Source organism: Ruminococcus sp. OM06-36AC (assembly GCF_003438725.1).
Lineage (GTDB): Bacteria > Bacillota > Clostridia > Oscillospirales > Ruminococcaceae > Ruminococcus_C > Ruminococcus_C callidus.
On record NZ_QSTT01000001.1, the window covers coordinates 286,589 to 344,259 of the forward strand.

The 57,671-nt window shown below is 50.6% G+C and carries 45 protein-coding genes (2 of these 45 running past the window's edge); 9 read left to right on the forward strand and 36 right to left on the reverse strand.

Annotation, left to right across the window (positions count from 1 at the left end; all coding sequences use genetic code 11):
* Positions 1-514, forward strand: the 3' portion of a protein-coding gene (locus DXB92_RS01280) for a hypothetical protein (RefSeq protein WP_117731929.1). 17 nt of this gene lie to the left of the window's left edge; only the last 514 of its 531 coding nucleotides appear in the window; its start codon lies beyond the left edge, outside the window; the stop codon is at positions 512-514.
* A gap of 226 nt (positions 515-740) precedes the next feature.
* Here DXB92_RS01280 and DXB92_RS01285 read toward each other — a convergent pair whose 3' ends face one another.
* From DXB92_RS01285 to glmS, 8 genes are all read right to left on the reverse strand, one after another.
* Positions 741-1,796: a leucine-rich repeat protein gene (locus DXB92_RS01285; protein WP_187118435.1), complete on the reverse strand. Its 1,056-nt coding sequence runs from the start codon at positions 1,794-1,796 to the stop codon at positions 741-743.
* Between the two features lie 424 nt (positions 1,797-2,220).
* Positions 2,221-3,162, reverse strand: a complete 942-nt coding sequence (locus DXB92_RS13415) for a D-alanyl-D-alanine carboxypeptidase family protein (protein WP_181976842.1) — start codon at positions 3,160-3,162, stop codon at positions 2,221-2,223.
* A gap of 24 nt (positions 3,163-3,186) precedes the next feature.
* Entirely contained in the window at positions 3,187-4,518 is a 1,332-nt protein-coding gene (locus DXB92_RS01295; protein WP_117731933.1) for a hypothetical protein, read from the reverse strand.
* On the reverse strand, positions 4,515-5,117 hold the full coding sequence (locus DXB92_RS01300; protein WP_117731935.1) for a sigma-70 family RNA polymerase sigma factor: 603 nt from the start codon (positions 5,115-5,117) through the stop codon (positions 4,515-4,517). Before DXB92_RS01300 ends, DXB92_RS01295 begins: the two co-directional genes overlap by 4 nt.
* Before the next feature lie 88 nt (positions 5,118-5,205).
* Entirely contained in the window at positions 5,206-6,918 is a 1,713-nt protein-coding gene (locus tag DXB92_RS01305) for a leucine-rich repeat domain-containing protein (RefSeq protein ID WP_181976843.1), read from the reverse strand.
* Between the two features lie 37 nt (positions 6,919-6,955).
* Positions 6,956-8,428: a leucine-rich repeat domain-containing protein gene (locus tag DXB92_RS01310; protein WP_117731939.1), complete on the reverse strand. Its 1,473-nt coding sequence runs from the start codon at positions 8,426-8,428 to the stop codon at positions 6,956-6,958.
* The gene (locus tag DXB92_RS01315; RefSeq protein WP_117731941.1) at positions 8,425-9,690 is read right to left on the reverse strand and encodes a leucine-rich repeat domain-containing protein; all 1,266 of its coding nucleotides are present in this window, start codon (positions 9,688-9,690) and stop codon (positions 8,425-8,427) included. The genes DXB92_RS01310 and DXB92_RS01315 overlap by 4 nt, the downstream gene beginning before the upstream one ends.
* 21 nt (positions 9,691-9,711) lie before the next feature.
* On the reverse strand, positions 9,712-11,532 hold the full coding sequence (gene glmS, locus DXB92_RS01320; protein WP_117732114.1) for a glutamine--fructose-6-phosphate transaminase (isomerizing): 1,821 nt from the start codon (positions 11,530-11,532) through the stop codon (positions 9,712-9,714).
* A gap of 782 nt (positions 11,533-12,314) precedes the next feature.
* Between glmS and DXB92_RS01330 the strand changes: the two genes are divergently transcribed.
* Both DXB92_RS01330 and DXB92_RS01335 read left to right on the forward strand, forming a co-directional pair.
* Positions 12,315-13,574, forward strand: coding sequence for a hypothetical protein (locus DXB92_RS01330; RefSeq protein ID WP_117731945.1), 1,260 nt, complete (start codon positions 12,315-12,317; stop codon positions 13,572-13,574).
* A 1-nt stretch (position 13,575) separates the two neighbouring features.
* Complete coding sequence (locus DXB92_RS01335) at positions 13,576-13,800, forward strand: hypothetical protein (protein WP_021680846.1); 225 nt, start codon at positions 13,576-13,578, stop codon at positions 13,798-13,800.
* An 82-nt stretch (positions 13,801-13,882) separates the two neighbouring features.
* Here DXB92_RS01335 and DXB92_RS01340 read toward each other — a convergent pair whose 3' ends face one another.
* The 10 genes from DXB92_RS01340 to DXB92_RS01390 all read right to left on the reverse strand — a co-directional run bounded on the left by DXB92_RS01340 (position 13,883) and on the right by DXB92_RS01390 (position 26,321).
* Positions 13,883-15,535, reverse strand: a complete 1,653-nt coding sequence (locus tag DXB92_RS01340) for a diguanylate cyclase (RefSeq protein WP_117731947.1) — start codon at positions 15,533-15,535, stop codon at positions 13,883-13,885.
* Positions 15,536-16,204: 669 nt separating this feature from the next.
* Positions 16,205-19,021, reverse strand: a complete 2,817-nt coding sequence (locus DXB92_RS01345; protein WP_117731949.1) for a TrlF family AAA-like ATPase — start codon at positions 19,019-19,021, stop codon at positions 16,205-16,207.
* Between the two features lie 335 nt (positions 19,022-19,356).
* Positions 19,357-20,298, reverse strand: a complete 942-nt coding sequence (locus tag DXB92_RS01355) for a site-specific DNA-methyltransferase (RefSeq protein WP_117731951.1) — start codon at positions 20,296-20,298, stop codon at positions 19,357-19,359.
* On the reverse strand, positions 20,283-21,047 hold the full coding sequence (locus tag DXB92_RS01360; RefSeq protein ID WP_117731953.1) for a restriction endonuclease: 765 nt from the start codon (positions 21,045-21,047) through the stop codon (positions 20,283-20,285). Before DXB92_RS01360 ends, DXB92_RS01355 begins: the two co-directional genes overlap by 16 nt.
* A 296-nt stretch (positions 21,048-21,343) precedes the next feature.
* Positions 21,344-21,748 carry a hypothetical protein gene (locus DXB92_RS01365; protein WP_117731955.1) on the reverse strand — a complete coding sequence of 135 codons (405 nt, stop codon included), beginning with the start codon at positions 21,746-21,748 and terminating at the stop codon, positions 21,344-21,346.
* Between the two features lie 13 nt (positions 21,749-21,761).
* The gene (locus DXB92_RS01370) at positions 21,762-22,961 is read right to left on the reverse strand and encodes a plasmid recombination protein (RefSeq protein WP_117731957.1); all 1,200 of its coding nucleotides are present in this window, start codon (positions 22,959-22,961) and stop codon (positions 21,762-21,764) included.
* Between the two features lie 401 nt (positions 22,962-23,362).
* Positions 23,363-24,562, reverse strand: a complete 1,200-nt coding sequence (locus DXB92_RS01375; protein WP_341473028.1) for a helicase RepA family protein — start codon at positions 24,560-24,562, stop codon at positions 23,363-23,365.
* Between the two features lie 137 nt (positions 24,563-24,699).
* Positions 24,700-25,026, reverse strand: coding sequence for a hypothetical protein (locus DXB92_RS01380; protein WP_015558244.1), 327 nt, complete (start codon positions 25,024-25,026; stop codon positions 24,700-24,702).
* Positions 25,007-26,113 carry a site-specific integrase gene (locus tag DXB92_RS01385; RefSeq protein WP_117731961.1) on the reverse strand — a complete coding sequence of 369 codons (1,107 nt, stop codon included), beginning with the start codon at positions 26,111-26,113 and terminating at the stop codon, positions 25,007-25,009. The genes DXB92_RS01380 and DXB92_RS01385 overlap by 20 nt, the downstream gene beginning before the upstream one ends.
* A 4-nt stretch (positions 26,114-26,117) precedes the next feature.
* Positions 26,118-26,321, reverse strand: coding sequence for a MarR family transcriptional regulator (locus DXB92_RS01390; RefSeq protein ID WP_117731963.1), 204 nt, complete (start codon positions 26,319-26,321; stop codon positions 26,118-26,120).
* Between the two features lie 212 nt (positions 26,322-26,533).
* Between DXB92_RS01390 and DXB92_RS01395 the strand changes: the two genes are divergently transcribed.
* Together DXB92_RS01395 and DXB92_RS01400 are read left to right on the forward strand one after the other, a co-directional pair.
* The gene (locus DXB92_RS01395) at positions 26,534-27,022 is read left to right on the forward strand and encodes a helix-turn-helix transcriptional regulator (protein WP_117731965.1); all 489 of its coding nucleotides are present in this window, start codon (positions 26,534-26,536) and stop codon (positions 27,020-27,022) included.
* A 114-nt stretch (positions 27,023-27,136) separates the two neighbouring features.
* Positions 27,137-27,346 carry a hypothetical protein gene (locus DXB92_RS01400; RefSeq protein ID WP_117731967.1) on the forward strand — a complete coding sequence of 70 codons (210 nt, stop codon included), beginning with the start codon at positions 27,137-27,139 and terminating at the stop codon, positions 27,344-27,346.
* Positions 27,347-27,523: 177 nt separating this feature from the next.
* Here the strand turns inward: DXB92_RS01400 and guaA are convergent, their stop codons facing one another.
* From guaA to DXB92_RS01430, 5 genes are all read right to left on the reverse strand, one after another.
* Positions 27,524-29,062 (reverse strand): glutamine-hydrolyzing GMP synthase, encoded by a 1,539-nt coding sequence (gene guaA / locus DXB92_RS01405; RefSeq protein WP_021680831.1) that lies wholly within the window; start codon positions 29,060-29,062, stop codon positions 27,524-27,526.
* A gap of 287 nt (positions 29,063-29,349) precedes the next feature.
* Entirely contained in the window at positions 29,350-29,625 is a 276-nt protein-coding gene (locus DXB92_RS01415; RefSeq protein WP_021680829.1) for an antibiotic biosynthesis monooxygenase, read from the reverse strand.
* Positions 29,622-30,302 (reverse strand): DUF6198 family protein, encoded by a 681-nt coding sequence (locus DXB92_RS01420; protein WP_117731971.1) that lies wholly within the window; start codon positions 30,300-30,302, stop codon positions 29,622-29,624. Before DXB92_RS01420 ends, DXB92_RS01415 begins: the two co-directional genes overlap by 4 nt.
* A gap of 333 nt (positions 30,303-30,635) precedes the next feature.
* Entirely contained in the window at positions 30,636-31,802 is a 1,167-nt protein-coding gene (locus DXB92_RS01425) for an FtsW/RodA/SpoVE family cell cycle protein (protein ID WP_242986579.1), read from the reverse strand.
* Between the two features lie 29 nt (positions 31,803-31,831).
* A complete protein-coding gene (locus DXB92_RS01430; protein WP_117731972.1) occupies positions 31,832-33,367 on the reverse strand; it encodes a YifB family Mg chelatase-like AAA ATPase in 1,536 nt (511 codons plus the stop codon).
* Positions 33,368-33,835: 468 nt separating this feature from the next.
* Between DXB92_RS01430 and DXB92_RS01440 the strand changes: the two genes are divergently transcribed.
* From DXB92_RS01440 to DXB92_RS01450, 3 genes are all read left to right on the forward strand, one after another.
* Positions 33,836-37,762: a DNA-directed RNA polymerase subunit beta gene (locus DXB92_RS01440; RefSeq protein WP_117731976.1), complete on the forward strand. Its 3,927-nt coding sequence runs from the start codon at positions 33,836-33,838 to the stop codon at positions 37,760-37,762.
* 291 nt (positions 37,763-38,053) lie between these two features.
* Positions 38,054-41,632, forward strand: coding sequence for a DNA-directed RNA polymerase subunit beta' (gene rpoC / locus DXB92_RS01445; protein ID WP_021680702.1), 3,579 nt, complete (start codon positions 38,054-38,056; stop codon positions 41,630-41,632).
* 4 nt (positions 41,633-41,636) lie between these two features.
* Positions 41,637-41,936 (forward strand): hypothetical protein, encoded by a 300-nt coding sequence (locus DXB92_RS01450; RefSeq protein WP_117731978.1) that lies wholly within the window; start codon positions 41,637-41,639, stop codon positions 41,934-41,936.
* 287 nt (positions 41,937-42,223) lie between these two features.
* Here DXB92_RS01450 and DXB92_RS01455 read toward each other — a convergent pair whose 3' ends face one another.
* Complete coding sequence (locus tag DXB92_RS01455; RefSeq protein ID WP_117731980.1) at positions 42,224-42,682, reverse strand: GNAT family N-acetyltransferase; 459 nt, start codon at positions 42,680-42,682, stop codon at positions 42,224-42,226.
* A gap of 322 nt (positions 42,683-43,004) precedes the next feature.
* Between DXB92_RS01455 and DXB92_RS01460 the strand changes: the two genes are divergently transcribed.
* Positions 43,005-43,805: an SDR family oxidoreductase gene (locus tag DXB92_RS01460; RefSeq protein WP_117731982.1), complete on the forward strand. Its 801-nt coding sequence runs from the start codon at positions 43,005-43,007 to the stop codon at positions 43,803-43,805.
* 55 nt (positions 43,806-43,860) lie between these two features.
* Here the strand turns inward: DXB92_RS01460 and DXB92_RS01465 are convergent, their stop codons facing one another.
* The 12 genes from DXB92_RS01465 to DXB92_RS01515 form a co-directional block, all read right to left on the reverse strand.
* Positions 43,861-44,499 (reverse strand): 3'-5' exonuclease, encoded by a 639-nt coding sequence (locus DXB92_RS01465; RefSeq protein ID WP_051343856.1) that lies wholly within the window; start codon positions 44,497-44,499, stop codon positions 43,861-43,863.
* Between the two features lie 269 nt (positions 44,500-44,768).
* Complete coding sequence (locus tag DXB92_RS13420; RefSeq protein ID WP_021683258.1) at positions 44,769-44,930, reverse strand: hypothetical protein; 162 nt, start codon at positions 44,928-44,930, stop codon at positions 44,769-44,771.
* On the reverse strand, positions 44,927-45,634 hold the full coding sequence (locus tag DXB92_RS01470; protein ID WP_021683257.1) for a PspA/IM30 family protein: 708 nt from the start codon (positions 45,632-45,634) through the stop codon (positions 44,927-44,929). Before DXB92_RS01470 ends, DXB92_RS13420 begins: the two co-directional genes overlap by 4 nt.
* A 402-nt stretch (positions 45,635-46,036) precedes the next feature.
* Positions 46,037-46,636, reverse strand: a complete 600-nt coding sequence (locus tag DXB92_RS01475) for a hypothetical protein (RefSeq protein WP_040648171.1) — start codon at positions 46,634-46,636, stop codon at positions 46,037-46,039.
* Positions 46,637-46,713: 77 nt separating this feature from the next.
* Positions 46,714-47,655, reverse strand: coding sequence for a GDP-mannose 4,6-dehydratase (locus tag DXB92_RS01480; RefSeq protein ID WP_117731984.1), 942 nt, complete (start codon positions 47,653-47,655; stop codon positions 46,714-46,716).
* The gene (locus tag DXB92_RS01485; RefSeq protein ID WP_117731986.1) at positions 47,652-48,803 is read right to left on the reverse strand and encodes a glycosyltransferase; all 1,152 of its coding nucleotides are present in this window, start codon (positions 48,801-48,803) and stop codon (positions 47,652-47,654) included. The genes DXB92_RS01480 and DXB92_RS01485 overlap by 4 nt, the downstream gene beginning before the upstream one ends.
* On the reverse strand, positions 48,796-49,947 hold the full coding sequence (locus DXB92_RS01490; protein ID WP_117731988.1) for a glycosyltransferase family 1 protein: 1,152 nt from the start codon (positions 49,945-49,947) through the stop codon (positions 48,796-48,798). Before DXB92_RS01490 ends, DXB92_RS01485 begins: the two co-directional genes overlap by 8 nt.
* A gap of 349 nt (positions 49,948-50,296) precedes the next feature.
* A complete protein-coding gene (gmd, locus tag DXB92_RS01495; RefSeq protein ID WP_021683250.1) occupies positions 50,297-51,331 on the reverse strand; it encodes a GDP-mannose 4,6-dehydratase in 1,035 nt (344 codons plus the stop codon).
* Positions 51,332-51,731: 400 nt separating this feature from the next.
* Positions 51,732-52,808 (reverse strand): mannose-1-phosphate guanylyltransferase, encoded by a 1,077-nt coding sequence (locus DXB92_RS01500; protein WP_021681775.1) that lies wholly within the window; start codon positions 52,806-52,808, stop codon positions 51,732-51,734.
* Positions 52,805-54,223 carry a sugar transferase gene (locus DXB92_RS01505; protein ID WP_242986580.1) on the reverse strand — a complete coding sequence of 473 codons (1,419 nt, stop codon included), beginning with the start codon at positions 54,221-54,223 and terminating at the stop codon, positions 52,805-52,807. The genes DXB92_RS01500 and DXB92_RS01505 overlap by 4 nt, the downstream gene beginning before the upstream one ends.
* A gap of 323 nt (positions 54,224-54,546) precedes the next feature.
* Positions 54,547-56,928 (reverse strand): carbohydrate-binding domain-containing protein, encoded by a 2,382-nt coding sequence (locus DXB92_RS01510; protein WP_181976844.1) that lies wholly within the window; start codon positions 56,926-56,928, stop codon positions 54,547-54,549.
* A gap of 360 nt (positions 56,929-57,288) precedes the next feature.
* Positions 57,289-57,671: the end of a trypsin-like peptidase domain-containing protein gene (locus tag DXB92_RS01515; RefSeq protein ID WP_117731994.1), read on the reverse strand. It continues 1,252 nt past the right edge of the window; the window shows 383 of its 1,635 coding nt (coding positions 1,253-1,635); its start codon lies beyond the right edge, outside the window; it ends in the stop codon at positions 57,289-57,291.

A 57,671-nucleotide genomic window follows, 5' to 3' on the forward strand; every position in this document is an offset into this window, starting at 1 on the left:
TGCAAAACATATCATTATCGGACTGCTGCTGTTGGGAATTCTTCTCGTGGGCGGGTGGTATTTCCTATACCCCTACTCGCTGGGCAGCCGTATTTCCGCAAGCGAACCCCTTTCTCTCTCAGTCAACATTGCGGGCGTGACTGTCACCGGAAAAGACACCGTCGATACAGTGACCTATGAATTCCAGCCGGACACGCAGGAGTACAAGGCATTGGTTTCCCTGCTGAACGACTACGACTATCACCGCAGCTTCCTCACTCTGCTGCCGCTGGAGGACTACACACCGGACAGCAACACCACCACATTCCAGCTGCAAAGCACGGACAGCCAGTATCTGCTGACCGACAAGGGCGGCTTCTCTGCGGAGCCGGTTTCCGGCGGGAAATCCCTCGTCTACGCAATAGGGTATCTGGGCAGCGGCAAGGCGGAACAGCTTACCGCAGAATTGCAGGCACTGCTGAAAAGCTGTACGCCGGTGGAAACGCATGATGATGCGGAAATGGGAACGACATAATGCAAACGGCAGGGAACCGATCAAAGTTCCCTGCCGTTTTTAAGGCAATACCGCACAAAGAGCGTCTGGGGACTTTGCACGCCATCTGCTTGCAAATTTCCCGTCATATTTCACAAAAATGCTCGTGAATACATCAAGTATTCACTCCGCTTTTTGTTTCATCTGACGAAAAATTTGACGACGCATCTGTCGCACAATCTTTGTGCGGTATTGCCTTAAAGCCCGTTTACTGCACCGGCAGCGTATCCACCAGATGCACCAGAAATTCCATCAGCACAGTGGCATCTGCACTGTCAACTTCCCCGTCCCCATTGCAGTCTGCATTCTTCTTTGCCGCTTCGTTCAGCGAAACCGTTCCGGCACTCGCCTTTGCAAGCAGTACTGCGTCCTGAATGTCAATTCTGCCGTCCAGATCGACATCACCGCAAAGCCATTCTTCCGACAGTGCCACAAAGGGAATCTCGTTCTCTGCCGCATACTGTTCCGCAGTAGAACCGGCATAGCCATAGAGCACCAGATTTTCATTGCGGTTCGGATTGGTTTCCAGCCAGACGGACACATAGCCCAGTCCGGTATCCGTCAAATCTACGTCACGGGAGAGAATGGTCACTTTCTCCAGAGCAGAATCACTTTCCAAAGCATTGTCACCGATCTCCTCCACCCCTGCCGGAATGGTGAGTTCTTTTACGCCGGCATCATAAAATGCGTGATTTCCAATGGTTTTCAGGCTGTCCGGCAAGGTGATCTGGGTACAGTGGGTATTCTCAAATGTACTGTCCCCGATAGAAACCAAGCTGTTTCCCAGCTGTACCGTTTCTGCATCTGCAAGTCCGAGAAATCCCAATGCCACGTCCAGTTGTGTCACCGTGTCGGAAACTGCGATGTGCTTGACACCAGTAAACGCTGTCTGCACTGCATAAACCTCCGGCATCAGCTCTGCGAGCACTGCGTTCTTTTCCTCGCTGCCCATTGCAGAAGGGTCATAGCCATTTGCCTCCAGCAATTCCGTCAATTCGTTTGCTGCCGCATTCAACCATGCATGATATTCTTCCCAAGGATAAACACCCTTTTCTATGGTGCAGGTATCCCCCTGTATCGAAATCTCCACACCGTCCGCCGTTGCAGATTCCCATGTGCAATGCACCGTATCCCCGTCAACTGTCCATGTCATGGTATCTCCCAATGTGCCGGCAGCTTCCTCTGCGGAAACCGGCAGCCCTGCCGTTCCGGTCAGCATTGCCAATGCCGCCAGAAGTGCAGTCATTTTCTTGCACGCTTTCATGCGATCACCCTTTCTTGTAAATCCCTGCATAGAGCCGCTTGTGGATTCTTATGCATCGTTCCTTGTTTTTACATGAAATCTGTAACTGAAAAATCCAATTTCATGTGATTTTGTGCTTATATTTCATATTATATCATATTAGTATTGCTTTGTCAACTTTTTTTTGCAGAGAATTCACATTTCAGCAGAGCAACAAAAAAACGCACCACTTCCGGTGCGTTTTTCTATAGGGCAATACCGCACAAAGATTGTGCGACAGATGCGTCGTCAAATTTTTCGTCAGATGAAACAAAAAGCGGAGTGAATACTTGATGTATTCACGAGCATTTTTGTGAAATATGACGGGAAATTTGCAAGCAGATGGCGTGCAAAGTCGCCAGACGCTCTTTGTGCGGTATTGCCATAGGCAAGTTGAAAAGTACGCTTATCCCTGCCACGGAGCAGCATAGACGGAATCCACGCCCAGATATTCCTCCAATGTCAGGTCATATTTCTGGATCTCCTTTGCAATGTCCACACCCACATAGCGGATATGCCACGGCTCATACTGATAGCCGGTGATGTCCTCTTTTCCTTTCGGAAAACGGATAATGAAGCCATAGTCCGCACAATGCTGTGCCAGCCACGCAGCTTCCGGCGTATCGCCAAAGGCATCGTCAATCGTGTTGCAGTCAATGGTCAGTCCGGTCTGGTGCTCGGAATAGCCTGGACGGGCAGAAAAGCTGTCCGCCTGTTCCGAACCGTAGAGATCGCAGTAGTTGTTATAAATCTTCACCTGATAGGCATAATCCCGATAATCGGAACCAATATACAGATCCAGCCCCTCCTGTGCCGCCGCGTCACTTAGCTTCTGAAACGCGTCCTTGGTAATGGGCTGCAAGCCGGGATCATAGTCGGCAGACAGCGGATAGGACTTGTTGACGATCAGAATGCCGTCTGCATAGGTTCCCTCCTGCCGCTGTTCCAGATGCCGCACGGCGATCTGGTAATTAGTCTTGCCGTCAGTGATCTGGCATCTGCCCTGCTGTACGCCGGTGACTGTGCCGCTGCTGTCTACTTCTGCAACGGAAGTGTCACTGCTGTTCCAGCTGCCGTCTGCTGCGGGAAGCTGTGCTGTGCTGCCCTCCAGCACCGCCAGAAATCCCTGTGCATCGGTATTAGCCGGCGTATCGGGAGCATTGGTTCCGGCGGCAGTGCTGCTGTCAGAAGCGCTGTTCTGCAAGGCAGAGGATTCTCCGGCGCGATTCAGTGTGTTGGGGATGAACAAGAGCCACACAGAAAACCCCAGCACTGCCAGACAGAGCAGCAGTGCAATCAGGCATAACTGTTTTTGCCGTTTCCGGCGGTGCTGTTGGTTTCTACTCATATGAAACATCCCTTTCTCTGCGCGTTATTGTGCACGATAGATCACCGTGCTGTCAGTGAGATCATAGCCGCTCAGTCCGCTGGTGCCGTCAGAAGCTTCGCCCGCAAAAGCAAAGCGATATGCGGTGATCGTCTTCACCTCTGACGGATTGATGGGTTCGCTGTAGCAAAGCACATCTGCGGCGCTGTCCGCATCCCAATAGACCTCTGTCAGCGGCACATACTGCCCGATGGTGCCTGTTCCGCAGCCGGGCAGCGCATGGATCCGCCGCAGCATCTCCTCACCTTCTGCATTCTGTACCAACTCATCAAAAATCTTTCTGCCGTCTTTCAGCGTGATGACATAATCGACTGTGTGGCTCTCGTCATCCCATTCTGCCGGAGCTGTGATCGTTGCCGAAAGTTCCTGCAAGTTTACTGTGCCTCCGTCAAAATCAGCTGTGATGGGTGCTGCACTGGCAAAATCCAATGTAACGCTAGTGTGCCAGTTGCCGGAAACTACACCCTCTGTCTCTGCATAGAGTTCCTTTTCCCGGTCGCTGCACTTCTGCGCCAGTTGGTTTTCCCGGCGATAAGCTTTCCAAGCGTTTACATCAAAACCTGCCGGAAGATCGCCGTCCCCCCAGTCTTTCAACGCATCTTCCCCGAAGTTCTGCCGGACATACTCCTGTAGGAACTGGTCGTCATAGGCTGTTAGCTGTTCCCAGATCTGAGAGACCTGTGCCTCTGTATAGAAACTTCCAAAAGTCACATCCAGTGTTTTTCCCTGCAAGTCCGTGTGGTTGATACGAAGGTTGATATAATACGCTCCGTCCTTTTCCCGGACATCTACCGTTCTGCCATAACAGTCCAGTGTCTCACTGCCGCCGTCTGCATCCAGCAAGAGCAATTGATAGGGCAGTGCCAAGCCGTCCTGCAACGCCACACCGTCCATGGCAGTCACCTGAAAGCTCAGCATTGCCTGGCTGTCATCGCCGTACATGCCCAGCAGCTTAAACTGTACATTCTCGTTGGTGCTGTCGAAGTCCGCTGCTGGCGTAGTGACCAGAGCCGCCAGCTTTTCCGGATCTTTCGGTGTTTCTTCACCGATCAGGCTCTGGAAGAATGCGTCCAGTCCGCCGTAGCCGGCTGCTGCTACCAGCGTTGTGCCGCCAGTGACCAGCACTGCCGCTGCGGCGATGCCTGCCACCCACTTGGTCATGTGCATGCGATTCCGCTTCGGCTGCGGAGCAGTACCAGCTTGTTCCTGCACCCGTTTCCAAATTGCATCGGTATGAATCGGCTGGGTTTCCAGCTTCGGCACACCATTTTTTTCTGCTGCATAGTGGTCAAACCAATCAAAGCAATTCCATTTCATGAGATAGCTCCTTTCCCCATGGCGGTGAAGCGAACCTGCTGCACTGCCGGTGTGTCTTCATACGCATATCCCCGTTCCACCAGTTCCTGCTGCAACTTCTTTCTGGCACGGCTCATTCGCATTTTCACTGCGGATTCGCTCATGTGCAGCGTGCCGGCGATCTGCCGGACGGGTTCATAGCAATAGTAGTACCGCACCAGAATCTCCCTGTCCTTTGCGGAGAGGGTGTCCAGTACGTCCTGCAGCAGTTCCCCCAGAATCTTCTGGTCGATGTTGCCTTCTACATCTTCTTCGCTGCCAATCTCCACCAGATCTTCCAGATTCACGGTTTCGTGATAGCTGCGGATTCGGTTCTTCGCCCGATTTCGGGCAATTGCCGCCAGATATGCCGTCAGCTTTCCGGCTTTCAGCTGGTCGGTATGTTCCCACACCGCCAGAAACACATCTGCCGTCAGTTCTTCCACGTCCGGTTCTGCCAGATACTTTCCGATAATATTGCGTATGATCGTTCCCACATAGGGGCTATAAGTTGTAATCAACTCCTCCAGAGCCTGCGGGTGGTGCTGTTTGAGTCTGCGTATCAGAGAACGTTCCTGCACGCTGGTTCACTCCTTTCGTATGTTCCGAACGGCCGTTCACCTATAACAACACGCATTCCGCAGAAATGGTCACATGATTGGTGTTTCCCTATTCCTCGTCTTCCTCGTCTTTCTTTTCGTCCTCTGCTGCCGGCATATCGGCGTGACCGATATGGTGCAGCTGGCTGTGTGAAATGGTCTGCTCATAGTCTGCCACTTCTTCCGCCGCGTCCTCATCGTCATCGTCCAGAATGCTGCGGTAACCGTCATCGTATTCCGGTTTCTCCTCTGCAGCTTCGTCCTGCTTGCCACGCTGGGAGAGCGGGATCTTGTGCTCGGCTTCGGCTTCCTGCAAGGCTTTCTTTTCCTCTGCTGTCATCATGTTCCGGCGGATCAGGCGAATTGCGATCAGCAGCACTGCCACCAAAACCACCGCCAGTATGCCCCACAGCATAACAGCTTTCCAGTTGACGTTCATTGCCTTGAAGCTGATCTTCACGTCGCAGTCCTTGACATAATCTGATGCTGCACCGGTATAGCCGATCAGCAGGAAGCCGTCCAGAGCCTTGACTTTCAGATTGTCGCCGGAGTCTGACGAAACTGTCACATAGTCCTCGCTGTCGTCATCGTCAGCAGGAGAGGTACAGCCAAAAGCGTACTTGCCCACAGAGGAAACCCGCTTCGGCAGCTGAACTTCTTTCAGGTTGTCGTCACAGAAAAAGGCGTAGTCCCCGATTTCCAGATCGCCGCCCTCGCCGCCGTCCTCGTCAGAGGCACCGGAAAAAGTGACAGAAGTCAGACCAGTACAGTCGGCAAATGCAGTCGTTCCAATGGTGGTAACTGCTTTCGGAATAGTCAGGCTGGTCAGCCCGCTGCAAAAATCGAATGCCATTTCGCCGATGTACTGTAATTTCTCATCAAAGTTAATCTGCTGGAGGTTGCCTGCTGCAAAGAACGCACCGGCATAGACCACCAGTGTGCTTTCCGGCAAAGTAAAGCTGGTATCCGTCCGCCCTGCGGGGTAGAGATACAGAATGCTTTCCTCTGTATCATACAGCACGTTGTCCACTGCCTGATACTTGGTGTTGCCGTCCTCTACCGCAATGGTTTCCAGCGACGGGCATGCCACAAAGGACATGGCTCCGATATTCTCCAGATTCTTCGGAACGGTAAAGGACTTCAGGGACATGCAGCCGTAAAAGGTATAGCCGCCCAGTTCCGTCACCTTTTCCGGAATCTGCACTTTGTCCAGAGCCGTACAGTAGTAGAACAGCTGATCGCCCAGTGTTTCCACTGTATCGGGCAGTGTCACAGTTTCCAGGCTGGTACAGTAGCCGAATGCCATATCGCCGATCTCCGTGGTGTCCTTGCCCAGTGTCAGGTCAGTCAGTGCGGTACAGCTGAAAAATGTGCCCTGTTCGATTTTGGTCACAGCGTCCGGTACAGTCACTTTGGTCAGTGCGGTACAGCCGTAAAAGGCAGCCGAACCGATCTCGGTCACACTGGCGGGAATGGTCACACTTTGCAGCGACGTGCAGTTGGCGAAAGCTTCTTCCCCGATCGATACAATGTCATAGCCGTCGATCTTCGGCATGATACTGATATGAGTCGCCGACTCCACACAGTCAGTGACAGAAACTGTGGTATTGCTCAGCTTTTTATAAGTCAGCGTGCCGTCATCGAACGTGTCGCTGCTCTCGGCAGTAGTGGTTTCTGCCGCCCATACCACGCCGCCGGCAGGCAGCAGAGCACAGACAGCAACCGATGCTGCGGCAAGGGCAGCAGCACCTCGTTTGAATGCAAATGAAAATGTAGACTTCATGGATTTCGGGTTCCTTTCTGCGGCAGATGTGCCGGTATCACTTTTTCTTTGTTGCCGAGGCATGCCGACTGGTAGGCCGGATCTTATTCCGACTCTGGTGCACAGCGATCAGCGTAACAATACCGCCGGCAACGACTACAGTGATCCCGCCGCCGATCAGCCAGTATTTATAGGTGTTTGCTCTCCAGTGCTGCATGTACTTCCGCACCACTTCGCTGCCGTCGTTGTACACGCACAGCTGGTCGATCTCTTTTGCCTCGTTGTCTTTGGCATCGGACGGCGTATAGTATCCGATTGCCTGTTCCCCGATCTCTGTAATGCTTTTCGGCAGATTCATCTGCAATAGTGCCACACAGTTATAGAAGCACTGGTCGCCGATCGTGGTCAGACCGTCCGGCAGTTCCAGTTTTTTCAGCTTGGCACAGGAATAAAAGCAATGATTCCCCAATTTTCGTATGGTGGACGGCAGTGTCGCCTCCTCCATGGACAAGCAGTAGGCAAATACTGCCCCGTTCAGTTCTGTGATGCCCTCCGGCACAGTGATGCTTTTCAGAGCCGTGCAGTAATAGAAGCAGTCCTCTCCGATCGCAGTCACCCCGTCAATGTTGATCTGCTCCAATGCTGTAGAGCCGATAAAGCTCCAGTCCGCCAGCGTGGTACAGCCCTCCGGCACGGTGTAGCTGGTTTCCGCCTTTGCCTGCGGATAGCGGAGCAGCGTTTCTCCGGCTGCGGTAAACAGCACGCCGTCCTGCTCCTGATATGCCGGATTTTCCGGTGCAACGGAAAATGCCGTCAGTGCCTGACAGCCGTCAAACACATAATTTCCCAGTGTGGTGCAGGAGGCAGGCAGGGAAACGGTTTCCAGCACCTGACAGTTCTGGAACGCATAGTCCCCGATGCTGACAATGCCCTCGGACAGGGTCACTTCCTGTAGGGCAGTGCAGCTGTAGAACGCCTCGCTGCCAATGGTCTGGATATTGGCGGGCACCGTAAAGCTGGGAAAATAGCTGCAATTGTAGAACGCCGCCTCCGGCAGTTCTGTCAGCGTGGAGGGAATGTTCACCTCACTCAGCATGGTGCAGGATTCAAAAGTACCCTTTCCCAGTTCCCGCAGTCCCTCCGGCAAAGACACTGTGCACAGCATGGGACAGTCCGAAAAGGCACTTTCCCCGATTTTTGTCACGTGGGACGGAATCGTCAGCGAGGTCAGGAACTGACAGTTCATAAAGGCGGCATCGCCGATCTCTGTCACCGGTTTCCCGTCGATCTCCTCCGGCAGGCTCGCTGCTGTGGCAGAAGTGTCACAGGAGGTAATGGTCACGCCGGTGTCATTTTCCCGATAGGTGAACACATCGTAGGCAGCATCGCCGGAAGTGTCCACAGAAATGCCGCTGTCATCTTCTGTTGCACTCTCCGTTGTCATTGCCGCCGCTGCCGGCACTGCACCCAGCAGTCCGGCACACAGCGTGGTTCCCAAAAGTCCGCAAATCAGCTGTTTCCACGTTCTCATTTGGTATCCTCATGGTCTGCCGCTTCCGGCTCTTCTTTACTTTCCACAGACTGGGTATCCTTTTTGGCTGCCTTGCCGGATTTCTTCTGCTTTCCGCCGCCAGCAAAGATCAGCACTCCGCCGCCGATGAGCAGTACCAGTGCACCGGCTCCCAGCAGGATCCACTTGCCGTATTTCTGCCAGCCGCTTTCGGTTTCCTCAACAGCAACAGCCGTATTCTCCGTATCCGAAACTTCCTCGGACATCACGCTGCGGAATTTGAAGTTGTTGGAATAGTCGTTTTCAGAGTCCTCTGCGGTGCAGTATGCCTCTGCCTGTGAACCGACCTTGCCGTAGATCACGAAGTCCTGTACCTTGGTCACCATATCGTCTTCATAGCCGAATGCACAGAATCCAATGGTGGAAACGCTTTCCGGAATGGTCACTTCTTTCAGACCGGTGCCGGCAAAGGCTGCCATTTGAATATCCGTCAGGCTGTCATAAAATGTCACCTTGGTCAGACTGGTTTCGCCGGCAAAGGCTGCCGCCTGAATCAGTTCCAGATTTTTCGGCATGTCGATTTCCGAAATGCCAGTGCAGTATGCAAAGGCGTACTGTCCGATTTCTGTGACAGTATCCGGCAGATCCAGAGAAGTCAGTGCCGAGGAGGCAAATGCCCAGTCGTCAATGTACAGCAGTCCGTCCGGAAATGTCACGTCAGTCAGCTTGGTATTGGAAAAAGCAGAGGTCCAGATCTCTCTGACAGTGTCCGGAATGGTATAGGACGTGCCCTCCATTGCCTGCGGATAGACGATCAGATCTTCTCCGTTTGCGGAAAACAGTACGCCGTCCGTCACCGTAAACGCCGTGTTGCCCTCTGCCAGCGACACCTGTTCCAGCACGGTGCAGCCGTAGAAGCAGGAACTGTTGATTGTGTCAACCGTTGCCGGAATGGTGATCGAAGTGATCATATCCTTGGTGGCAAATGTGCCGCTGCCCAGTGTGGTAACGGTGTGCCCGTCCAGCTTGTCCGGTATCGTAACGGCAGTTTCGCTGCCGTTATACTTGGTAATGGTGGCGTTGTCACCGTCCAGCGTATAGGAATAATCCCCGCTGGTCAGCGTTTCTTTGCTGCTCTCATCGCTGGATAAGCTGTCTGCGTCGATCACGCTTTCTTCGCCGCTCTGGGCAGAGGTTTCTTCCTCTGCCGCAGCCGACAGTCCCAGTGCCTGTGTCATCATGACGACTGCCGCAGTCAGCAGCACGATTTTGGTATGTTTCATGTTTTTCCCGTTCCTTTTCTATTATTCCACTGTCACGGACTTTGCCAGATTCCGCGGCTTATCTACATCATTGCCCTTGAGCACAGAAGTATAGTATGCGATCAGCTGCAACGGTACCACAGCGATCATGGGCATCAGCAGGTCGTCAAATTCCGGCAGACCAAACTTCAGGTCTACTGCGTCCGGATCCACATTGTCGCTCTCACGGCACACCAGAATGACCCGTGCACCACGTGCCTTGACTTCCTTGATGTTGCTGATGGTCTTTTCCCGCAGTGCCTTCTGGGTCGCTACGGCAATGACCGGCATGTTTTCCGTAATCAGCGAAATGGTGCCGTGCTTCAGTTCTCCGGCTGCATAAGACTCCGAGTGGATATAGGAGATTTCTTTCAGCTTCAGCGAGCCTTCCATGCTCAGGGCGTAGTCCAGTCCGCGTCCGATGTACAGCAGGCTGTCGGCGGTGATGAGGGAGGAGGCAATATACTGTGTCTGCTCCTTGTGTTCCAGAATGCCGGTGATCACTTCCGGCGTTTCCTGCAAAAGCTTTACCAGACGGCGGCACTCTGTTTCGTCAATGTTGCCCACAGCCAGAGCCAGCTCAAAGGCAAACAGATACATCACCGCGATCTGCACCATGTACGCCTTGGTCGATGCCACGGCAATTTCCGGTCCGGCATGGGTGTAGATCAGCATATCTGCTTCCCGTGCAATGGAACTACCCATTGCGTTGACAATGGCGAGAGTCTTTGCCCCCAGCGATTTCGCCAGCCGCAGAGCTGCCAGACTGTCGGCAGTTTCGCCGGACTGGGAGATGATGATGACCAGATCGCCCTCTCCCACCAGCGGTTCCCGATAGCGGAATTCCGAAGCGATGTCCACCGTTACCGGCACCCGTGCCAGCTTTTCAATGACATACTTGCCCACTGTTCCGGCATGCATTGCCGTACCGCAGGCAACTACCTGAATGTGCCGGAATTCCCGCAGCACCTCCGGTGTGATGCCGCATTCCTCCAGATTCGGCAAGCCGTCCTGAATCCGCGGCAGAATGGTGTTGCGAATCGCGTTGGGCTGTTCGTGGATCTCTTTCAGCATAAAGTGGGCATAGCCGCCCTTGCCGATCGCCTCCACATCCCAGTCTGCGGTTTTCAGTTCCTTTTTCACCGGCTGCCCGAACGCATCGAAGATCTGTACGCCGTTGTCGTCCAGCACGGCAATTTCCTCGTGTTCCAGCAGATAGTAATCTCTGGTGTATTCGATGATTGCCGGCACATCAGAGGCAATAAAGCTTTCGTCCTTGCCGACACCCACGATCAGCGGGCTTTCGCAGCGGACAGCGTACACCTGCTCGGGGTGGTCTGCGAAGATAATGCCCAGCGAATAGGAACCTTCCAGATCGCGGACGGTTTCCGAAATGGTCTGAATGGGGCTGCCGTTATAGCGGTAGTCCAGCAGCTTTGCCACCACTTCGGTGTCAGTGTCGCTGGTAAAGGTCACGCCTTTTCCCGCAAGGAAGTCCTTGAGTTCCTTATAGTTCTCGATGATGCCGTTATGTACGATCGTCACTCTGCCGCCGCTATGGGGGTGAGCGTTTACGTCAGAGGGTTCGCCATGGGTCGCCCAGCGGGTGTGGCCAATGCCCACATGCCCGAAAGGTCTGCCCTCACGCTCCATTTTTTCCTCCAGATCTTTCAGTCTGCCCTTGGACTTCGCCACAGTGATTTTTCCGTCCTGAAAGACAGCAATGCCGGCAGAGTCATAGCCGCGGTATTCCAGTTTTCCCAGACCGTTCAGCAGGACCTCCGTACAGTCCCGTTTGCCCACATATCCAACAATTCCACACATCTTTTGTGCCTCACTTTCGTTTTCATGGCAGCTCCGCACCAAACCGGTGCAAAGTCGCTTCATATGCATCGTGTCCCAAATGACCAGACACTAGACACTACATATTATGGCAACACTGCATCTAGTCTGCCTGCGAAATTTCTATGCAATCTGCCAAAAAATCTGACGATGCACCTTACACACAAGCTTTGCACGGTGTTGCCTTATCAATTATACCATAACCGCACTGGAATTGCAACTGATTTTTTAGTGAAAATTACGTGATATGGGTTTGTGAAACAAAGGGAATTCCGGCGATTCGACAGCAAAAACAACTTTTTCGATTCTGCGGAATTTTCAAAAAATCGCCGAATGCGGTTGCAGTCTGTCGAAAAATGTGATATACTAAGGGCAATACCGCACAAAGAGCGTCTGGCGACTTTGCACGCCATCTGCTTGCAAATTTCCCTTCAGAGCCTGTTTCGTATCTTCCCGCACGCATCTTGCGTGCATATTTTCCGAGATATTTCGGGAAAATACTCGAAAATCCACAAAGGATTTTCTCCGTTTTCCCCTTCATCTCTCAAAAAATCTGACGACGCAATCTGCGTACGTCAGATACGAAACAGGCTCTCATATTTCACAAAAATGCTCGTGAATACATCCAGTATTCACTCCGCTTTTTGTTTCATCTGACGATAAATTTGACGACGCATCTGTCGCACAATCTTTGTGCGGTATTGCCTAAGGGAAACGCCGAATCAGGGAAACACTGTATAAAACGAAAAGAGGTCATGTCCCATATGAATCAAAATCAAGTAAATCTCGAGCCGGAAGAACCGCTTCTGCCGAGTCCGTCTTCGGAAATGCTCGCTTACATGGAAAAACTCTATCCCCTTATCTTTGCCTTTAAGCAGACAAAACTGTGGAAATCCATACGGGATTCCGAGCCGTTTGCGATCCAGATGCCCGACGGACAAACCGGCTGCTGCATTCTGACCGGAAATGAGGGGGATTTTATTTCCCTGTCCATTTATTTTGGTGATGCCGGCTGGAACAGCATCTGCAATTTCTACAGCGAACCGGTAGAAACGGAAGAAGCTCGTCTGGAACAGATGATGTCCCAATCCTGTGTACAGGTAGTATTCTGCCGCAAAGACGGACTGACAGAAACGGAAGTGCAAAGCCTGCGGCACTACGCCAGAGAAAACAACATCGCATTCCGCGGCAAAAACGCCTACTTCTGCCTGCGGAACTCCGAACCCTACCACTGCTCATGGTTTCTGGAAACCAAAGAACAGGCAGACATACTGGAACTGGGGCTTTGTGCAGCACTGGATCTCCATAAGCAGCTGGGACAGGGAAAAACACCGGCCGAACTGGGCATCAGCTCCTGCATCGACACACTGCCGCTGTATGACGGTAAGACATGGAGCACCATGGTGCCGCCGGAAAGAACAGTATCTTCTTTGACGGAACCTTTGCTGAGCGATGCCATGCAGCAGAAGATCCGCCGCATGAAAAAGGGCGGCGGCAAATGGGAATGCCAGCTGTTTCCATTTTCAAGTCCTGTGCTCGCCAAAGAGGGTGCACCGTTTTTCCCGTTCCTGCTGATGATTCTGGACACCAAGCGGGAGCAGCTTCTGCCCCAGCAGCCACTACAGTACAACGCAGATATTCTCCAAAAGGCACTGGACAGCTTCGTACAGGCAATTATCGACTACGGTCGCTGCCCCAAGAGCATTGCCGTCTGCGACGAGCGAACTGAAGCGATCCTCTCGGAGCTGTGTCACAAATGCGGCATTCTCCTGCTGAAGACCACCCGTTTTGCCATGCTGGACGAGGCGAAGGCATCTTTTCTGGAGGATATGGAAGCAGAAAAACAGGCAGACGATGCCGAGTCGGAAAAAATGATCGCCGCATTTGTAGAACATCTGAAAGACATGACTGTGGAGGAGATCAAGGACGATGCTCCGCTGGACGTGATCCGCTGGCTCATGGTGTCGGACATTCCGGAGGATCTGATGAAAAAGCTGGAGAAAGTCATGGAGGAACTGCAGTAATATGAACCAGACCATTTACCGCGTCCTGCACATTTACGAGAGCGACTATGGCTGTGAAGAACATGCAGAGCCTACCGCAGAGGTAGTGCTGGAAGCGGCGGACGGCAGCCGGAAAACCATTTCCTATTCCGATGCCGCACTTTACACACTGGACATTTTCGAGGGTGACAGCGTTACGTATACAGACGGCACGCTGCAAAAAGTCATCTCGGAACAGGATTCGTAATCAGAAAGACAACACTACACCAAGGGCGAACCGAAATCGTATCGGTTCGCCCTTTTTGCTTTATGCGGTGTTGCCTTTAAAATCACCGGCTTCTGCCGTGATGCATTGTCTTTTTTTCTGCGTACATCGCCGCATCTGCACGGCTCATGATCTGCTCATAGCTGCTGTCCCCTGCCGCATAAGCGGAATACCCTACTGCAATGCTTAACCGGAACTCCGTCTCCCGTGAGAATGCCCCGTAGTCTTTCCGGCTGTCGTTCATCTCAGTGATCTTCTGCTTCAGCCGGTCGTAGAGCCGCTGCAAGTCATCGCTGTCTTTGCCGTCTAACAGGGCAATGAACTCATCACCGCCTACCCGATACACCTGATCATACACGGAAGTCATACACTTGGCGGCACTTTGCAGCAGCATATCCCCGCCGGCATGTCCAAAGGTGTCATTCACCATTTTCAGCAGGTTCAGATCCATGGACACAATACTGGTACGTTCCAGCACGTACTTTCTTGCATCGCGTTCCAGAGCATAGCGGTTCCCCAGCTTGGTCAGGTTGTCCGTATACGCCAGTGTCTGGAGCAGCCTGGTTTCCCGTTCCCGATTCATCTCCACCATCAGTTTTCGCAGTCCGTTCACCACGGAAAGTGCCAGATACAGCAGGAAGCCTGTCCGGACAATAAACGTCTGGTCGCCTACAGTAGAAACGAAAATGAAGAACAGAACATTGCCGCACACAAAAGCAAGCAGGAGCAGTAAGCTGATACGGTTGATCTTCTCCATTTGCCGGTATCGCTTTGCGATCATCACAATAAACATCACAGCAACTATGCCCAGTGCTGCAATGAAAACTTTAATGGTGCGGGTATAGGACGCGATACCGGTGAAGTGCAGAACACTCAACACGCACTCCAGCACCAGAAAGCTATAAAACGACCATTTGATGCGGAGATCCGGCACAATATCCTCAAAGTAAAACATCGCCAGCAGCGGCAGCAGAAACAGCGAAAAGTAGTTGACATAATACTGCACCACTGCATTTTGATACAGGAACTGGTTCAGAAACAGCGGGCAGTTCAGATTCACCGCAAACACGATCGAAAGGCAGCCCAGCGACAGAGTTTCCGGTGCAGAAACATGCTTCGTTCTGCCCACCGTATAGATCACCAGCAGCAGTACACCAGCAAGCAGCATTGCTACGTTGGAAATGCCGCTCAGCATATTCTGCCGCAGGTAGTTGAACAGCAGTTCGTTCTGGGTGCCGATCGCCACCTCATAAGAGGGCATGAACTTGTTGGCATATACCGTTTCCACACAAATGGTCACCTGCCCGACTGCGGACTCCGGCAGTCGGATAAAATGGGTATAAGTCCCCGGTGAATCGCAGATCTTTAAGCGTTCCCCGAAGTGGTAGATGTGTACTGCATCGTCTTCCGGCGTGCCTGTCACGTCAGTGAGGTAGGCATCCACATAGGAATCATTTGTCCGGAAAGAGATCACTTTCCCACGCATTTCCGATGTAATTTTATGGGACATCACCAGCTGATAGACTGTCTTTTCTCCGCTGTAATAAGGATCGTCCGGCGGGTCAATAACCTGCTCCGTAGTCCAGTCATCCAGCACCATATTCACCGCATCTTCTCTCACAGGCATGCCCGTGGTAACGATCATGGAAACCACTACCACAACCAGCATCAGCAGTGTCAGACAGATCAGCAGACTTTTCTTTGACAGCCATTTCATCGGGCACACCTCCTTTTGTCAAACCTCGATTGCTTCCCTTATGGTAATAGTATAGCATGATTGCCAATAGTTTTCAAGTGTTTCGCGGGAGAAGTGACATAATTTATAAAATTGACAAAAAGTGGTGGTGGGGTGCGGCGGCAGTGCTATAAAAAAACTGACCGGGGAAATCGGTCAGTCCTTTTAAATATGCTATGTTATTATGTTAAGGCAATACCACACAAAGATTGTGCGACAGATGCGTCGTCAAATTTTTCGTGAAATATGAGAGTCTGTTTCGTATCTGACGTATGCAGATTGCGTCGTCAGATTTTTTGAGAGATGAAGGGAGAATATGCACGCAAGATGCGTGCGAGAAGATGCGAAACAGGCTCTGAAGGGAAATTTGCAAGTAGATGGCGTGCAAAGTCGCCAGACGCTCTTTGTGCGGTATTGCCTTAAATGAGGAATTATTCCCACTCGCTCCTTGAACCGTAATCTTAACCAGTTTGAGTTAAGTTTTATCGCTTGTGGTATCTCTATTATCTCAGTTGTCTGTCAGATTTGGAGTATCTGAATTTTTGTTGCCATTGTGTTGCCGGTGACGTTTTGATTATAGCGCAAATATAACCGATTGTCAAGATAAAATAGTATGATACTTCTGTGAAGCATTGTTATATTTAGGGTGTATTAATCATACTTTAATCTTCTCAAATCAAATGCAGGCATTGTTCCTTCAAGCACATCAACAACATGTTTGCGGATTATGGGATTTTCTATAGCCCCAGACTTATATCTTATTTCATTTGAATCGCTGTTTTTTTCGCAGAAAACAATCTGTTCAGCATCGCAAGCCACTGCAATATTAGGATTATGAGTTACAATAATCACTTGACGTTTCTGTTTTGCTCTACATATACATGGAACAAGTTTACTATAAACAGATTGATTATCAAGATTGTCTTCTGGCTGGTCTATGATTATGGGTTTATTTTCTTTGCTGAGTGCAAGATAAAAAATCAAGAGTACAATACCACGCTCGCCTGGTGAAAGCTCTTCTAAGGATCGCTTCCCCATTCTTAACTTGAAATTGACACCGATGTATTTCAATCCAAAAATAAAGTCATAAAACTCTTGACGTTTGGGAACTCTGTTTTCAGCAGATTCAAGTTCGCTTGTAATTACATTTTCCATATCGCATACAAATGAAATAACGCTATCTTCATTACCGAAATCAGTTTCTTTTATGCGTGCTTCAATTTCTTGAAGTGAATTATGTGAACGACCATACTTACCATTATATCGTTGATTAATGTAATTCAAAATATTTTGAGAGAGATTATGGTCTTTCATAAACACTTCTGCATGAAACATAACACCATCTTCAAGATCTCCAAGCAATTTAGCTATTTCACCTTGAATGGGGGTATAAATACTTTGATAGATTTTTGATAATTTAGTTATCCCATTATATAAACGTTTGGCAATACTGTATCGTTCCTCAATTAATGCTTTATACTCAGATTCGAGTTTTGTACTAATGTAATCCAATTCATTTTTATAGTATTCAATTGATTCCTCGGTGTCCTTGTCGCCAATAATAGAAAGTCTTTTATCATTCCATTCCGATAGATCGCTTAAATACTTCTGATAAATCTTTTCTTCAACATTTGCAGAAGAAATAAGCTTTTCTTTTTCAGTTTCTGCTTTTTTTAATTGAGAAGAAAAACCTTTTTGTTCATCAGAAATCGATGCTTGAATTTCTTCCTTTTCTTTTTCACTTTTTATTATCAACTCTTCTAAAATTGCCTGTGGTGTTGTCAATTCAAAAACAAAGTCTGTTTCATTAAGTTTATACTTATTGATCAAGTCGGAAATAGTATCTTTTACCTCTCCAAATTGTGTTTGCAGAAGTGATATTTTTGCGATCACTATTTTTATATCATTAATCAAACTATTAATTTCGGCAATCTTATCAGTTGCTTTTTTTATCAAATCCTTCTTCTCTTGAATTTCTTGATTGAGCTTTTCAAGTTTTTCTTTGTATTTTGTATCGCTTTCTTGTTGATCTGGTTTAGTAACTTCTTTAGGCTTTGATTTATCATGGCGTTCAAGTATTTCTTCAGCTTTTTTTAGATGTTCTTCAATTTTCTTATGATATTCGTTTGTCTTTTTTGCTTCAAGCTTAATTATTATTTCGTTGATTTCTTGAAGTTTTATTCGTTCGTCCTGAAATTGTATTTCGAGTGGTTTAGATTTTATCCTTATTAGATCATCAAGATTTTGCGCATCGCCTCGTTCAGATTTATCGACATAAGAGAAAATCACCTTATCAATCTCTTTTTGAAAAACATCACCAAAGTCATTACATACATCCTCGATATATTTTTGTGGCAAGTATTGAGCATTTTCAATTGAGCTACTATTTTGACTAACAGTTAGTTTTTTAACATCTTTTTTTCCATCCAACCATATTAACGCTGCTTCATAATCATCAGCATAATTCTTCGGAGCTTTTCTGAATCGTTTGGCATTTAAGAATGAAGCACTTTCCATAGTACTACAATTACATAAATGTCCAATTATATCAGAAAAAGCACTTTTTCCGCTCCCTTTATTTCCTATAATAGCAACCATACTTGGATTGAGTGGAAGTTCAAATTTAAACCACTCAGAATCATCATTTATCGGGCTTTCTATACGAAAACAAGATATAGATGATATATTGCTTTGCTTATTCTTATTCGTTCTATCTAAAACAGGTGGTATTTCTCCTATAAAAACTCGTTCTTGCGGTTGATATAAACATTGTTTAAGCCCAGAAAAAGTTAACTCAGCCTTTATCCAAAGTGCTTCTTTTGGAGAATACTCATTCGGAGAATGTGAGTCTGAACACATAATCAACGGCTTACGTTCGATTTCTTTAAAAACAAACTGTTCATAATCTGATATGTCTCTTTTTTGACCTACTTCAAAAAAATGAATTTTATCAGCTATATCACTTTTTATTGCATCTTTTACCGGAAGAGCATGTCCTATCTCTTTTTCTATGCCATTTGTTTTACGTCCTGCATGAATAGAGATTAATCCATTATGATCGTTCGCAAATTCAACAATATCTCCAAATTCCCAGTATATAGTCTCATTAGAATCTTTGGATTTGGCTTTTTGTCTCAACATTATTGCATCAAAATCAGCCGAAAGAGTAGAAAGATCAGATTCATCTGGGAAAATCAGGATCAAATGCAGATTATTAGCCCCTTTATCTGTACGAAGTTCAACCCCAGGGAAGAAAACTATTTCTGGTGCAATACTACGTAAATTTTCTATTCTACACTTGTCGATTATAAAATGATCTGTAATAGCCACCGCCTTGATTTTATTATCTTTCAAGGCTTTACAGAGCAATTCATCAGCATCATCAGCTTTGTATTTATAGTCATAAGATGATGCTGTATGTAAATGTAGATCCCATCTATTCCACTCGGAGCCACGATTATTACTCATTATTGTTTTCCTCCCATAAAACATTCTTGTGAAGTATACAAACATATTATTTATGCATTGCGGTCACTTCTAAATGATGGACCATAAAAATCCCCCTGAAAAAAATGGTTATCCAGTATATCTACATTATACCACGATACCCGTATTATTTCAAGGGAATTCGCTTATATATTCTATTATTCTTGCCCTGACTTCTTCAAATTACAATCCCTGCAAAGCATCTGCAAGTTCTCCAAAACGGTCTTGCCGCCTGCGTGCCAAGGAATAGTTTAATTTGAGTGCGCCATAATCATGATATAAACTCGTGTGGAATGGGAATCAAGTATGCCAATAGACTATACTGATACTGTATACTTATCAAAGAACCATAGTTGTCCACTCTGTTCCATCTTATCATAGTATTTCGCTCGCACTTCGTCAAGGTATTCAGCTATGGCATCAGGATGATTGTTCAAAAACCAATTAATGTGGTTTTCTATGTATTCAATACGAATTTGTGCATCATTTAGGTCATTTGGGACTCTTTTCATTCGTTCGTCTATGCTATCAAATCCCATAAATGCCTCCTCAAGTCGAGCTTGAGACATTGCAATATACTCAGGATTTATATCAATACCTATTCCTTTGCGATTTGTCTGTTGACATACTCTTAAACAAGTACCACTGCCAACAAAAGGATCAAGAACTGTATCTCCTTCATTTGAAGCAGAAAGAATAATTCTTTCAAAAACGCCTTCTGGCTTTTGCGTTGGGTGTTTTGTTCTGTTTTTATTACAATAATGCATATGAGAGAACTCCCAAACATTACCTGGGTTAGCACCTCTCATATTATTGACAGATCTATAAAACTTTTGAGGAACTCGTATACTATCAAGATTAAAGGTGAATTTTTTAGGATGCTTAGTGAAGTACAGGATATCATCATGACGTGGTGAAAACCCTTTCGTTTTGCCTATTCCCTGCGTATAAAACCAAGTAATCCATGAATTAAAGTAAAACCCAAATTCTTTTTCTAATATTTCATAAATATAGGAAATATACCTCATTCCCATAAATATGAAGATAGCCCCATCATCTGTCAGTATTCTTGAAGCTTCTTTTATCCAAGCTCTTGAAAACTCAAGGTAATCGTTAAATTCTAAATCGTCTTGATTGTTTCCATAGTCTTTATTCAAATTGTAGGGAGGATCAGTAACAACCAGTTTAACACTTTTACTGGGTATTTTCTTTAATTCCTCAAGAGCATCTCCACAAATAAGTGTTAATTCTTTATCCATTTATTCTTTTTAGCCTCCCTATAAAAATCATCAAATGTTCTTCGTGTACTGTGCAAATACTTTTGATCAAGTAACTGACACATCTCCCATGTTGTACGGTACTGATATGTAACATAATGAATATCTTTTATTTGGATCTGTCCTGTTCCAAGTGCAGGATTGTAGTTAATATCTGCATCGCTAATAAACTTCAAATCATAAGCATTGTAATCTACTATTTCCATAATACCATCTACTAAATTTGTGTTCTTATTTCTTTCAGAATATACTTTATGCTTAATTGAAAGGATAATGAACATGAAATCGGGATCGGTTACATATGCGGTCCTTATTCTTGAAAAAGAAGTGATGTTCGGACCTTTTCCACTATTGGGAATATCATTTGCAGTTGCTTTAACATCTACATTACCCGTAAGTACACGACCATCTTTTTTGAATTGCAGGACTATATCTGACATACCTAATCGCTCTTGTGCTTCAACATTAATTAAGCGATACCGATTGTTCATATCATCACGGATCCCTGAGAATACTTCACCAGCCCACGCCTCAATCATCGGACCTGCAATCTTATTTATGTTTTCTAACGGTAATCCGAGTTTGAGATTAGTATTAAGTATAATCTTATTATCCCCCACACGCTTTCTTTCGTCTAATATAGCAGTAATCTGTGAGATTATAAATGCGGAATCTTCTGCATAAGTTTGAGACTCAACAGGGATTTTAAAAATCAAATCATTATATTCCATAGAAATACCTCCTAAAGCTACAATCAACAAAGTTTTCATCTTTTATTATAGCACATCTTAGGCTTGTGTTCAAGTACTTAAAATAATTATTCTACAAACTTTTGAAAAGAGGGTAGCTTATAAAGTGAACTACCATCCGCATTATTCCTTCCGTGTTAAAAACGCTCAGTCCGGCAGGCAGCTCACACAGGAGCAGTTTGCGGTGTGCTGGGGAAAATAACAGCCGAGCTGACAAAATAAAGCCGAAGGACTCACGCAGAATCCTTCGGCTCTCTGTTTATGGGGAAATCACGGCATCACACATACACCATAGCCTCATACACCGGCTCTCTGGCGATCAAGCGATCCATATTCTCCAGACCTCTCGCCTTTGCAAGATCCCTGACCGCCACGGCTCTGATATACTCCACATCATTTTCGAGCATCTTTCCGACCTGACGCTCAATGGCTTCTGCTACGGAACGGTCAAGTTCGGTCAGGTAGCCGAGTATCGTTCCGTCGTTGACGAGCTTTTTCAGCCTTGTAGGACGGTACTCCGCCGAATAGTGCAGATGATACTTGATGTGATCGGAGCTGAATGTTGTCACGCTCGGATCAGCATCTGGTGTGTTGTAGGTGACGGTCAGTGCATCGGTGTCGAGCACCCATACGGGCTTGTTCTTGCCGCCTGCCTGAACCTTGTCTTTACTTCTGATAATCATAGTGTTTCCCTCCTTATTCCAGCACATTCTTTCTTGTGGTGCTGTTATACCTAAATTGCTGATAATCGACACTCAGTCCGCAGGCAGAAATAAAAGCCTTAGCCTTTTTCAGTTCACGTGATAGCTCGTCCTCACGGCTGATTCGGGTTGCTTCTTTTTTCATCTTCTCACGGGAGAAATAACGAGCATCCTCCTCTTTCTTCTTATATGTAGCAAGCTCCGAGGAAACTGCCGACAGCTTCGCTTTCAGTTTGTCACGCTCTCGAACAACTTCATCACGTTCCTTGCGGAGCTTCTTGGTCTGCTTCTGCGTTGCAACTTCTTTCTTTGCAAGATCAGTGACGTTCTGCCAGTCCTCCTGCGACACTGTGACCTTACCGCCGAATACGGTCTTGCCTGTTTCGATACCGTCTATCTCCGTAAGTTTAGCAGTTTTCTCCTTGACAACTTTGAGTATTTCACGCTTCTCGCCAAGCTCCGCTTCTACCTGAGCGTTTTGCAAAGCAAGTTCATCTGCCTGTCTGCGCTTCTCCTTGTATTCAGGTATCTCTAACGTCCCTCTCGCCTTTTCTGGAGCAAGAGGCTTGATACCATGTTCAAAGCAGATTTTATTCAGCACCTCGACCTCGGCAGCTCGCCAACGGGCAATTGCCTGTTTACCCTCGCCATACCCCATTTCTTTGAGAGCCTGAGCGATACCGTTCTGCGTGTCCTGCCCTCGCTTGTAGTGACCGACAGGAATGTAGTCAATGTGCAAATGGGGCGTTACCTCGTCCATGTGCAGGACAGCGTTAAAAACGTAAAAGTTCGGGTTACGACTTTGGAAACCTTCCATATACTCTTTCAGGCAGTCGGCAACGAGCTGAAAATCCTCGGCGTCGTACCCCGAATCTTCTTTTTTGCCGATCTGAACTACGTCCTCATAAAAGCTCTTTCGTTTGTCGGCGGCAGTGCGGACAGTATTGCAAGGTTTTACTCCAAAAAGATACTCATAGTAGCTGCCGTGAACCTTGCGGTCATTACGTTTCTGTTTAGCATTATAACGCTCGGTTGATTCCTTGAAAAGCCGATCGTATGCTTCGCCAATCGGCTGACACACGAAAGTGATATTATCGGGAGTACGGAACACGTCAACATTGTCCGCAACGAACTCCCTGTTATTGTGAGTCAGAGAACCTTTTCCCTGACCGAATGAGATTCGTTTTTCTCTCATTTTATTGACCTCGTTTCTAATTGGATTTGGTTATCTCTTTCTGTTAAATCCAATCATATTTACATGGGCAACACTTCCTTTCATGACCGCTGATGCGGAATGGCTATCGCCAAGCCCTGACGGGCGAGAGGGACGCGGAGCGCCGATTACAACGGTGCAGAGCGCCGCTTGTAACTCCGTAGTACTTGTGGCAGCATAAGACCGCCACAAGAACTACTCCGCCCTGCGGGGCTATCCCTGACGGGAGAAGAAAGGCTGTCGGAGCAGCCTAAATCGTGGGTACAGGAATCAAAAATCCGCATTACATTTTTTGAAAAACATAGCTGTAACTGCGTCGATGTGCGTCGGTGGTAACGATGTTTTAGACACCCCTCAAACCATCGACGCATCGACGCACATCGTCACGCTAAAGCATTGTCGATCATCTGCTGATAAGCTCGGTCGTAATCTTCACCTGCAATATCGTCAACGGTATCGGTGCTGATGATGATCTCTCCCTTAACGGCAGGAACACCATCTGGACTTTTTTCGGTTTCTTCTTCTGTTGGTTCAGGCGAGATCACGATTGGGTGATCAGCATCATAGCGGAGCTGAATCAGCTTTGCCTTATGAGTCCGCTTGTTGCTATACTGCACGAAGTACAAATTGTACAGCTTTCCGGCGTTGACATTCAGTTTCAGCGACAGAGCATTCGGCTTGATGTCAAGCTCCAGCTTTTCGATAAGTTTGGTAGCCGTACCCTCCCAAGTCGGATTGTCCGCATTGATGAAACCGCCTATTGCTTCAAGCACAGGTTCGGGCGGCTCGGTGTATTCGGGAGACTTCTCTCCGCTCAGTTCCCAGCACAGCGTTTCCTTGTTTCGGGTAAGCATGAACTTCTTGTCGGGCTGATCTCTGCCTGATACCTCAATCGTCGCATTACCGTCGGAACGCTTATTCTTATACATGATGAACGCTCCGTCCGCTGCTCCGAGTAGACCGTTCGTGCCTGAGATGCGATCGAAATTATCATCGGACTTCTGCTTGCGGGTGTGGTGAACGAGGATCAGGCAGATACCTGTCCTGTCCGCAAACGCTTTCAGTCCTGCGATAATATCATAATCATGGGCATAGCTATAAGTGTCGCCCTCGGCTTCACGCACTTTCTGTAATGTGTCGATGATGACGATCGAGGTTTCGGGGTGTTCGTTCAGAAACGTATCAAGCTGATCGAGCAGTCCCTCATTCAGCGATTTAGAAGCAACTGAAAAGAAAAGATCGGGCGTTGTTTCCGTTCCGAACATTCGATACAGGCGCTCCTGCAATCTGCGGTAATCATCTTCGAGAGCGAGATACAGCACAGTACCCTTGCGGACGGAATAGTTCCACATCGGTGTGCCTGAGCTGACATGATAAGCGATCTGAGCCATCATAAAGCTCTTGCCGACCTTCGGCGCTCCTACGAACAGGTATGTGCCTGGGTAGAGGAAGCGGTCGATGATCGGCGGTTTGCCCGGATAGACCATCTCATAAAGCTCCGGCATCGAAACTGTCTGCATAAAGCCCGGTGCGGATTCACGCTCCGCCTGAGCCTGTGCCTGCATTTCCTGTTCATACTGCATCTGCGTCTCGAACAATTCCTCAGCTGAGGGGTTGAAATTCTCCCCGTAATCTGGTATAATAATAGGTGTTAAATCAGGTGACTGCCCGACCTCTGCGCCAACAGAGGTCATAGGGGCGGTCATTTCTCTTTCTTCGGTCATTCTCTATCTCCTTTCAGACCATTCAGAGTTGTTGTGATAAGCTGTATCGTAGACAGCAGCTCATCGTCCACAGCAGAGCCGTTCTGTATTCTTCGCAGCTCACCGAGGACTTCCGCAAGCTGATTTTTCAGAGCCTTGTACACTCTCGGATTGCCTTGCACCACCACATCACGGCACAGCAGTCGTTTCACGATGTAGTCCTGCTTGGTAAGTCCCGAAAGAGCGACTGCCGAGTTGATGAGCTGATCTTCTTCGGGCGAGACACGGAAACCGATGGTTCTCGCCCTGAATCTGCCCTTACTGTCAAGGTTTTTCGCTGACATCATCTTCACCTCCCTCCGTATCATCGCTTCTCAGGTCACTGAGCCTGTCCGCCATTTCGTTCTGCGTACTGGGGAACAGGTGAGCATAACGATAAGTGATGTCAATACTTTCGTGACCTACTCTATCCGCTATTGCCACGGCAGAGAAGCCCATTTCAATAAGCAGAGAGATATGCGAGTGTCTGAGGTCATGAATGCGGATACGCTTTACACCTGATTCTTTCGCTCCTCTGTCCATTTCGTGATGAAGATAGCTCTTGGTTATCATGAACATACGGTCATGTTCTCCGATACTATAAAGCTGACCAATGAAGTCCTGTATCTCCTGAGAAAGAAAATCAGGAATCTTCACAATACGGTTGCTCTTTGCTGTTTTCGGATCAGTAATAATATCCTGTCCCTTGATACGCTGATAGGACTTCGTGATAGAAACAGTCTGCTTCTCAAAGTCGAAATCGGCAGGCGTGAGGGCGAGAAGTTCACCCTCACGGATTCCACACCAATAGAGCATTTCAAAGGCATAGAAGGAAACAGGCTTGTCCATCATGACCTCTGCGAACTGCTTGTATTCCTCCTGTGTCCAAAACAACATCTCACGACTTTTTGCCTTGCCCATATTTCCTACTTTAGCAGCTGGATTGCTTGCCAGTCCGTAGAACTTCACTGCATAATTGAATATGGCACTGAGTTGGTTATGAAGTGTTTTCAGATATACGGGCGAATAAGACTTACCTGTTTTTGTAGAACCTTCAAGCATTTCGTTCTGCCACGCTATCACGTCTTTCGGCTGAATATCGCACATCTTTCTTTTCCTAAAGAATGGAATCAGTTTAGTACGAAGAATATGTTCTTTTGTGTGCCATGTGTTGTCCTTCAGACGCTTCTTCATGTCCTCGAAGTATATCTCCGAAAAGCTCTCAAAGGTCATATCAAGGCTGGATTCCGTCTTGTTCATCTGCTCACGCTCCCACGCCTGAGCTTCTTTCTTTGTGGAGAAACCACGCTTTTGTGTCTGTTTGCGTTCTCCACGGCTGTTGGTGTAGCGGTAGATCACACGCCACTTGCTGCCGTCCTTATAGACTGACATCGTATCACTTCCTTTCGCTGTCCTCGGCAGAACCGCCGTAGCAAGTCCTTTCGAGGAAGTATTGTCTGTTCACTCTGCCTGAGATCGTAATATATCCCTTGGCTTCAAGCTCCTTGTTGAGCTTCTGTACTATCTTATAAGCATAGGACTTAGATACATCAAGCTCCCTGGCAACATCTTCTACTCTCATAAAATTTTTATCTGTCATTAAGAGTATCTCCTTTCTCTAACTTAACTCTAAATCGTTAAGTTATGATTTTATTATACTAAACATATATCGTTATGTCAAGTGTAAAATCACTAAACATTTTTATTTCTACTATCTTGACAAACACTAAGCATATATGTTATAATTAATTTGTGAAATATGGCGGCGCAGGCATATCCTGTGCTATGCTTTTTGAAAATGGAGGAGACAATATGGCGATTGGTGAAAGAATCAGGTTTATCAGAAACCTCAGAGGTATGACACAGAAGTTCTTAGGCTTGCAGGTCGGCTTCTCGGAACGGACTGCCGATATTCGTATGGCTCAGTATGAATCGGGGTCGAGAACACCCAAAGCCGATTTGGTGAAACAGCTTGCTGATGCACTTGACGTATCGGCCGAAGCTCTGAACGTCCCGAACATCGACAGCTACACAGGTCTTATGCACACGCTGTTTGCGTTAGAGGATTTATACGGCTTCAAGATCGACCGTCTGGACGGAGAAATCTGTATCCGCATCAACAAGCAGAACGGCTCGACCTTTGCAAAGATGACAGGTCTGCTCGAACCCTGGGAGGAAATGGCTCAGAAGTACCGCAATGGGGAGATCAGCCGTGAGGAGTATGACCAGTGGAGATACAGGTATCCGAGGTCGGAAGCGGAGAGAAATGAAGCGTCTCGTAAAGGCGATAATAATCTGTAAATAATGCTAAAAATGCGAATTTACGTTTGGATATAATGCCAATTGACGTGTTTTCAACTTTTCTGTATAATTAAACTGTAAGTATATGCCTTAACCTATGAAGGGGGAATTCAAATGAAGAAGAAAAACGAACTTGTTCCTGCAAATTCCAGCGAATCCAATTTCACATTAAATGTTCCCGACGGAAGAGGTACATTTGAAAAAGGAATTGATGGAAGAGGAAATCCGTTTGAAAAGAGAACATATGAGAATGGCGATTTTCTCAAACAAGAGCTGTTGCACAGTGGTGAACTCAAAGTAACAGCAAAGAAGAAAATCAAGTAAACATACCAATAACAAAAAGAGCTATCCGATTCAAATACGAATCAGATAGCTCTTATCTTTTCAGACAATATTTATGTTACTGTTGCCGATGACAGAGAATTGTTGCCAAAACGTTGCCATTCAGCTTGACTGTGCCACGAAAAGCACGGTATTACGTCGTTTCAGCAAGTGTTTGCATTATTCCCACTCGATCGTAGCCGGCGGCTTTGTGGTAATATCATACACAACGCGGTTGATATTCTTGACCTCGTTGACGATACGGGCAGAGATCACTTCCAGCACCTCATACGGAATCCGTGCGAAGTCTGCGGTCATGAAGTCCGTGGTAGTTACCCCGCGGAGAGCCAGTGTGTAGTCATAGGTTCTGCCGTCGCCCATTACGCCAACGGAACGCATATTGGTCAGCACTGCGAAGTACTGGTGAATGCTCCGGTCCAGTCCGGCCTTGGCGATCTCCTCACGGAAGATCCAGTCAGCGTCCTGCAAAATGGACAGCTTTTCGTCGGTGATTTCGCCGATGATACGAATCGCCAGCCCCGGACCCGGGAACGGCTGCCGCCATACCAGATTTTCCGGCAGACCCAGTTCGATACCCAGCTGACGCACCTCATCCTTGAACAGCAGCCGCAGCGGTTCGATAATTTCCTGAAAGTCCACATAATCCGGCAGACCACCCACGTTGTGGTGGGACTTGATGACAGCTGCATCACCGGTGCCGCTTTCGATCACGTCCGGATAAATGGTGCCCTGTGCCAAAAAGTCTACCGTGCCCAGTTTCTTGGATTCCCGTTCAAAAGCACGGATAAATTCCTCGCCGATCGTCTTACGCTTGGTTTCCGGATCGGAAACGCCGTTGAGCTTTTCCATGAAAGCAGCCTTGGCATTGACACGGATAAAGTTGATGTCCTTGTCTGCAAATGCAGCTTCTACTTCGTCGCCTTCGTTCTTCCGCAGGAAGCCGTGGTCTACGAAAATACAGGTCAGCTTCTTGCCGACTGCACGGGACAGCAGTGCCGCACAGACAGAACTGTCTACGCCGCCGGACAGTGCCAGCAGTACCCGACCGTCGCCGACTTTTTCCCGAATCTGGGCAATAGCAGTTTTCGCATAGTTGCCCATGGTCCAGTCGCCGGTGCAGCCGCAGACATTTTTCAAAAAGCCGTCCAGCATCGTCAGACCCTGCTGGGTGTGGTTCACTTCCGGATGGAACTGTACTGCATACAGCTTCCGTTCCGGATTTTCCATAGCAGCTACCGGACAGTTCTCTGTATGTGCCGTAATGGTAAAGCCCTCCGGTGCTTCCGAGATGTAGTCGGTGTGGCTCATCCACGAAATTGCCTGTTCCGGCAGTTCCTCGCTGCTGAACAGAGCACTGGACTTGTCATAAATGGTTTCTGTCTTGCCGTATTCCGAGGTGGTGCAGGTCGCCACCTTACCGCCGAGAGTATACGCCATCAGCTGACAGCCATAGCAGATGCCCAGGATCGGGATACCCATTTCAAAAATTTCTTTGGCGATATGCGGCGATTTTTCATCGTAAACGCTGTTCGGACCGCCGGTGAAGATAATGCCCACCGGTTTCCGTGCTGCAATTTCCTCCAGCGGTGTAGTATAGCGAATCACTTCGCAGTAAACGCCGCATTCCCGCACGCGTCTGGCAATAAGCTGATTGTACTGACCGCCGAAGTCCAGTACCAGAACCAGTTGATTTTCCATAGGTTACGTTTCCTTTCTGTGTCACATTCGCCGATGCGGCGAAAATCTTTCTCTTTAGGAAACACTGCACAAAGCTTGTGCGTAAGATGCGTCGTCAGATTTTTCGGCAGATTGCCTAGAAATTCCGCAGGCATACTTTCGTATGGCAAGGGATTTCTGGGCAATATGACGGAAAATCTGCACGCAGATTGCGTGCAAAGCCGTCAGGCGGGCTTTATGCAGTGTTTCCTTATATTATGCCACTTTTTTCGAAAAAAAGCAAGTGTTTTTTATGAAGATACAAAAAATCAGATTTTCTCCACTGCCGTTTCGGCAATGTACTGTTCTTTCCACTGCTTCAGCTGCTGCATGTGAGGCTGCCGCAGGTGTGTCTGCTGCTGTTCCTCCGATGCCCATTTTTCCACCAGCAGGATCTTTTCCGCATCGGCAACGGCAGCGTAATAGGCATACTCCAGACAACCGTCCTCCTGCCGCACGATCTCCTGCAAACTGTTCTCCTGAACGGCACGCAAAAACGCCTCCCGACAATGGGGCTTCGCCGTATAAGTCACCAATAATATCATGCTGCCTGCTCCTTATGTTTGTCAAAAACGGTAATGAACCGGAACCGTTTATCCAGCCAGTCCCCGACAATGCCTACGCCTTTCCCCATGGTCAGTGCCGCAGCGATCGTTCCCACGCCCAGTCCGTCCAGATGCCCCAGACAGAAAAAAGTCAGACCGGCAGTCACCGCCAGACAAGTCACATCAAACCCGATCTTAATCTTCGGGTATCCCACAGAAGTAATGTCCGACAATTCCCGCGGAAACAGATCGGTAGGAATGATCGGCAGCCCGCACCGGTTGGACAGGGCAATGCCGATACAGATCAGCACGTAGCTGATGAGGAAATACAGTACTCGCATAGGCAGCGATGTGGGCAAAACGCCGATCCACCACTCGTGGAAATCCAGCAGTTCTCCGAACACAAAGCCCACCACAAAGCTGAACAGATACGGCGGCACAAAGCGTTTCCGCATGAACATCAAACTCAACACCAGCAAGCCCTGAAACAGATACGTCCACGTGCCAAGCGTCAGCCGCGGCAGTACCTCCGAAAAGGCAAACGGCACGCTGGAAATCGCGGAAATGCCTGCTCCGGAATAGAGCATCAGCACCACGCCAAGGCTGTTGATACAGACTGCCGCCGCCAGCGTCAGTTCCCCGCGAAGGGTGTGCAGTTCTTTTGTTGTGTTCTCCATTTTCTCAAACGCCTCCTATAGGAATACGAATACGCAAAAAGCAGTATAGGCAATACCGCACAAAGATTGTGCGACAGATGCGTCGTCAAATTTTTCGTCAGATGAAACAAAAAGCGGAGTGAATACTTGATGTATTCACGAGCATTTTTGTGAAATATGACGGGAAATTTGCAAGCAGATGGCGTGCAAAGTCGCCAGACGCTCTTTGTGCGGTATTGCCTATAGGAGCCTGCTTTCCTTTTGAAAACAGGCTCCTATCACATCATATTACAAAAAAAGGAATTTTTCAAGGACATTTCTGCGGAACAGATGCAACGATTCTGGTAAAAATTCTCATTCAAATACCCGATACTTTTTCTCGTTGTGTCCGTAGGCACTGACCACAAGCCCCAGTGCAATGTACATGCTCACAGTTGCCGTACCGCCGGCACTGATAAAGGGCAGCGGCACACCGATAACCGGAGCCACCTTCAGCACCATGCCGATATTCATGACACAGTGGATAAATAGCATACAGAACACACCGGTACAAAGGAACATGCCCATTTTGTCCTTGGTGTTGAAGCCGTCATAGAGCACTTTCAGACAGAGGAATATCAGCACCAGCATCACAGCAACTGCACCGACAAATCCCAGTGCCTGCCCCACCTGTGCAAACATAAAGTCATTGTGAATTTCCGGAACAGAAACATAGTTTTCCTTGCCGGCATGCAGCCCCACGCCGAAAATTTTTCCGTTGGACAGGGCTTCCAGACCACGGTCCTGCTGATACTCGATATTCTCCGGATCTGTGCCGGGGTGCAGCAGCACCAGAATTCGTTTTTTATGGGTGTCCCCCAATATGAAATTCCACGCAACGACCAGTGCCAGCGGAATGGCAATGAGAAATGCCAGCACATATTTCCATGAGATCTTCGCCGCAAAGAGCATGCCCAGAAAAACCACCGCAAACACGATCGCCGTACCATAGTCCCCCTGCAAGGCAATCAGCCCCGTGGGGATTGCTCCATGAACACACAGCAGCAGCATGTGCAGGGGCTTGTTCATGTTGCTCTCATCTTTGGCAAGGTGCAGGGAAAATGTCAGGATAAACGCCAGCTTCAGCACTTCCGAGGGCTGGAACTGGATAAATCCCAGATTCAGCCACGCCTGGTCATCGGCACCGGCACGCTTGTGTCCCAACGCCGTAAAGGTCAGCAGCGTGAGCACCAGTGCCACCGGAGCATACAGGAACCAGAGCCGGACGAGTTTGTGATAATCGATCGCCGAGAGCACCAGCAGGCAAGCCAGACCCAGTCCGCAGGAGAGCAGCTGCGTCCGGTAATAGCTGGAGCCCACAGAACTGATAATGTGATTCTGCCAGATCGAGTACAGCAGGATAATGCTCAGCACGGAACAGAGCAGTGCCGACAGAATCAGCGGCTTGTCCAGCCGCCGCCAGTAGACCATCAGCGGGCTTACTGGTTTTTCACGTTTGTTGGATTTGTATGATCGGTTCATGAAATGTCCTTTCTTTCAGGCAATATCTATCAGCCGTTAGTGCCCCAGTATTTCCGATCCAGACTGCGGAACTGGGCGGCTGCGGCAATGTGCTGTTTCCGAATGATCTCGCTGCCGTCCAGATCGGCAATGGTTCTGGCAACTTTCAGTATCCGGTCATAGGCACGGGCACTCAGCCCCAGCTTATCGAACACAGCACGGAGCAGTGCCGTTGCGGCATCGTCCATGGGACAGAAGTCCTGTAGCATGCCTGCCGGAATCGCTGCGTTGCAGAAAATGCCCGTTCCGGCAAACCGCTGGTTCTGTAGTTCCCGAGCCGTCTGCACCCGCTGCCGGATCGCCGCCGACGATTCCGCCTTTGCCTTTGCAGAGAGAGAATCGAACGACACCGGCTCTACTTCAATATGCAGATCAAACCGATCCAGCAGCGGACCGGAAATGCGGTTCAGATACTGCCGCACCTGCCGTTCGGAACAGGTACACTTCCGCTTCGGGTGCCCGTAGTAGCCGCAGGGACAGGGGTTCATGGCTCCCACCAGCATAAACGAACAGGGATAGGAAACCGTTCCCGCCGCACGGGTGATGGTAACTTTGCGATCCTCCAGCGGCTGCCGCATGATCTCCAGTGTCCGGTGGTCGAACTCTGCCAGTTCGTCCAGAAACAGCAGTCCGTTATGGGCAAGGGAAATCTCCCCCGGACGGGGCACTGTCCCGCCGCCCACCAGACCGGCTCCGGAAATGGTGTGGTGCGGCGAACGGAACGGGCGGCGTGTCATCAGCGGGTGTTTGCCGTCCAGCAAGCCGGCAATGGAATAGATCTGCGTGGTTTCCATGGACTCCGCGGCAGTCATTGCCGGCAGGATCGACGGGATCCGCTTGGCAAGCATGCTCTTGCCGCTGCCGGGGCTGCCGATCATCAGGGCATTGTGCCCGCCTGCTGCGGCAATTTCCAAGGCGTACTTTGCATTCTGCTGTCCCTTGACATCGGCAAAGTCCAGCATTTCCTCGTACTCCTCCGGCTGGGGCGTATAGGGTTCCTGCGGACGAATTGCCGGACCAGTGTCCTCGTTCAGGTGGGCAATCAGTTCTCCCACGCTGTGCACGCCGTACACCGGTATCCCTGCCGCGGAAGCTTCAGAAGCATTCTCCGCCGGCACATACAATTCCGTCACGCCGTTCTGGGCGGCAAGCAGTGCCATAGGCAGCACACCGCTGACAGAACGCACCAGTCCGGACAGGGAAACTTCCCCGATAAAACAGCGGCTGGCGGGCTGTGCCGGAATCCGTTCCATGCACACCAGAATCCCCAGCAGAATCGCCAGATCGTGCATGGTGCCGATTTTCTTCACGTCCGCCGGAGCCAGATTCACTGTGATCAGGCGGGCAGGAAGGGCAATGGACAGGCTGGACAGAGCCGAACGGATTCGTTCCCGGCTCTCCCGCACCGAGGTATCCGGAAGACCGACAATTTCCATCTGCGGTTTGCCGCGGTTCATGCTGACTTCTACATCTACAGAAAAGGCATTCAGCCCGAACAGTCCTAAACTTTTCAGTTGGGCAAACAAAAGGGTTCACCTCGTTTTTTCAAATGCTGTCCCGTCATTGCAGCGGAACAGTTCTTCCGGCAGCACCGTGCAAAACCGGCATGCGAAACCGGTGCGGTGCTGCCTCTATCAGTATAGCATGATTCACAAAAAATGTAAAGACAATCTGCAAGAAAGATTTTGCTGTCTGCGGCGGTTCCGTCCGGTTTGTGCAAGTTGACGAAAAAGAAGTGGAACAGCCCATGCTTCAGCGGCATTCCTACAAAAATAAAAAAACGCCCTTGACAAAAGAACGCTTGCATTATATAATAATAAAATGTATCGTAATGTGTCAATGCACATTTCAGCAGAATAGTATACCACATTCCGACCTCGTCTGTCAAGTCCTTTTTTTCAAATCACAGAAAAAGATTTTCCGCTGTGTGCGGAAGGTTGTAAAGGAAACAGGCGAATTTTTGTCTGACAAAGAGTTAAGGAGGTTTTTCGCCAATGGTGCATGTTACGCCAAAGCAGTGCGGGAAAAACGTTCGTATGAACTTCGGTAAGATCAACGAAGTTCTGGAAATGCCGAATCTGATCGAGGTACAGAAGAACTCGTACAAGTGGTTCCGTGAAAAGGGACTGCGGGAAGTTTTTCGCGACGTTTCTTCCATTACAGACTACAACGGCAATCTGGTACTGAACTTTACCGATTACCGCATCGATGACACCCCGAAATATACCATTGCAGAATGCAAGGAACGCGACGTGACCTATGCAGCACCGCTGCGTGTGACTGCAACGCTCTGGAACAAGGAAACCGGTGAAGTCAAGGAGAGCGAGATCTTCATGGGCGACTTCCCCCTGATGACCGAAAGCGGCACCTTTGTCATCAACGGTGCAGAACGTGTTATCGTTTCCCAGCTGGTGCGTTCGCCGGGCGTATACTACGCTTCGGAAAAGGATAAGACCGGTAAGGACCTGTTTAAGGCTACCGTCATTCCGAACCGCGGTGCATGGCTGGAATATGAAATGGATTCCAACGATGTGGTCTATGTCCGCATCGACAAGAACCGCAAGATCCCGATCACCACATTTATCCGTGCTCTGGGCACCGGCACAGACGAAGAAATTGCCGAGATGTTCGACAACGACGAGCGTCTGTCCCAGACCATTATCCAGAAGGATTCTACCAAGAACACGGAAGATGCTCTGATCGATGTATACAAGAAGCTGCGTCCGGGTGAACCGCCTACGGTGGAAAGCTCCCTGACACATCTGAACAACCTGTTCTTCGACGCGAAGCGGTACGATCTGTGCCGGTTCGGCCGTTACAAGTACAACAAGAAGCTGGGCATCGCCAGCCGTCTGGCAGGTCACGAGCTGACCCGTCCGGTGGCAGACGAAGCAACCGGCGAGATCCTCTTTGATGCAGGCGTGACCCTGACTTTCGATCAGGCAATGCAGATTCAGGATGCCGGCATCAAGGAAGCCTATATCAAGGCAGAAACCAAGGAATATTTTGTCACCGAGTCCGGCGAAAACGAGATCCGCTTCATTGAAAAGGAAGCCAAGGTCATCGGCAACGGCATGGTAGACATTGCAAAATATGTGGATTTCGACTGCGAAGCACTGGGCATCAGCGAAAAGGTTCGCTACGCTGTTCTGCGGGAGATCCTCGACAGTGCGTCCAGCGAAGACGAACTCCGCACCGCGATCCGCAAGCGTGCAGATGAACTGGTGCCGAAGCACATCATTCTGGACGACATCTACGCAACGATCAGCTACTTCCTGAACCTGTGCGACGGCATCGGCAACATCGATGACATCGACCATCTGGGCAACCGCCGTATCCGTTCGGTAGGCGAACTGCTCCAGAACCAGTTCCGCATCGGCTTCACCCGTATGGAACGCGTGATCCGGGAACGCATGAACTTACAGGCACAGGATAACGATGTGCTCACCCCGCAGGCACTGGTCAACATTCGTCCGGTGACTTCTGCGATCAAGGAATTCTTCGGTTCCTCTCCGCTGTCCCAGTTCATGGATCAGAACAACCCGCTGGCAGAACTGACCCATAAGCGTCGTCTGTCCGCACTGGGCCCGGGCGGTCTGTCCCGTGACCGTGCCGGATTCGAAGTTCGTGACGTACACTACAGCCACTACGGCAGAATGTGCCCGATCGAAACACCGGAAGGTCCGAACATCGGTCTGATCTCCTATCTGGCAACTTTCGCAAGAATCAACCAGTACGGCTTCATTGAGGCTCCGTACCGCAAGGTGGACAAGGAAACCGGCTGCGTCACCGACGAAGTGGTTTATATGACTGCCGACATGGAAGATAACTACATTGTCGCACAGGCAAACGAACCGCTGACAGAAGACGGTCACTTTGCAAATGCCAAGGTTGCAGGCCGTTTCCGCGATCAGATTCTGGAAATCGAAGCAGAACGCGTTGACTTCATGGACGTTTCCCCGAAAATGGTAGTTTCTGTGGCAACTTCTATGATCCCGTTCCTCGAAAACGACGATGCAAACCGTGCACTGATGGGTTCCAACATGCAGCGGCAGGCTGTGCCGCTTCTGAAAACCGAGCGTCCGTTCGTCGGCACCGGTATGGAATACAAGGCTGCCGTAGACTCCGGCGTTTGCGTTGTATCAGAATATGATGGTGTCATCGACTCCGTTTCCGCAGACGAGATCGTTCTGGTGGACGACGAGCACAAGACACATAAATATGTACTCCAGAAGTACAAGCGTTCCAACCAGTCTACCTGTGTCAACCAGCGTCCGATCGTCGATGCCGGCGAACGGGTACACAAGGGACAGGTACTGGCAGACGGTCCGGCAACCGCAGACGGCGAAATTTCGCTGGGTAAGAATGCTCTGATCGGCTTCATGACATGGGAAGGCTACAACTATGAGGACGCCGTTCTGCTGAACGAACGTCTGGTAAGAGAAGATGTCTTTACTTCCGTGCACATTGAAGAACTGGAGATCGAGTGCCGTGACACCAAGCTGGGACCGGAAGAAATCACCCGCGACATTCCGAACGTGGGCGACGATGCCCTGAAGGATCTGGACGAAAACGGTATTATCCGCATCGGTGCGGAAGTACATGCCGGCGATATTCTGGTTGGTAAGGTCACCCCGAAGGGCGAAACGGAACTGACCGCAGAAGAACGCCTGCTGCGTGCGATCTTCGGCGAAAAGGCACGCGAAGTCCGCGACAACTCCCTGAAGGTGCCACACGGTCAGGCTGGTATTATCGTGGATGTCAAGATCTTCACCCGCGAAAACTGCGACGAACTCTCTCCGGGCGTAAACCAGCTGGTTCGCTGCTACATCGCACAGAAGCGTAAGATCTCTGTCGGCGACAAGATGGCAGGCCGTCACGGCAACAAGGGTGTCGTTTCCCGTATTCTGCCGGAAGAAGATATGCCGTTCCTGCCGGACGGCACACCGCTGGACATCGTCCTGAACCCGCTGGGCGTACCTTCCCGTATGAACATCGGACAGGTTCTGGAAGTGCATCTGGGTATGGCTGCCAAGGCTCTGGGCTGGCACATCATGACACCGGTATTCGACGGTGCACACGAAGATGACATTCGTGCATGCTTCCGCGAAGCCAACGAAAAGAATGCTTCGCACCGCGATGATCCGTTTGATCTGAAACCGATGCAGAAGGTCATCAACCCGAAGGCTCTGGAGATGAACGAAGACGGGAAGTTCACGCTGTATGACGGCAGAACTGGTGAAAAGTTCGACAACCGCGTTACTGTCGGCTACATGTACTACCTGAAACTCCACCACCTGGTTGACGATAAGATCCACGCACGTTCCGTTGGTCCGTACGCTCTGGTTACTCAGCAGCCTCTGGGCGGTAAGGCTCAGTTCGGCGGTCAGCGTTTCGGCGAAATGGAAGTTTGGGCACTGGAAGCATACGGTGCAGCTTACACCCTGCAGGAGATCCTGACTGTCAAGTCCGACGATACCGTAGGCCGTGTCAACACCTATGAGGCAATCGTCAAGGGACAGAACGTACCGAAGCCGGGTCTGCCGGAATCCTTCAAGGTACTCATCAAGGAAATGCAGTCCCTCGGTCTGGACGTAAAGGCTCTGGACAAGGATCAGAACGAGATCGACCTCAAGTCCAACTTCGAGGAAGAAGAAGCGATCATTCCGCAGCCGGTCAGTGCAGCTGATGATGATCCGTCCTTTATGGGAACTTCTACAGACTATGAAGGTGCAGACAGAGATATGGAAGATGCCGGCATGTCCTTCAAGGATGGCAATCCGACAGATGATGATCTGCTGGGCGACAGCATCGGCGGCAGCAGTCACACAAGTTCCTACAGCAACGATGACGATCTGCTGGGCGACGATTTCAGCATCGGCGAAAGCTTTGACGACACAGACGACGATGATCTGCTGTAATTTTCAAGGCAATACCGCACAAAGATTGTGCGACAGATGCGTCGTCAAATTTTTCGTCAGATGAAACAAAAAGCGGAGTGAATACTGGATGTATTCACGAGCATTTTTGTGAAATATGACGGGAAATTTGCAAGCAGATGGCGTGCAAAGTCGCCAGACGCTCTTTGTGCGGTATTGCCTAAAGAACACTCGCCTTTGAGCGATTTTGATATACACACCAACAGACAGGCAGCGGACGGCAGGTTCCGTTCGCTTCTCCTGTTTCCTCGTTGATATATAGGAGGTAACGGTTTGGAATTTAACACTTTTGAATCTATCAAGATTTGTCTTGCTTCTCCGGATCGTATCCGGGAATGGTCTTACGGTGCAGTTGAGCGTCCGGAAACGATCAACTACCGTACCCAGAAGCCGGAACGCGACGGTCTGTACTGTGAGCGTATCTTCGGACCGACCAAGGACTGGGAGTGCCACTGTGGCAAGTTCAAGAAGATCCGTTTTAAGGGAAAGATCTGCGACCGCTGCGGCGTAGAGGTTACCCGTGCCAAGGTTCGCCGTGAGCGTATGGGGCACATCGAACTGGCTGCTCCGGTTTCCCACATCTGGTACTTTAAGGGCACACCGTCCCGTATCGGTCAGATGCTGGAAATCTCCCAGAAGCGTCTGGAAGAAGTCCTGTACTTCACCAAGTTTATCGTACTCGATCCGGGCAACACCGAGCTGGTGCCCAAGCAGCTGCTCACCGATAAGGAATACCACTCCTATCGGGAAAAGTACGGCGACGAATTCGAAGCCGGCATGGGTGCAGAAGCCATTCAGAAGCTGCTCAAGCAGATCGATCTGGACGAACTGGCAGCCGAACTGAAAACTGAACTGGCTGGGCTGGCTTCCGGTCAGAAGCGTGTCAAGCTGCTGAAGCGTCTGGAGATCGTAGAAGCATTCCGTCAGTCCGGCAACCGTCCGGAATGGATGATCATGGACGTGGTACCGGTCATTCCGCCGGATCTGCGTCCGATGGTCATGCTGGACGGCGGCAGATATGCGACATCAGACCTGAACGATCTGTATCGCCGCGTGATCAACCGTAACAACCGTCTGAAGCGTATGCTGGAACTGGACGCTCCGGAAATCATCGTCCGCAACGAAAAGCGTATGCTGCAGGAAGCTGTCGATGCCCTCATCGACAACGGCAGACACGGCAGACCGGTCACCGGTCCGAACAACCGTGCTCTGAAATCCCTGTCCGACATGCTGAAAGGTAAGCAGGGACGTTTCCGTCAGAACCTGCTGGGTAAGCGTGTTGACTACTCCGGCCGTTCTGTTATCGTTGTCGGACCGGAACTGAAAATGTATCAGTGCGGTCTGCCGAAGGAAATGGCTCTGGAACTGTTCAAGCCGTTTGTCCTGAAGCGTCTGGTAGACACCAAGGTCATCGCCAACATCAAGAGTGCCAGAAAAATGGTAGACCGTGCTTCTGCGGAAGTATGGGACGCTCTGGAAAATGTCATTCATGACCACCCCGTTCTGCTGAACCGTGCTCCTACCCTGCACCGTCTGGGTATTCAGGCGTTCGAACCGGTTCTGGTAGAGGGTCGTGCTCTGAAGCTGCACCCGCTGGTATGCTCTGCATTCAACGCCGACTTCGACGGCGACCAGATGGCTGTGCACCTGCCGCTGTCTGCGGAAGCACAGGCAGAAGCCCGCTTCCTGATGCTGGCTGCCAACAACCTGCTGAAGCCGTCTGACGGCCGTCCGGTTGCTGTGCCGACACAGGATATGGTACTGGGTTCCTACTACCTGACCATGGAAAAGGACGGCGAAAAGGGCGAGGGCAAGGTCTTTCGCGATGTCAACGAAGCCCTCATGGCTTATCAGGAAGGCGACGTTTCCATTCATGCAAAAATCAAAGTCCGCATCACCAAGGACATCGGTGAAAAGCGGGTTTCCAAGATCATCGACTGCACCGTCGGCCGCCTGATCTTCAACGAAAATATCCCCCAGAATCTGGGCTATGTAGACCGTACCAATTCTGACAAGCAGTTCGATCTGGAAGTTACATTCCTGGTCGGCAAGAAACAGCTGGGTCAGATCATTGACCGCTGCATCAAGATCCACGGCACTGCCACCACTTCGGAAGTGCTGGATAAGATCAAGGCAACCGGCTTCAAGTACTCCACCAAGGCTGCGATCACGGTTGCTGTCTGCGATGCGATTATCCCGAAGGAAAAGTGGGACATCGTCAACGCAGCAGATGCACAGGTCGATGACATCACAGCGGAATACGAATACGGTTATATCTCCGCCGCAGAAAAGTCCAAGCGGTTCATCGAGATCTGGAACAAGGCTACCAACGACGTTACCACTGCCCTGCAGAACGGTCTGGACCGGTATAACCCCATCTTCATGATGGCGGACTCCGGTGCCCGTGGTAGTATTTCCCAGATCCGTCAGCTGGCAGGCATGCGTGGTCTGATCGCCAACACTTCCGGTGCGACCATCGAAATGCCGATCCGTTCCAACTATCGTGAAGGTCTGAACATTCTGGAATACTTCATCTCCTCCCGTGGTGCCCGTAAGGGTCTGGCAGATACCGCACTGCGTACCGCCGACTCTGGTTATCTGACCCGTCGTCTGGTAGACGTTTCTCAGGATGTTATCATTCGTGAACAGGACTGCGGTGCAACCGACGGTCTGGAGATCTACGAGATCCGCAACGGCAACGAGCTGATCGAAAAGCTGGCAGAACGTCTGACCGGTCGTTATCTGGTAGACGATCTGCGTGACCCGCAGACCGGCGAGCTTATCATCTCCAAGAACAAGATGATTACCGAAGCCGATGCACAGAAGATCGTGGATTCCGGCGTAGAGCGTATCAAGATCCGTTCTGTCCTCATGTGCCGTGCAAAACAGGGTGTGTGTGCAAAGTGCTATGGTGCAAACCTCGCACACGGCAATCTGGTTTCCATCGGTGAAGCTGTCGGCGTTATCGCTGCACAGTCTATCGGTGAACCGGGTACACAGCTGACCATGCGTACCTTCCATACCGGTGGTATCGCCTCCGCAGAAGACATCACACAGGGTCTTCCCCGTGTCGAAGAACTGTTCGAGAGCCGTCACCCGAAGAATGCTGCGATCCTGTCCCGCCTCGATGGTGTGGTACACATCGAAGAAGTCAAGACTTCCCGCACCATTATCGTCACCAACGAAGAAACCCACGCATCGGAATCCTATCCGATCCACTATAACTTCAAGATTCGTGTTCGCGAAGGCGAATTCATCAAGAAGGGTACCCGCATGACCGAAGGCAACGTCTTCCCGGGTGATATTCTGAACATTCTGGGCGTTCAGGCGGTTCAGGACTATATCATCAGCGAAGTACAGAAGGTTTACCGTCTGCAGGGTGTAGACATCAACGACAAGCACATTGAAGTTATCGTCCGCCAGATGCTCCGCAAGGTCAAGGTAGACGATCCGGGCAGCAGCTATCTGCTGCCGGGCACCATGGTAGACCGCCGCAAGATCATGGAAGTCAACGACGGATTGCAGGAACGCATCAACAACGGCGAAACCGAAGTGGCTCTGGTCACTGTAGAGCCGATGCTTCAGGGTATCACCAAGGCATCCTCCAGCTCCGACAGCTTCCTGTCTGCCGCTTCCTTCCAGGAAACCACAAAGGCTCTGACCGATGCGGCAATTCGCGGCAAGAGCGACTATCTGTATGGTCTGAAAGAAAACGTTATTATTGGTAAGCTGATTCCGGCTGGTACTGGTATCGATGTGTACAACAACGTAAAGCCGGTCAAGAATGATGCTTATCTGGAACACACCGGTTCCTCCATGCCGCCTTCCACCATTCCGTCCTCTTTGAGCTAACGGTATGCAGCGGCGTTGGAAACAAGTGCTTTGCAGCCTGTTAGGCGTACTGCTTCTGGCAGGAAGCCTGCTGACAGTTCCGGCTGCGGCGGCAGAAACCACTGCCCCGCAGACTACTGCGGCAGAATCCACAGACGATGCAAAGGACAGCGGAAATACCAGACAGATCGTGCAAACGCTGGTCATTTTCACAGTGGCATGCGGCGTGACTGCATTTCTGGTCATGCGTCCCAGTTTGAAAAAGCTGAAGGCTGCCAAGGAACAGGCGGCATCTGACGGCAATTCCGCAGACAAAATAAAATAAAGGCAATACCGCACAAAGATTGTGCGACAGATGCGTCGTCAAATTTTTCGTCAGATGAAACAAAAAGCGGAGTGAATACTTGATGTATTCACGAGCATTTTTGTGAAATATGACGGGAAATTTGCAAGCAGATGGCGTGCAAAGTCGCCAGACGCTCTTTGTGCGGTTTTGGTTTTTGCGAGAGCATACAAAAACAACAGGGCAGATCAACCCCCATTGACCTGCCTTGTTGTCGTTCTTGTCATTTTTTCATTTTTACCCGAATACGCAATTTTTGGTGTACGCCACTATCTGGCTTTTACCATGACATCATAGCATAAAAACGTCAATCCCTCCGCAGGCAGGCTATGAAATGCCTGTGCGCGATACCCCTGTTTCAGATACATTGCCTTTGCCGGCAGTGATGCGTCCAGCATCGCCTGCGGGTATGCCGCAAAGACCTGCTGTTCGGCATATGCCAGAAGTGCCTGTCCGTAGCCCTTTCGCTGCTGCTCCGGCAGCACAAACAGCCGGCTGATCTCGTCTGCCTTTACGGTCACTGTCCCTACAATGCCGTCTGCCGGATCCTCAGCCAGATACACGCACCCCTGCCGAATATCTGCCGAAATTTTCCCGTCGCAGTGATGATTCAGAAAGAACTGCACGGCTCCTGCGGGATAGTACTTGGGATAAATCTGACAAATTGTTTCCCGCGTGAGTTCCCGCACACATTCCAGATCCTGTGTTGTTGCTTTTCGAATTTGCATGATGTTCTCCTCCTCCGAACGGGAATTCCAAATCTGTTTTTGGAAAATTCCCTTGCATCTCCGTCACAATTATGCTATACTATAAGCAAGCAGGATAGACTGCCTGTTTTCAAACGCGTTTTTATTCTCAGGGCAATGCCGCACAAAGATTGTGTGACAGATGCGTCGTCAAATTTTTCGTCAGATGAAACAAAAAGCGGAGTGAATACTTGCTGTATTCACGAGCATTTTTGTGAAATATGACGGGAAATTTGCAAGCAGATGGCGTGCAAAGTCGCCAGACGCTCTTTGTGCGGTATTGCCTCAGAAAGGAAGTTTTATTATGGGTTTCTTGACCAACAAAACCGCCATTATCACCGGTGCCGGCAGAGCTGTGCTCAGCGACGGCAGATGCGGTTCTATCGGCTATGGCATTGCCACCGCCTATGCCAAAGAAGGTGCCAATCTGGTCATCACCGGACGGAACACACAGAAGCTGGACGCTGCCAAGGAAGAACTGGAACGCCTGTACGGCATTCGTGTTCTGACAGTGCAGGCTGACGTGAACGCCGGTGCGGACAATGCCGCCGTTGTGGAAAATGTGGTACAGCAGGCAGTGAACACCTTCGGGGACATTCACGTGCTCATCAACAACGCACAGGCATCTGCCTCCGGTGTCACGCTGGCAGACCACACCACAGAGCAGTTTGATCTGGCGGTCTACTCCGGTCTGTATGCCACATTCCATTACATGAAAGCCTGCTATCCTTACCTGAAAAAGACACAGGGTTCTGTCATCAACTTCGCCTCCGGTGCCGGCTTGTTCGGCAACTTCGGACAGTGTGCCTACGCCGCAGCCAAAGAGGGCATTCGTGGTCTGACACGTGTTGCCGCTACCGAATGGGGCAGAGATCACATCAATGTCAACATCGTTTGCCCGCTGGCATGGACTGCACAGCTGGAAAACTTCAAGAATGCCTATCCGGACGCATTCGAAAAGAATGTCAAGATGCCACCGGCAGGACATCTGGGCGATGCAGAACTGGAGATCGGTCGGGTCTGCGTTCAGCTGGCTTCTCCGGATTTCAAGTTCATGACCGGCGAAACCATTACACTGGAAGGCGGTCTGGGACTGCGTCCGTAAAGGAAACCGTCACACAACACCATATCCATTCCGGCAGGGGCACACGTCCCTGCCTTTATTTTTTCTTGAACACCAGTCCCATGGTGAACCCGTGCGACTGGCTGTCGTTATAGGTGATGTGGGATTGCTGGATTCGCTCCCGCACATCCTGCAGGTTACTCAGCCGCTTCAGGATCTTCGCCGTGTTCCTGGCATCTGCCAACGCCCCGTGTTCCGTTCCCTCGAAATAGATCTGCATAGAGCCCAGTGCATTGGTCAGGTTCATCTGGCGGGTAAATCCATACATTCTCTGATGCAGTCGCTGCAAGTCCACCCAGTGGGTGTAGAACATATCGTGCAGCGACTGTTCCTTGAGGTCTGCCTCGTTCAGAATTACGTTCTGATCGGAATTGCTCCATGTATAAAACCGGCTGCGACAGTCTGAACCGATCCAGTCTGTAAAGTTCGCCATTGCCTCTGCATAGGACGGAGCCGTTGCCACCGTTTCCTCCGTGATTCCGGTAAGCACTGTCACCCGCGGCAAGACTCTGCTGTACTGCGGCTTGACATAAGTCTGAAACTCCTCCAGAACCGCATTCTGCTCGTTCAGCTTCACCGCACCGATCTCCAGAATCTCACTTCTTGCAACTGCCTGCAAGTCCGGATCTCGAATCGGCGTGAACTCCAGATCCAGAACGATCTTATTTCCCTGCATATGCATTACTTCCCCTTTTTTCACCAATTGGATAATGTCATTATAGCATATCCCAGAAAAGTTGACAATCTATTTTGACATAATTTGCGTTTATTTTGAAAAAATCGGGTGCAGACAAAACATCTGCACCCGATTTCATAGTTTTTGTTTGTTTTTTTATGATTTTTTGTAATTTTACTTACCAAAACAAAATTTTAGTTTTACACTTCCATGGAAAAATACTCTGGAACAAACCGGCTTTTATGCTTGAAAAACTGCCAATGTTTTCCTTACACTAAGCCGCACTCGTCGTAATCTTTCCACTTTTCCTGATTGACATGGCGGCGGTGTGTGGAGAGAGCGTAGACAATGCCTGCCACGCCCACTGCAATGGCAACCAGTACCATCAGTACGCCGCAAAGGGACGACTTTTCTTCTTTCCGTGCTTTCATTCTGCCGCACTCCCTTCTGTTGCAGAAGCGGCATCGGTCTGCCCCATCTCTGCCATTAACCGCTGCAGTTCTGCATCTACGTCCATATCATGCTGCAATTCTGCAAAGGTCTTTTCGTCCTGTGTGCTGCTGGAACCGGCGATCTCGGCAAATGCCTCTGCCTCTGCCTCCTGCCGTGTCACCTTTTCTTCCATGCGGTTGAACTTATCCATGGCACTGGAAGAATCCAGACCGCCCACCGACTGTGCCAGATTCTTCTGGGTCTTTGCCATCTGAGAGCGTGCGATCAGCATTGCCTGACGGCTCTTGGCTTCGTCCAGCTTGGACTTCAGGGTTTCCACCTGTTCCTGTAGCTGTGCCGTCTGGGCAGCGATCTGCTCATACATCTGCTGATACTGCTTGACAGACTCGTCTGCCTTTACCTTATTGGAAAGTGCCTTCTTTGCCAGATCAACTTCGCCGGCATTTAGGGCAGCCTTTGCTTTCATTTCCCAGTCTGCGGAAGTCTTTACCGCATCGTCATACTGCCGCTTGGCAATGCGTTCGCTTGCCTTTGCCTTGCCCAGTGCGGTGGTGGCGTTGCTGACTTCCTTTTGCAGATCCAGAATGATCTGCTTTACCATTTTCTCCGGATCTTCTGCACGATCGATCAGGTCATTGATGTTAGACTTTACGACATCGCCAATTCTTGAAAAAATACCCATATTGTTCCTCCATGCTCTTTGAGCTTCCGCTCGTTATGACTCGTTATGATATGATAGCAGGTTTTGACAGACCCGCCTGTCGGCTTTCTGTGAGGGCTGCCATTGCCATTTTGATATTTCACGTTTCCTATATTATATCGTACTTTTTCCGTCTTGTCAAGAGAAATCTTACAAATCATTTACAAATCCGGCAGTTGTTCCGGCATTTTACCCAGTTTTTTCTGAAAACTGTCCCGATGCTTTTCGCAGGTTTGCGGGATTTCTGTTGAAAATCCTACAAAACGCTTACAATGCAAAAAGGGGTGTGCATCTGCTGCACACCCCTGTACGACGCACCATTTTATACCGTGCTGCCGTCACTTTTTTCAGGACAATACCGCACAAAGATTGTGCGGTATTGCCTCAGGATTCGGCGGAATCTTCCGTGCTGTCCGGCTCTGGCTCCTGCTCCTGCATCTGCTGCAAAATCCGTGCAACCGCGTTGCCGTTCAGTTTCGCGGAAACCTGTAGCTGGCTCATAGCGGTCTTCATCTGCCGTACATCAGAAGCCACCTTGCGGAACTGGTTCAGATCGTCCTGCATGCCGGTCAGGGATTCTGCCAGCTGGTAAAACTTGCGGAACTCCCGTTTCATGTTTTCAATATCCAGCACCATTCTGCCGAGGCTCTCCACCTCTTTTTCCTTTTGCCGCTCCAGTTCTTTTTTCTGTTCTGCCAGTTCTTCCTCCAGACGCTGCACCCGAATTTCCAGTGCCCGATTCTGGATCTCCAGCGTCCGGATCCACGCGGAATACCGGCGGTTGATCTGGTTCTGCCGCATGCCGAACACATGGATCTGATGCGGCCAGACTTTCTGCTTCTGGGTTTCCCATTCTTCTTCCTCGTAGGCATCAGAAGGAAGTGCACTATACCCCAGGTCTTCCTGTCCTGCTTCCGATTCCGGCGTGAGTTCCGAAGCGTCTTTCGGCTCCTCACCCTGTCTTTGTTCCAATTGTTGTGCCATATGCTCTGCCTCCCCTTGGGAATCGTTTCGGAGAAACACAAAATAAAGCCGTCAGGCGAGCTTTATTCCGCATTCCCTCAAATATGCTGTTTCCAGTATTCCAGTGTTTCCGCAATGGTCTGTTCCAGCGGGATCTCCGGCTGCCAGCCGGTGTCTGCCTGTAGCTTGGAAATATCGGCACGGATCACCGGCACTTCCACCGGACGCAGCTTGGAAGGGTCTACCTCCACGGTGATCTCCTTGCCGCTGTGTGCAATGATGCGATCCAGAATCTCCTGAATGACAATGGCTCTGCCACTGCCCACGTTATACACCTCGCCGGACTTGCCGTGCTCGATCAGCAGGCTGTACGCCCGTACTACGTCGCGGACATCGGTGAAGTCCCGTGCCGCCGTCAGATTGCCCACACGCATCACCGGCTCCCGCTTGCCAGCCATGATCTCTGCCACCTGTTTGCAGAAGTCAGAAACCACAAACTGGGGCAGCTGTCGGGGTCCCACATGATTGAACGCCCGTACCATCATCACGTGCATTTCATATGCCTTGGCGTAGAGTGCCCCGAACAGGTTCTGTGCCATTTTGGTAATGGCATAGGGGTTCGCCGGATGCACCGGTGTGGTTTCGCTGACCAGACTGGTATTCGCCGGCAGAATGCCGTATTCCTCACCGGAACCGATCAGCAGAATCTTCGGCGAATAGTCCGGTATGTCCCGCACAGCGTCCAGCACATTCAGGCAGCCGTGAATGTTGATGTCTGCCGTCAGCTGGGGATTTTTCCACGAATACGCCACGGAGCTCTGTGCCGCCAGATGCAGAATCGCGTCCGGCTTGTGCCGCACCAGCAGTGCTTCTACGGCATCTTTGTCCAGAATGTCCAGATTGTACGCCTCGCAGCCTTCCACTTCTACCGTTTCCTTCGGCAGCTTGGTCACAATGGTTTCCCAGCCGCAGTCCTGCAACAGGTGCTCTGCCAGATACCGTCCTACAAATCCGCCGCCGCCAATGATAAGTGCCTTCATGTTCTTTGCCGCCTTTCTGCAATTTCCGCCAGCGTGGCATAGACCTTGTCCACCACGTCTGCCTCCTCATATTCTTCTTCCACCCGTTTTGCCGCTGCCCTGCCATACTGCTCCCGCAGAGCCTTGCCATCTGCCAGCTTCTGTATCGCCTGTGCCAGTGCCGGTACGTCTTCCGGCGGCACGGTGATTCCCGTCACGCCGTCCAGACTGACATGGGGCACACCGGTAGGCAGAGCCGTATTGATGACCGGCTTGCCGTAGACCATGGCCTCCTGCTGCACAATACCAAATGCTTCGCTGTTTGCCGTGGAGGGCAGCACGAAGATGTCACAGTCCGCAAAGGCTGCCCGCAGATCGGCTTCTTCCAGATTCCCGAGGAAATGCACCTGTGCCGCCATGTGGGCGGCCTCTGTGATCTGGTGCAGCTTTTCTTCCATTTCCGGCGTGCCGTGCCCCACGAGGAACAGCTCGCAGCCCTGCACCTGTGCAAACGCATGCAGCAGAACCTCGATGCCCTTATAGTAGACGAACCGTCCCACAAACAGCACCCGCACCGTTTCCGGATCCTGCTGGATCTGCCGCAGAATGGGCTTGCGTTCCACACTGCGGTACGCCTGTACGTCGATGCCATAGGGAATGATACGGCACTTGTCCGCGAACTGGGTCAGAAACGGAGAACTGGTAATGTGTCCCTCCGTTGCCGCAATGATGCAGTCTGCACGGCGGAGAAACCGCATCAGCAGCGGCTTATAGAACCGGAGCAGCGTTTTCTGCCGCACCACATCGCTGTGCCATGCGATCACAACACCGCCGCGATAGCCCGACAGCAGACACGCCAGATCTGCCAGCGGAAACGGCACGTGGAATTCCACCACGTCTGCCCACTTCGCCAGCTTCCGGAACTGCCGCAAAAAAGAAAAGGAAATGGGACAGGAAAAGTATGTGCCCAAGCTAGACGCATAGTGCACCGGAACACCCTCTACAACGCGATCCTCGCCCCTGCCCTTTTCCTGACAAACCAGCACCTGCACTTCCGCACGCTTTTGCAGTTCTCTGGAAAATGTCCGCACCAGACTTTCAATTCCGCCGATATGGGGATAATATGCTTTATTTACCTGCAAAATCCGCAGTTTTCTCTGCTCACTCACGGCAAGCCTCCTGATACACCGCGTACAGCTGTTCCGCAGAACGCTCCCACGTGAACTGTGCCGCACGTTTCGGACCAGCTTCCCGCAGCTTCTGCCGCAGGGCTTCGTCGGTGTACAGCTGTTCCAGACCGGCGGCAATGCTCTCCGGCGAATAGGGGTCTGCCACAACGGCATCTTCTCCCACTACCTCCGGCAGCGATGCCGCGTGGGTAGTCAGCACCGGCACACCGCATGCCATTGCCTCCAGCGGCGGCAGACCAAAGCCCTCGTAGATCGACGGGAACACAAACGCCAGTGCCCCGCACATCAGCGGGCAGATCTCCTCGTCCGGTACATACTCCGTGAACTTCACCAGATCACCCAGCCCCAGTTCTTCCACCTTTTTGTAGATGCCGCTGTCCAGCCAGCCCTTGCCGCCGGCAAGCACCAGATACGGCGGGGCAGTCTTGCCCTGACGGAACTGGTCATAGGCAGCGATCAGCCGTTCCAGATTCTTTCGCGGCTCCACGGTACCCAGATAGAGGAAATATTCCCGATCAATGCCGTATTTGTCCCTGACCGCCTGTATCGTTGCCGCATCTTCCACGGGGTGGAAACGTTCGGTGTTCACGCCGCAGTATACCACCCGAATCTTATCCGCAAACTGCGGGAAATAGCGAATGATCTCCTGCTTGGAAAATTCCGAATCCGTCACAATGCGGGTGGCACGCTTCATGGATTTTTTCAGTCCGGTATCCAGCATATACCGCGTTCTGCCGCGAACCGTTTCCGGAAACGTCTTGTACACCATGTCGTGGACAGTGACCACGGTCTTTCCTGCCACCTTGGGCGGAACGATATAGTTGAAAAAGTGGGTGACTTCCGCCTTGTCCCCGAAGTAATGCCGATAGGATATGGGCAGAAAGTTGGACACCAGCCGATAGACATAGCCGGACGCTTTCGCCCAGTGGGGCTGCACATTTTCCCGCAGATAGGGCTGGAGCCGCTGGATCTTGATCTCCTCATTCTTGCGGGAGAAAAATTGCAGCAAAAATTCGTCGTCAGGGTACATCTTGGACAGAGCCTGAATCTGCCCCGCTTCACAATAGCCAATTCCCGTCATGCGGCAGCCGATCAGCGGCAGTACATCAAATGCAATGTGCACTCCGTATTCCTCCTTCAGAACCGGTGGGCATAGCCGACCGCACCGTTTTTTTCCGGCAGCACTGTACCAAGTCTGTGCAGTATTGCCTTAGTTCATGATATGGAAACAAGGGCAGAGAAACTCTGCCCCTGTTTGATTGGTTTCGATAATATCGTTTATCCTAAGGAAACACTGAATAAAGCCCGCCTGACGGCTTTGCACGCAATCTGCGTGCAGATTTTCCGTCATATTGCCCAGAAATCCCTTGCCATACATCCAGTATGCCTGCGGAATTTCTATGCAATCTGCCGAAAAATCTGACTACGCATCTTACGCACAAGCTTTATGCAGTGTTTCCCTAATGACACGCTTATACGTTCTGGCACTTCAGTTCGTGTTCTACCAGAGCCAGATCGTTCTTTACCATACGCTCTACCAGATCGGAGAAAGAGATCTCACGCTTCCAGCCCAGAACAGATTCTGCCTTTGCCGGATTACCCAGCAGAACGTCTACTTCTGCCGGACGGAAGAACTTCTTGTTGACGGAAACGATGGTCTTGCCGGTAGCCTTGTCGATACCGATCTCGTCTACGCCGCTGCCCTGCCACTCTACAGTGATGCCTGCGTGTGCAAAAGCAGTTTCTACGAATTCCCGAACGGTGCGGGTTTCGTTGGTAGCGATAACATAGTCGTCCGGCTTGTCCTGCTGCAGCATCAGCCACATCGCACGAACATAGTCCTTGGAGTGACCCCAGTCACGCTTGGAATCCATGTTGCCCAGTTCTACATGATCCAGCACGCCGAACTTGATTCTTGCAACAGCGTCTGTGATCTTACGGGTAACGAATTCCAGACCGCGGCGTTCCGATTCATGGTTGAACAGGATACCGGAGCATGCGAACAGACCGTAGCTTTCACGATAGTTCTTGGTGATCCAGTGACCATACAGCTTTGCAACGCCGTACGGGCTTCTCGGATAGAACGGTGTCTTTTCGGTCTGCGGCATTTCCTGTACCAGACCGAACATTTCAGAAGTGGAAGCCTGATAGAAGCGGCATTCCGGCTTTACCGAACGGATCGCTTCCAGCATGTTGGTAACGCCCAGAGCGTCGATCTCTGCGGTAGCCAGCGGCTGTTCCCAGCTGGTTGCTACGAAAGACTGTGCAGCCAGATTGTACACTTCGTCTGCCTGAGAGATCCGCATTGCGGAGATCAGGGAGATCACGTCCGTCATATCTGCATAGATGAAGTGGATCTTGTCCTTGATGTGCTCTACGTTGCCGTAATCCACAACGCTCTTACGACGCATAATGCCGTATACTTCATAGCCCTGCTCCAGCAGCAGTTCTGCCAGATAGGAGCCGTCCTGTCCTGTGATACCTGTAATCAGTGCATGTTTGCTCATAGTAATTTCTTTTCCTTTCTATATATCAGAAATCGTCGGTTTTGCTTTTGACGATTTCGATTTATGGCAATACCGCACAAAGATTGTGCGACAGATGCGTCGTCAAATTTTTCGTCAGATGAAACAAAAAGCGGAGTGAATACTTGCTGTATTCACGAGCATTTTTGTGAAATATGAGAGTCTGCTTCGTATCTGACGTATGCAGATTGCGTTGTCAGATTTTTTGAGAGATGAAGGGAAAAACGGAGAAAATCCTTTGTGGATTTTCGAGTATTTTCCCGAAATATCTCGGAAAATATGCACGCAAGATGCATGCGGGAAGATACGAAACAGGCTCTGAAGAGAAATTTGCAAGCAGATGGCGTGCAAAGTCGCCAGACGCTCTTTGTGCGGTGTTGCCTTATACCAACTGGTTCCGGTTGCAGATCTTCAGATTTTCGATGACCTTCTTTACGTCCTGTGTGCTGTCCTTGGCACAGATCAGAACGGCATCGTCAGTGTCTACCACGATCAGATCTTCCACGCCCACTGCTGCGATCAGACGCTTGCCGCCGCAAATGGTGCTGCGTTCGGTGCCGATCGTGATGACATCGCCCTCGATATAGTTGCCGTATTCATTGGTGGAGTTGATGCGTTCCACTGCCAGCCAGTTTCCCACATCGTCCCAGCCGAAGCTGCCCGGCAGAGTGTAGATGTTCTCTGCCTTTTCCATGACACCGAAGTCAATGGACTCGCTGCGGAATGCGTGGTACTCGGTTTCCAGCACTGACGGGAATTCTGCAGTTCCCACAGCCGCTTCAATGCGTTCCAGACCAGCGTAGATGTCCGGCATCAGGGATTCCAGATTTGCCAGAATGGACGATGCTTTCCAGACGAACATGCCGCTGTTCCAGAGGTACCGGTGAGAAGCCAGATACTGCTTTGCAGTTTCCAGATCCGGCTTTTCTACGAAACGTTCTACCCGATAAACGCCAGCCATGCCCAGATCGGTGTCCCGTTCGAAATTGATGTAGCCGTAGCCGGTTTCCGGATAGGTCGGTGTAATGCCGATGGTCACCAGATTCTGATCCTTTTCTGCCACTGCCACTGCCTGCCGCAGGGTGTCCACATACATTTCCTCATAGCGGATCAGGTGGTCAGAGGGCAGCACCAGCATCATTGCCTCGCCGTACTTCTTGCGAATCACAGCGGCAGCCAGACCGATACAGGGAGCTGTATTTCTGGCACAGGGCTCCAGCAGGATATTTTCCTCCGGCAGCTGGGGCAGCTGTTCCTTTACCAGTGCGGCATAGCTGACATTGGTCACCACAAACACGTCGTCCATTGCCACCATTGGCAGCAGACGCTTGACGGTTTTCTGGATCATGGTTTCTCCATCCTTGGTCAGAGAGAGAAACTGCTTGGGATAATTGCCACGGCTCTTGGGCCAGAAACGTTCGCCTCTGCCGCCTGCCATGATTACTGCGGTCACTTTCATGAGTGATCTCCTTTCTCTTGTTCCTGCTCCTGCATCTGCTCCTCCTGATACAGCAGTTCCTGTACATCGTGAGCATTGGCTTCCTCGTTGGTTTCACCGGGGAACAGGGCAGTTTTCAGTGTCATCAGAATGATACGCAGGTCCAGAAAAATGGAATAGTTCTCGATATACATGAGATCCATTTTCAATTTATCATAGGGCAGGGTATCATACAGACCGGTGACCTGTGCATAACCAGTCAGTCCTGCCTTTACCTGAAGCCGGAACTCGAATTCCGGCATGGTTTTCTCGTATTCCTCCGCCAGTTCCGGACGCTCCGGACGGGGGCCCACCACAGACATATCGCCGCGGAGGATATTGATCAGCTGGGGCAGTTCGTCCAGACGGCACTTCCGCAGAATCCGTCCCACCCGTGTGATACGGCTGTCGTTTTCCTTTGCCAGCTGCGGGCCAGCCTTTTCAGCGTTGACCACCATGCTGCGGAATTTGTACACGTAAAATTCCTTGCCGTGATAGGTCAGCCGCTTTTGTTTGAACAGCACCGGACCGCCGTCGTCCAGCTTAATGGCAATGGCGGACAGCAGCATCAGCGGGGACAGCAGTATCAGAAAGACCACTGCAAAAACAAGGTCGAAGATGCGCTTTCCCAGCCGCTGTTCAAATGTCAGCCCATAGTTCCGGCACAGCAGCAGCGGCGTATCAAACAGCCGGATCTCCTCTGCCCCTCTCAGGATAATATCCGAAATTTTCGGGGCAATATACGCCCGCACATTCTGGGCGAAGCAATATTTGATAAGATCGTTCCGCAGCTTTCCGGAAACCTCACAGAGGATAATACCCTCGTACCGTGCAATTGCCTCCTGAATCTCCTCCGGCGGTGCGTTGGCACTGACGGATTCACAGATCATATACTTGTCCACGCGGCGGCTCATTTTCAGCACCAGCTCCGCGGCATTCCGGTCGCCGTAGATGACTACCAGCTTTCGCGGCGGGTACAGCCGGAAACATAAGCGATTGGTCAGCACGATCCACAAAATCAGCACCGCCAGATCGGCAATGGTCAATAGGATCATCGGCACTGCCGCAGAAAAATCACGGTTGACAACGCTGATCTGGAAATAGGTCACCACATTGACACAGAAGATCGACAGCGTCTGGGAGTAGAACATGTCCGTTCGCTTGAGGTAGCCGATCTTCAGCCCGCCAAATGACTTGGCGAACAGCAGAACCAGCACCACATAGATCAGGATCATGACCCAGTTGCCGCGGCGATAGAACGGCAGCAAAATGGCATCGCTGTAGCTTTCATACCACACCCATGCAAAGCCGGCGGCATACAACCCCACCAGCAGCACCGCTGCAAAAAATGAAAAGATCCGTTTGAACTGATCTCGGTTATAGTTTTTTTTCATCATATTCTCACAGCACATTTCTGTGCTGACATGCTTTCCTTTCCACAGGATCCGCCGGAAGAATTCCGGCAAAACTGCATCTTAGCACTGCACGAAGCAGACACCGCAGCACACGCTTTTATTATAACAGAGGGTACACCACTTTGTCAAGTATTTTCCATATAGTGCAATGTTTTCTGCTTCTGTTTCGTGCTTTTTTTGCACAAAATGACGATTTGTGCAGAGCAGCACCTGAAATTTCTGCCGTCAACCGCAAAATGCACACAGACATTCCGCCTGTGTGCACTGCAAAGAAGACTGCTGAAGATCACTTGTGAAACTCTAATTTAAGAGCCGGAGTTGTTCGAATTCGGCATTTCCGGCGGTGTGCCGCCCTGTCCGCCGTTTGGTGCACCATTGGGAGCACCGCCCCGTCCGCCGCCGGCAGGTGCTCCGCCGTTCATGCTGCCGGTGCCGCCGTTTGCTGTGACCTCTGTGCCGCCGCTGACAGAGCCGCCTTCTCCATAGCCGTCCTCGTTGAGGGTGCCGTCATAGGTGCCGCCGGTAACAATGGTATAGTCGGCGGAATCGCTGTCGCCAATGCCATAGATCACATCGGAAACGGCTTTCGGGGACTGCAATGTTGCAAGAACCGTACCGTTCTTGTCCACAATGCTGATCTGTTCCCCTGCTGCGGCATTGCAGTTGGTGGCGATCAGACAGCCGCTTTCCGGATACTCCATCATGCCCTTGCTGGACAGTGCCAGCAGGGTGCCGCCGGTATAGGTCATGTTGCCGTCTGCGTCCAGCGAGCCGTCACCGCCGCTGGTGGGGCCGCATACCAGCAGAGTGCCGCCGGACATCTCCCATGTGCTGTTGGAGTCTACGCCGTCACCGGAAGCGTTGACGTAGATATAACCACCGGTAATGGTCATGGCATAAGAGCCGCTGTCAGAACCGCCGGTGTTCAGCCCGTCATCTGATGCGTCCAGAATCCGGACATTGCCGCCGCTGATGGTCATTTCCGCCTTGGATTCCACACCCTCGGTACAGCTGTGAATCGTAATATCCCCGCCGGAAATTTCCAGATCGCCGTGGCTGCTGATGCCCTTGTTGTCGGAGGTGATTTCCAGCGTGGTGCCGGAGAACACTGCCGTTCCTGCCGCATGTACAGCGTGGTCGGTGGAATCAATGGTGCAGCTGCCGCCGCTCATGGTCAGGTTGCCGCCGCACTTGATGCCCTTGCTGGTGGCATCTTCCGCAGCAGTGGTCATGGCAGCTGCCGCAGATGCTCCTGCGTCTGTGGAGGAATCTGCGATGGTCTGCATGGCTGCTGCCGGAATCGCACTGGCATCACTGGCAGCGACGTTCTGGCGGTTGTCTGCATTGTCGGGCGGTGTATTGCCGTTACCGCCGAAATTGCCGCCGCCAAAGGTTTCGCCGTCCGGCAGCTCCGGCGGGTTTCCAGAGGGTGCCTCTCCGGAGGGCATGTCACCGGAAGGCGGATTGCCGCCGCCGAAGTTGTTCGGCTGGAAATCGTCCTGTGCAGAAGCGGCAACTGTACCGGTGGTGGTAATGGTCACAGCACCGCCGGAAACTGTCAGGTCGCCGTCTGCCTGAATGCCGTCCTCGGCACTGGTCACATCTACTTCTCCTGCCTGTAACTCCAGCGAACCGGTGCAGTTCACGCCGTCTTCTGCGGCATCAATGGTCAGCTTGCCGCCGGCAATTTCCACATCGCCGCCACAGTGGATTCCCTTACCGCTGTTGGCTTCGCCGGTTTCCGTATTCACAGCCGTACCGCTGCTGGTCAGATGATACGTACCGTCTGCGATCCACACCAGCGTTTCCGCCTGCAAACAGTCGCCGCCAGCCTGTACTGTTGCACTGCCCTGCTCCAGCTGGAGAAAGCCCTTGGTGTCGTCGTTGGATTCTGTGGACTTGATGCCGTCATTGCCGGCGGTGACGTTCAGGTCTGCCCCGAACATTGCCACGCAGTCCTTGCCCTTTACGCCGTCCTGTGCAGCTTCTACGGTGATCGTACCATTCACCAGCTTCAGGTCGTCCTTGCAGACGATGCCGTCCACGCTGCTGCCTGTGACAGTCAGGCTGCCGCTGCCGTTGATCGTCAGTTTATCCTGTGCAAACAGGGCACAGGCGGAAACGTTGCAGCCGTTGATCTCTGTATCGGCGTTGTCCGCACTGTCTGTCAAAGTGTTCTGTGAACCTTTCGCCAGTGACAGAATGGTGCGTTTTTCGTTGGTGCAGACCAGAGCCGGTCCGGAGGGACTGGTGATCTCCACACCGTCCAGATACAGCTTGACTTTTTCCGAGCCGGTCACAAGGACTTGTCCCTTGGTCAGCTTGCCGCTGAGCCGGTAGGTGCCGCCGGCGGAAATGGTGATGCAGTTGTCCTTGACGGAAACCGCCTTGGTATTGCCTTTCACCTTGGTGTTGCCGTCCTCCAGCGTGATCTCTGCATCAAATGCGTCATAGTTGTCGCAGAGGTCATCTTCATCTGTGGTCACGCCGGCTTCGCCGGACTGTATCGCCGAAAGGCTCTGTCCGACGGCAGCTTCTGCTGTGTCGTTGTCGTCCAGCGTGGTAGTCTGTGCAGTGCTGCTGCCGCTGTCTGTGCCGGACGAGTTGGTGTTCTGTGCACAGCCGGTGCAGGTAATCATTGCCGCTACCGCCATGCTCATTGCCCAGGCAAATATTTTCTTTTGCATGATACGCACGCTCCTTTTTGATTCTGGTACCCCATGGTGTGAATTTGTCATGTGTAAAACTCCTCGATATGTGATACCCAATTCCCCAAGCGTGGTTTTGATCTCTGTTTCTATACTGTATTATCGCATACGTTTATGGAAACTGCGTGAAAATCCTGCGTGAAGCTGCAAAAAGCTGCGTGGAAGAAACTTCCGCATTTCAACGGGCAACAGAAAAACGCCCGACAGAATCTGCCGGACGCTTTCCCGAAAAATAATAAGGAGAATGTATGAAAAAACAAGATGTCAAGAATGTTGGAGCAACGCCGCACAAAGCCTATGCATCAGATGCTTTGTTTGATGCTGCATCAAGAACGCAGATCAGTTATTTTCTGTCTGCTGCACTTCTGCCAGTGTCACGTCAACCTTTTTGGTTTCGCCGGCACGGACATAAGTCAGCGTGATCGTATCCCCAGCCTTGTACTGGTTCTTGACTGCGTTCAGTTCTTCTGTGGTGCTGATCGTCTGATCCTGAATGCCGGTGATAACATCACCCGGCTGTAAACCAGCCTGATCGGCTGCACCGCCGGCGGTCACGCTAAAGATATAGGCACCCACCGGAATATTGTAAGCCTGTGAAACCGCTTCTGTCACGTCCTGACAGGAGATGCCCAGCTGCGGGCGGCCGGTCACATAGCCATAGTTGATCAAATCATCGACAATGCTCTTTGCCTCCGACATCGGAATTGCAAAGCCAATGCCCT

Bases quoted from the DNA above. Each gene is read 5' to 3' on its own strand.
- DXB92_RS01285 (WP_187118435.1), bottom strand. From the start codon at position 1,796: ATGAAAGCGTGCAAGAAAATGACTGCACTTCTGGCGGCATTGGCAATG.
- DXB92_RS13415 (WP_181976842.1), bottom strand. From the start codon at position 3,162: ATGAGTAGAAACCAACAGCACCGCCGGAAACGGCAAAAACAGTTATGC.
- DXB92_RS01295 (WP_117731933.1), bottom strand. From the start codon at position 4,518: ATGAAATGGAATTGCTTTGATTGGTTTGACCACTATGCAGCAGAAAAA.
- DXB92_RS01305 (WP_181976843.1), bottom strand. From the start codon at position 6,918: ATGAAGTCTACATTTTCATTTGCATTCAAACGAGGTGCTGCTGCCCTT.
- DXB92_RS01310 (WP_117731939.1), bottom strand. From the start codon at position 8,428: ATGAGAACGTGGAAACAGCTGATTTGCGGACTTTTGGGAACCACGCTG.
- DXB92_RS01315 (WP_117731941.1), bottom strand. From the start codon at position 9,690: ATGAAACATACCAAAATCGTGCTGCTGACTGCGGCAGTCGTCATGATG.
- glmS (WP_117732114.1), bottom strand. From the start codon at position 11,532: ATGTGTGGAATTGTTGGATATGTGGGCAAACGGGACTGTACGGAGGTC.
- DXB92_RS01330 (WP_117731945.1), top strand. From the start codon at position 12,315: ATGAATCAAAATCAAGTAAATCTCGAGCCGGAAGAACCGCTTCTGCCG.
- DXB92_RS01335 (WP_021680846.1), top strand. From the start codon at position 13,576: ATGAACCAGACCATTTACCGCGTCCTGCACATTTACGAGAGCGACTAT.
- DXB92_RS01340 (WP_117731947.1), bottom strand. From the start codon at position 15,535: ATGAAATGGCTGTCAAAGAAAAGTCTGCTGATCTGTCTGACACTGCTG.
- DXB92_RS01345 (WP_117731949.1), bottom strand. From the start codon at position 19,021: ATGAGTAATAATCGTGGCTCCGAGTGGAATAGATGGGATCTACATTTA.
- DXB92_RS01355 (WP_117731951.1), bottom strand. From the start codon at position 20,298: ATGGATAAAGAATTAACACTTATTTGTGGAGATGCTCTTGAGGAATTA.
- DXB92_RS01360 (WP_117731953.1), bottom strand. From the start codon at position 21,047: ATGGAATATAATGATTTGATTTTTAAAATCCCTGTTGAGTCTCAAACT.
- DXB92_RS01365 (WP_117731955.1), bottom strand. From the start codon at position 21,748: ATGATTATCAGAAGTAAAGACAAGGTTCAGGCAGGCGGCAAGAACAAG.
- DXB92_RS01370 (WP_117731957.1), bottom strand. From the start codon at position 22,961: ATGAGAGAAAAACGAATCTCATTCGGTCAGGGAAAAGGTTCTCTGACT.
- DXB92_RS01375 (WP_341473028.1), bottom strand. From the start codon at position 24,562: ATGCAGTATGAACAGGAAATGCAGGCACAGGCTCAGGCGGAGCGTGAA.
- DXB92_RS01380 (WP_015558244.1), bottom strand. From the start codon at position 25,026: ATGTCAGCGAAAAACCTTGACAGTAAGGGCAGATTCAGGGCGAGAACC.
- DXB92_RS01385 (WP_117731961.1), bottom strand. From the start codon at position 26,113: ATGTCAGTCTATAAGGACGGCAGCAAGTGGCGTGTGATCTACCGCTAC.
- DXB92_RS01390 (WP_117731963.1), bottom strand. From the start codon at position 26,321: ATGACAGATAAAAATTTTATGAGAGTAGAAGATGTTGCCAGGGAGCTT.
- DXB92_RS01395 (WP_117731965.1), top strand. From the start codon at position 26,534: ATGGCGATTGGTGAAAGAATCAGGTTTATCAGAAACCTCAGAGGTATG.
- DXB92_RS01400 (WP_117731967.1), top strand. From the start codon at position 27,137: ATGAAGAAGAAAAACGAACTTGTTCCTGCAAATTCCAGCGAATCCAAT.
- guaA (WP_021680831.1), bottom strand. From the start codon at position 29,062: ATGGAAAATCAACTGGTTCTGGTACTGGACTTCGGCGGTCAGTACAAT.
- DXB92_RS01415 (WP_021680829.1), bottom strand. From the start codon at position 29,625: ATGATATTATTGGTGACTTATACGGCGAAGCCCCATTGTCGGGAGGCG.
- DXB92_RS01420 (WP_117731971.1), bottom strand. From the start codon at position 30,302: ATGGAGAACACAACAAAAGAACTGCACACCCTTCGCGGGGAACTGACG.
- DXB92_RS01425 (WP_242986579.1), bottom strand. From the start codon at position 31,802: ATGAACCGATCATACAAATCCAACAAACGTGAAAAACCAGTAAGCCCG.
- DXB92_RS01440 (WP_117731976.1), top strand. From the start codon at position 33,836: ATGGTGCATGTTACGCCAAAGCAGTGCGGGAAAAACGTTCGTATGAAC.
- DXB92_RS01450 (WP_117731978.1), top strand. From the start codon at position 41,637: ATGCAGCGGCGTTGGAAACAAGTGCTTTGCAGCCTGTTAGGCGTACTG.
- DXB92_RS01455 (WP_117731980.1), bottom strand. From the start codon at position 42,682: ATGCAAATTCGAAAAGCAACAACACAGGATCTGGAATGTGTGCGGGAA.
- DXB92_RS01460 (WP_117731982.1), top strand. From the start codon at position 43,005: ATGGGTTTCTTGACCAACAAAACCGCCATTATCACCGGTGCCGGCAGA.
- DXB92_RS01465 (WP_051343856.1), bottom strand. From the start codon at position 44,499: ATGCAGGGAAATAAGATCGTTCTGGATCTGGAGTTCACGCCGATTCGA.
- DXB92_RS13420 (WP_021683258.1), bottom strand. From the start codon at position 44,930: ATGAAAGCACGGAAAGAAGAAAAGTCGTCCCTTTGCGGCGTACTGATG.
- DXB92_RS01470 (WP_021683257.1), bottom strand. From the start codon at position 45,634: ATGGGTATTTTTTCAAGAATTGGCGATGTCGTAAAGTCTAACATCAAT.
- DXB92_RS01475 (WP_040648171.1), bottom strand. From the start codon at position 46,636: ATGGCACAACAATTGGAACAAAGACAGGGTGAGGAGCCGAAAGACGCT.
- DXB92_RS01480 (WP_117731984.1), bottom strand. From the start codon at position 47,655: ATGAAGGCACTTATCATTGGCGGCGGCGGATTTGTAGGACGGTATCTG.
- gmd (WP_021683250.1), bottom strand. From the start codon at position 51,331: ATGAGCAAACATGCACTGATTACAGGTATCACAGGACAGGACGGCTCC.
- DXB92_RS01500 (WP_021681775.1), bottom strand. From the start codon at position 52,808: ATGAAAGTGACCGCAGTAATCATGGCAGGCGGCAGAGGCGAACGTTTC.
- DXB92_RS01505 (WP_242986580.1), bottom strand. From the start codon at position 54,223: ATGATGAAAAAAAACTATAACCGAGATCAGTTCAAACGGATCTTTTCA.
- DXB92_RS01510 (WP_181976844.1), bottom strand. From the start codon at position 56,928: ATGCAAAAGAAAATATTTGCCTGGGCAATGAGCATGGCGGTAGCGGCA.